The sequence below is a fragment of the Bacillus cereus group sp. MS39 genome (genome assembly GCF_040448665.1).
Taxonomy (GTDB): domain Bacteria; phylum Bacillota; class Bacilli; order Bacillales; family Bacillaceae_G; genus Bacillus_A; species Bacillus_A wiedmannii.
In genome coordinates, this window is record NZ_CP123058.1 from 288357 (window position 1) to 346027 (window position 57671).

The following is a 57671-nucleotide window of genomic DNA, read 5'->3' on the forward strand; positions in this document are numbered from 1 at the left end:
GGCGGTGGAATGTGGACTGGTTCTTTCGCAATTTTAGCACTAATCATAGCATTTACAACAAGTTATAACTTAGCAAAATCTTATGGCGTTGATGGTTTGTCAGCAGGTATTATTTCATTTGGTGCGTTAATTATTCTTACGCCAACAACACCTAAAGAAGGCGGATTGAACTTAGCTTGGACAGGGGCACAAGGGCTATTCGTAGCAATTATCGTGGCACTCCTTGTTACTGAGGTATTCCGTTTCTTTGTACAAAGAAATATTACTTTTAAAATGCCTGATGGAGTACCACCAGCAGTTTTAAGATCTTTCGCAGCTATAGTTCCAGCATTTGTTATCTTAACAGTAGTTGCAGGTATTCAATTAGCAGTGAAATTAGCTGGTACAAGTGTTCATGAATTTATCTTTAATACGATTCAATCACCACTGCAAAGTTTAGCAGGGACATTACCAAGTGCAATTGTCATTGTACTCCTTGTTCATCTTCTTTGGTTCTTCGGCTTACATGGTCCAAATATCGTTGGTGGTATTATTGAGCCACTATACTTACCGGCATTAGAGAAAAATATGAATTTATTCAAAGGTGGTACATCTGCATTTGATGTTCCAAACATTATTACAAAACCATTCTTTGATACTTTCGTATATCTTGGTGGTTCTGGTGCAACATTAGCATTCTTAGTCGTTGTATTACTTGTAGCGAAAAGTGCACAATTACGCGGTGTATCTCGTCTATCAATTGGTCCAGGTGCATTCAACATTAACGAACCAGTAATCTTTGGTACACCAATTATTTTAAATCCAATTTTATTCTTACCGTTTATCCTAACACCAATTGTATTAGTAATTACTTCTTATACAGCTATATCTATTGGTTGGGTACCAAAAACCGTTGTGATGATTCCATGGGCAACACCACCAATTATTAGTGGTTATCTTGTAACAGGTGGACATATTTCTGGTGCGATTCTACAGTTATTCAACTTTGTAATTGCGATGGTAATCTACTATCCATTCGTTGTATTATCTGACCGTTCTGTTGTTCGTACTGAAAAAGCAGCAGCACAAGGAAATAACAACTCTGTACCTATGTAACATAGTAATTGTTCTCACAGATAACGTTATCTGTGAGAACAATTACCTTTATATCATGTTCAAAAAGATGAGACCCATCTACAAGAACACCAAACTATCATTCATAAAATAATAATGTAATAGAAATGTTCAAACTGAAGGGGTATTTAAATCGGTTGAACCATAATAGAGAGGGCGGTAATTATGATGACTACAGCAGAACAAATTCCATTCCAATTAATTTTAAATAGTGGTAATGCACGAAGCTTTGCAATGGAGGCACTTCAATTTGCCAAACAGGGGAAAATGGCAGAAGCAGATGAAGCGATGGTAAAGGCGAAAGAAGCGATTAATGAAGCGCATCATTTCCAAACAGAGCTCATACAATCAGAAGCAAGAGGAGAAAAAACAGAGGTTAGTGTTCTGTTAATTCATGCACAAGATCATTTAATGAATGCGATTACAGTAAAAGAATTAGCAGCAGAATTTATTGACCTTTATAAAAAGTTAGAAGCGAAAGGGGAATAAAGCATGACTGGAATTAAAATTGCTACAATCGGCGGTGGATCTAGTTATACACCAGAGTTAATTGAAGGATTTATTAAACGTTATGATGAGCTTCCTGTTCGTGAAATTTGGTTAGTAGATATTGAGGCAGGAAAAGAAAAGTTAGAAATCGTTGGTAACTTAGCGAAACGTATGGTGAAAAAATCAGGTTTACCAATCGAGGTTCATTTAACACTCGATCGCCGCGAGGCATTAAAGGATGCTGATTTCGTAACGACGCAGCTTCGAGTTGGTTTATTAGAAGCACGTGCAAAAGATGAAGCAATCCCATTAAAATATGATGTAATCGGTCAGGAAACGAATGGTCCTGGTGGTTTATTCAAAGCATTGAGAACGATTCCTGTTATTTTAGATATTTGTAAGGATATGGAGGAGCTTTGTCCGAATGCATGGTTAATTAACTTTGCAAACCCAGCTGGTATGGTAACAGAAGCTGTCCTTCGTTATACAAATATTCAAAGAGTAGTTGGTCTATGTAATGTTCCAATCGGAATTCGCATGGGTCTTGCAAAATTACTTGAAGTAGATGCAAGTCGTGTTCACGTTGATTTTGCAGGCTTAAATCACATGGTATACGGATTAGACGTATATTTAGATGGCGTAAGTGTAATGGATCGTGTGTTAGAGCTTGTAACAGATCCAGAAAAGCAAATTACGATGGAAAATATTGCAGCGCTTAACTGGGAGCCAGACTTTATTCGCGGCCTTCGCGCAATTCCATGTCCATACCACCGTTATTACTACAAAACACGTGAAATGTTAGAAGAAGAGAAAGAAGCTTCAGTTGAAAAAGGTACACGTGCAGAAGTAGTAAAACAATTAGAAGATGATTTATTCGAGTTATACAAAGACCCGAACTTAGATATTAAACCACCACAATTAGAAAAACGTGGCGGCGCTTATTATAGTGACGCAGCATGTAGCTTAATTACGTCTATTTACAATAATAAAGGTGATATCCAGCCTGTTAATACACGAAACAACGGAACAATTGCAAGCTTACCACATGATTCTGCTGTTGAAGTGAACTGTATTATTACGAAAGAAGGTCCAAAACCAATTGCGGTCGGAGATCTTCCCGTACCAGTTCGCGGTTTAGTACAACAAATTAAATCATTTGAGCGCACAACAATTGAAGCTGCTGTTACAGGAGATTATCATAAAGCGCTGCTTGCTATGACAATTAATCCACTTGTACCATCAGATAAAGTTGCAAAACAAATTTTAGATGAAATGTTGGAAGCACATAAAGAATATCTTCCGCAGTTCTTCAAAAAGGTAGAGAAATAAAGCGGCGCTATTTAGCCCGCTTTTTTTATTCTATTAGGAGGTATTACGATGATTAAGTTAATTGTAAATGCAGATGATTTCGGTCTTACTGAGGGTACAAATTATGGCATTATTGATGGACATATAAATGGACTTGTAAATTCAACGACGATGATGATGAATATGCCAGGAACAGAGCATGCGGTACGCTTAGCGAAAGAGTATAAAACGTTAGGGGTAGGAGTACATCTCGTATTAACGGCAGGGAAACCGCTTCTTGGAGACGTACCATCACTTGTAAATAGCGATGGGTTGTTTCATAAACAAAGCATCGTATGGGAAGGGAAGCTAAGTCCCGAAGAAGTTGAGAGAGAATGGACTGCTCAAATTGAGAAATTCTTATCTTACGGATTAACACCGACCCATTTAGATAGTCATCATCACGTACATGGATTGCCAATTTTGCACGATGTTCTTGAGAGATTAGCTGCTACATATAATGTTCCAATTCGTCGTTGTGAGGAAGAGCGAGCAGTACGCCCATTTTCTGACGTGTTTTACAGTGATTTTTACGCAGATGGTGTGACGGAAGATTACTTCGTGAAGTTAAAAGGAAGAGTACAAGGTGAACAAACGGTAGAAATTATGGTTCATCCAGCTTATATTGATCCAGAGCTTGTGAAGCGTTCTTCTTACGTAATGGATCGTGTGAAAGAATTACGTATTTTAACAGAGAGCGAGTTGCCTGAAGGAATAGAGCTTGTGAAGTTTTAATAGAAAAACGACGGCTATAGAATGCCGTCGTTTTTTATTTACAAAATGGATAAAATATATCCGCCAAAGGCTCCAAGTATAACGATAACCCAAGGTGGTGTTTTCCAAAAAGCGAGCAAGCAAAATAGAAGAGATGCAAAAACAAAATCTACAGCGTTCATAATTGTGCTTGTCCAAATAGGGTCATAAAAAGCTGCTAGTAAAATACCGACAACGGCTGCATTGACTCCAAGTAGTGCACCTTGTATGTAAGAGGTTTTTCTCACACTGTCCCAAAATGGTAAAACACCAATAACGAGCAAGAAAGCAGGAAGAAAGATCGCAATTGTTGCGAGTATTGCCCCAAGCGTCCCGTTTAACATAGCTCCTATATAAGAAGCGAATGTAAATAGTGGACCTGGTACGGCTTGTGTTAATCCGTATCCAGCTAGGAACTGTTCTTTCGTCATCATTCCGTTTTGTACGAACTCACCTTCAAGAAGGGGTAGCACGACGTGTCCGCCTCCAAATACAAGTGCGCCAGAGCGATAGAAACTATCAAATAAAGCGATGTAATATGAGAACGGTCTTAATATTGGTAGCAACAGTAATAGTCCGAAGAATAAGATGAGACAAGAAACTGCTATCGTTTTTGAAATAGGTACTTTTATATTTTGAGATTGGCTAATTGGTTGGTTGCGATATAAAAACCAGCCGATAAAGCCAGATATTATAATGAGAATGACTTGTGTCCAGCTGTTTGGCCATAGTAAGGCGATTGCGGCAGTTACGATAGCAATCGTCGCACGATTTCGGTCTGGCGTTAATTTTTGTGCCATTCCCCATATGGCATGAGCGACAATGGCGACTGCTACAAGTTTTAGTCCATGAATCCAGCCAGCACTTCCAAGATCGAACTGATTAAGGAATGAGGCGAAGAAAACTAAAACAAGCACAGACGGTAAAGTGAATCCAATCCATGAAATAATAGCTCCTAATAGTCCGCCCCTTAATAATCCAACCCCCATACCGACTTGACTGCTAGCAGGACCAGGAAGGAATTGACATAGTGCTACTAAGTCTCCATAGCTTCGTTCATCCATCCATTTTCTTTTTTGCACGTATTCATGGTGGAAATAGCCGAGATGGGCGACAGGACCACCAAATGAAGTAAGTCCTAATTTAAATGAGACGAGAAAAATCTCTAATAATGTGTGGAAAGTGTATTTGTTATTTTCCAAAATGACCTCCTAGAATGTTTTTCTAAGTGCATTATACAAGAGATAGTAAAGCGAAAGGAACGATTCTAATGTAAAGATTGTGTGAATCTTTTCTTCGGAATTAAAGCTTGAAAAAGTCATAAATGATTATGTATAAACCATAAAGTAGTAGAAGTAGTGCTGGGAAATTTATATGAGGAGAATGCCCGTATGACAACACGTTTCTTTGCGAGGTTAACAGGGAAGAGGGAAATACCTCCTGTAAATACAGAAGCTTATGGTGTAACAGAGTTTATATTTAGTGATGATTTAAAGAAATTACAATATCGGATCATATTGAAAAACATCGAAAAAGTTACATCATGCCAAATTCATTTAGGAAAAGCGGATCAAATCGGTCCAGTGGTTTTAAATTTGTTTGGTCCAATAAAGCAAGGTATTAGTGTAAATGAAGGAGTCGTGACCGGTGTAGTCAATGTGGAAGATTTTGAAGGGCCTTTACAAGGGAGAGCGTTTGATAGCTTACTTCAAGAAATCATTCAGGCAAATGTATATGTAAATGTTTATACGAAGTCGAATAAGAAGGGCGAAATCAGGGGGAGAATCAGAAAAGTAAAGAAGTAGAAAAAAGGCTGTCCATTTTGGAACAGCTTTTTTTCTATAAGGTGCAAATTTTAGCGGTTATTGTCGGTAAATCGATATATTGTGAAAATCGCTAATATAATTCGCGTTACGGTCGATATATTTAAAACACTGCTTCGATTAATTTTTTACAGGCTGGTTTTTAATGAAGAAGTCCATGATATAAAACACTTCATCATCAGGGATTTGTATTTCAAATGTATTTTCAATTGGTTGTAATGCTTTTTTCACTTTCATATACATCCAGTACTCATCTTGTCTTCGTTTCTCTTTATCTGGATGAGGGAGGAGGCTTTCTCCTTTTTGAAGACGGTCAACCATACAGCTCATATGCAGAATCACACCCATTAAGCTGTCAGGAGTTAGCTGTAAGGAAATTAATTCTTGAATTGTATTTAATGCGTAACGAATTGTTTTAATAAGTAATGCTCCGTCGTTCCGCTGCATTTGTTGTTCCAGAATATCAGCCATTTTTGCATATGTTTCTTCATACGTAATTAATTCTTGAATTGGCTGAATTGCTGTGTAGTTTACAATGTCTTGGAAATGATACGTTAAGCATGGCACCTGCACATCGAAATTCGTGACGATACAAATGATATTCCGCTCTTTTTTTATGTTCTCAATCATTTTCGTTAAATCTTTTTCATGGACGATACTAATCGGAATAATTTCAATTAAGTCTTTGTCAAATCGCAAATAGTTCTCTAACATTTTTTGAATAGCTAAAGCACTGCCTTCCCCAGTTAAACAAGCTGTTAAAATAACAGACTTCATTGGTGATAGTGGCTTTTTCTTTTCTTCTTGTACGTTTAAGTAAAACGGTGTTAAGTTCTTCACTGTCTCATACAATGCATCTAACGAGTAGCCAAGTTGAGCTTTTCGAGCTGCTTCTAGTGCATGTGGAGTGCTTGTCATGGAAAGAACACGTACCGGAATTTTGAACTCAGTTTCTAATATATCACCAATATAAGCGAGTGAGCCCATATCGACGAGTAAGAGAAGTCCATTTACATTTTGGAGTGTTTTCATATACACTTTCACACGCTCTAAGAAATCTTTCGGCGATTCATGTAACGGCATATCGATACCGGTTACTTCCTCAATGCCGAGCAGTTCGTTTGCGACGTTTGCCATTTCTGTTGCGATGCCGTTGCCGTGCGCTAATATTAATACTTTTACTTCTGTTTGTGAGGCAGGAATTGGATCAACAACGAAGAACATTGTTAAAAAGCCTGCTTCATCAATAGGCATTGTTATTTGTAATTCGTCCTCCAGTAGTTGAATGCATTGCATAGCTACGGAAAAAGCGTCTTTATATTTCGTACGAATTTGATTTAATTGTGGGTGATGAATTTGTTTCCCAGCTTGCAAACGTTGTAGAGTTGTCTGTACATGTAAGCTTAAAGCGAGAAATACTTTTTCATCAAACGTCTTAGATAAATGCTTTTCAGCAAGTTCCGCAATTCTTTCACATACGGAAACGATATTACGATCCACAATTTTAAAAACATTTTCATGACTTGTTTTTTTAGAAATTTGGTTAAAATATTGTACGAAAAAGCTTTGAATATCATTTTCTATTAGTAATTCTAATTCGTCTTCTTCAATACCGCGAGCTTGAAGTTCTTCGTATTTATAATCAATATAATCGTAAATAGAAGACCGTTTTTCATTCTCAATTTTATGATTACTCCAACCTTCATCACCTGTAAATATAAATGTTTCATTTGGTATTTGGTATAGATGACGGCTCTTTCTTTCAATGAATAACCCTTCTTTTATATACCAAGGTAAATCTGTACTTGAAACATAGACAGAGTCACGTTTCTTTGTCACAAGGTCAGAATAGGCTTTCGCACAGGCAATTTGTACATCCGTTTTTAATTGCCCGATGTTATTGGGGCAATTGTAAAAGACGAAAGCGCGCATTGCATTCGGGCTAACGTGAATTTCTTTTCGCAGACGGATTGCTTCATTTGTGAAAAATAGTTGCAGTAAAGCAAATCGTTCTTTATGTGTACGCTCACGAAGTGGTGGCAGCGTAACAGTCATTGGTATACGTCTTGTAAATGTTTTTAATAAAAATGAATTTGGTTCTTCTGTTGTTGCAGTAATGATTAATACTTGTGCTTTACGCTCGTTTTCTGTTTCTCCAAGGCGGCGGTATACCCCGCGGTCAATAAAGGTGAAAAGCATTTCTTGTCCCTCTGGAGGAAGGCGATGTACTTCATCTAAGAAAAGGATCCCTTCATGTGCTTTTTCAATTAACCCTTTTTGATCACTTGCCCCTGTATAAGCTCCTTTTTTAATTCCAAATAACTGTCCCAGTAGTAGCTGTGGATTATTTGCGTAATCGGCACAGTTAAAGACGATAAATGGTGCATTTTTAGGAAGCTGTTCAACTTCAATTGCATATTCGTGCATTAAAGAAGCGAACATAGATTTTCCGACCCCTGTTTCTCCTAGCAGTAAAGTATGCATACCGTTTGGAGGATAGAGAATAGAAGCTTTCGCTTTTTCGATTGCGATTTTAAGGCTTGTATTTTCAATTGCAAATGTATCTAATGAAGTCATTTCCTTTGAATGCGTTTCCAACGAAGCGTTCGTTTCTATATAAAAACGAACAGGACGCGTATTTGTTTTTAATAAACGTTTATCTTTTACAAGTTTGTTTAAGTCGCTACTTACATTGGCACGATCTAGTTGCAACAGGGTAGCTAGTTCTGATGCGGTTACACCTTCTATATAATTGCCTTCTTGTATTGCGTTAAAAATGAGATCTATTCGTTTCATTTCTATTCACCTCGAAACTTCATCACTATTTAAAATTTTACACAAAAATGGGAAGGGTGGGAAGAGAAAAATAAAACAGCTTTAGCAAATAGGCACTAAAGCTGTTACAATCTTGTGTCTTTCCAAAAGTTCACTTCGAGGTGAGAAGATGGATTATAGGGAAGAAGTTTGTATCCTTGTGACTGTAAGTAATCAATTACTTTAGGCAGTATTTGTACGGTTACACTTGAATCATGCATTAAAATCACTTCGACTTGTTCATCGCTCTGATTACGTACTCTTTCTAGTATGGCAGAAGGATTGTCATAGCTTTTCCAGTCATATGTATCGATTGTCCAATCCCACATTTTATACTGGGCGGATACAAGTGCATCACGGTAATTCTTTTTTAAGTAAGGCATACTACCATACGGGACGCGAACGAGATGTGTATTTAATTTTGTAACTTGCTGAACAATGTTTTGTGTTTGTTCCATTTCTGTAATTAAAGCGGATGGATCACCAGTGTAAAGGCGTTTTACATCGTGTGACATACTGTGAAGTCCGATATAATGCCCCTCTTGAATTAATCGTTGCATTGTTTTTTTATAATGTGGTACTTTTCCACCAATAACAAAGAAAGTTGCTTTTCCGTTCTTTTCCTTTAAGATGTTTAAAATTTGCGTAGTATATTTGTTTGGTCCGTCATCAAATGTTAAGTACGCGATTTTTTTTGTAGGAGAGGTAGTTTCAATATTTGGATGATGTTCAGCAGGGGTCATTGTAGTTGCTCCTGCATGAGATGACGCGTACATAGTAATTGTTAAAAATAAAATAACGTATTGAAATACTCGCTTGATCATAACATTCACCCTCAGTTTGACAATCAAGATGTAAAAAAGAAAATATAATCCTTTTCTTATTATGTATATCTTTCTCCAATAGTGGAGCTCTCAAACAATCTATATTTTGGAAATATAAAATGATGAATAAAAAATAGCATCCTCTTTCTTATAAGAGGATGCTATTTGAATATTTCATAATTGTAAAGGCTATACTACAATTAGTCTTCTCTTTTTTTAACCTTTTTATAGAAGGAAATAATTGGTTTGTAACGGTCGTGTACAAGACCGATTACTTCAGCGACTATTTCAGTAAAGAAAATTAAAGCAAACAGAAGAATCATTGATATCCATAGCGTCGCTTTAGTGAAAAAAATAGCATTTACACTAAAAAAAATACCAAATGCATAAATGATGAGCACCGTCGTACGATGAGAGAATCCCATTGCTAGGAGACGGTGATGTAAATGAGATTTATCTGGTGCTGAAATTGGTTTTTTATTTACAATACGACGAATAATCGCAAAAGTTGTATCAAATATAGGTACACCTAAAATGATAATTGGAACAAGGAAACTAAATAGCGTTACACTTTTGTATAATCCCAATAAAGATAGGATGGAAATACAATAACCTAAAAATAGGGCGCCGGTATCTCCCATGAAAATCTTTGCTGGATGGAAATTATAGAATAAAAATCCAAGCGTACTTGCAAGTGCGATAAGTGCTAATGGCAAGATAATAACTGCACCAGTACCCATAGGGCTGGTGAGGGCCATGTAAGCCAATGTTGCTAGAACGATTGATGAAATTCCAGCGGATAATCCATCTAAACCATCAATTAAGTTGATGGCATTTGTAATGCCTACAATCCAAAAAACTGTAATTGGATATGCGAGCCATCCAAGTTCAGTATCCCCGATAATTGGTATATATAGTACCTGTACTAATAATCCACTTTTTACAATTAATATAGCAACTAATAGCTGGCCACCAAATTTTACTTTTGCTGATAATTCATATATATCATCTAAAATCCCAATGATGATGATGATGATAGCGCCTAAGCTTATTGATAACATTCTTTGTTCGTATAACCCACCAACAACAAAACCTACAGCTACACCGATAAAAATTGCTAATCCGCCAAGACGGGGCATGATTTTTTGGTGTACTTTACGCGCGTTTGGTTTATCTGTTGCTCCTATCTTAAATGCTAATTTAATAACGAAAGGAGTAACGCCGAGTACAGTGATAAAGGATGCCAAAATGGCATAAATCACCTGTGAGTCCATTAATACCCCACCTTTTATATTTAAACGTAATTTTTAGATGTTTTTTCTGAAAATTTCGATGATTATTTACAGGCTCATAACATATGGTATCACAAAAAGATTAGAATTCAATCTTTTTTTCTTTGTGTGGTAAATGGAAGCGGATAGAATATATGACAATTGTATACAGAATGTTGAATCATTTGAGAAGGTTAATCGTATTGGGCTTTGGAATATGACATTTTCTCTTTTTCTTCGATAGTGAATACTTTTATTTCAGTATTATAAGTGTTACACGTAGAAATGAGTAAGTTTCGTGTTAAAATGTGGGAATTTATCCGCATGAACGGGCAGTAAGGTTCGCACTTCAAAATTCAGTTGGAGAAAAGAAGTTAGGTGGGGATCTTAATTCCTGTAAAGGCCTGATTGGTTTAACTAATAATTAGTCGATGATGGATGACCCTTACTGAATAAAGTTTCATTTTATATTCTTACATGTAATTTTACAAAAACTTAAAAAAGAATGGAAAAAGTAATTCATATAATAAAGAAGTAAAAGAGTTTTCTCATTTTTAATGTGAGAGGGGGAAGCACAGGGAGAATTCTATGTATTCGTATATTTTCTATTGTATATTCCTGTGCGAAAAGGAAATGAAAATTACGATAATAGGTACCGGATACGTTGGATTAATTACAGGAGTAGGACTGGCAATGTTAGGCCATTCAGTCACATGTTTTGATATAAATGATGAGAAAATTAAACGGATAAAGCAAGGAGATCTGCCTATTTATGAAGCGGGTTTATATGAATTAATAAATGATGCATGTGAGAATGATTGTTTAACTTTTACAACAAGTAGAGTAAAAGCATTTTACGATGCAGAATTTATATTTATTGCAGTTGGAACGCCGTCTTTATTAGATGGGACAGCGGATTTAACATATATTCGAAGTGCTTGTGACGATATTGGAACATATGCGACGAATGACATTATTGTCGTTACGAAAAGTACGGTTCCTGTAGGTACAAATGATGTTATGAGGGGATGGATTGAGGAGAAATTACAAAATAGATATGAATTACATATCGTATCGAATCCGGAATTTTTACGGGAAGGTTCAGGGATTTACGATTTTTTTCAGGGAGATCGCATTGTAATTGGAGCAGATAATGAGGAAGCGGCACGAAAAGTGGAGAATTTGTATAGTGAATTACGCTTAAAAACGTATGTTACAAATATAAAAAGTGCAGAGATGATTAAATATGCATCAAATGCTTTTTTAGCTACGAAAATTAGTTTTATAAATGAAATTTCTAATATATGTGAGAAGGTAGGAGCCAATGTATTAGACGTTGCACAAGGGATGGGAATGGATAAGAGAATTGGGGCGTCTTTTTTAAATGCGGGCATTGGTTATGGGGGTTCGTGTTTTCCGAAAGATACGAAAGCCCTTGTGCAAATTGCAGGGAATGTGGCGCATGATTTTCGCTTGTTGAAAGCGGTTATTGAAGTGAATAATAAACAACAGTTGTTACTGGTTGAAAAAGCAAAGAAAATAATAGATATGAATAAAAAGCAGATTGCAGTTCTTGGCGCAGCGTTTAAACCGAATACTGACGATATAAGAGAAGCGCCGTCCCTTGTTATAATAGAAGAATTAATTAATATGGATGCAGATGTGATTCTATATGACCCGCAGGCTATTCAAAATGTAAAAGGTGTGTTTGGAGAGACTATACGCTACACCGGATGCATAGATGAAGCGATTAGAGAAGCTGATGCTGTTTTTATTTTAACAGAATGGGAATCAATACGAACTTATCCGTTAGAGAAGTATGTAAAGCTTATGAAGGAGCCCATTCTATTTGATGGGAGAAATTGTTATACTATTGAGGATGTCAAGAAGCAAGAGATAGATTATTATTCGGTTGGAAGAGAAAGTATTTGTAAGAGGGACTTTTCCGTTATTCGTTAAAAAGGCATGTATTCATGTATATTCTTATATATCATAATAGAAGTTGTAACTAGTGAAAGAAAAGAGGTAATAAAATGACTGAACGTTTAAAAGTAATGACAATTTTCGGGACACGTCCAGAAGCAATTAAAATGGCACCTCTTGTATTAGAGTTGCAAAAGCATCCAGAAAAAATCGAATCAATTGTGACTGTAACAGCACAACATCGTCAAATGTTAGATCAAGTATTAAGCATCTTTGGAATTACGCCAGATTTCGATTTGAATATTATGAAAAATCGTCAAACTTTAATTGATATTACAACGCGTGGTTTAGAAGGTTTGGATAAAGTAATGAAAGAAGCAAAGCCGGATATTGTACTTGTACATGGTGATACAACGACAACATTTATTGCAAGTTTAGCTGCTTTCTACAATCAAATTCCAGTAGGTCATGTTGAAGCAGGACTTCGTACATGGGATAAGTATTCTCCATATCCAGAAGAGATGAATCGCCAATTAACAGGCGTCATGGCAGATCTTCATTTCTCACCTACAACAAAATCAGCAACGAACTTACAGAAAGAAAATAAAGATGAGTCACGCATTTTCATAACAGGAAATACAGCGATTGACGCACTAAAAACGACTGTAAAAGAAACATATAGTCATCCTGTACTAGAGAAACTTGGAAACGATCGTCTTGTACTGATGACAGCTCACCGCCGTGAAAACTTAGGAGAGCCAATGCGTAATATGTTCCGTGCAATTAAACGTCTTGTTGATAAGCATGAAGACGTACAAGTTGTGTATCCGGTTCATATGAACCCTGTTGTTCGTGAAACAGCAAATGATATTTTAGGAGAACATAGCCGTATTCATTTAATCGAGCCGCTAGATGTAATTGATTTCCATAATGTTGCAGCTCGTTCATACTTAATGTTAACTGATTCTGGCGGTGTTCAAGAAGAAGCACCATCACTTGGCGTGCCAGTTCTTGTTCTTCGTGATACAACAGAGCGCCCAGAAGGTATTGAAGCAGGTACATTGAAATTAGCAGGAACAGACGAAGAGACAATCTTTAGTCTTGCTGATGAGTTGTTATCAGATAAAGAAGCTCATGATAAGATGTCAAAAGCATCTAATCCTTACGGTGATGGCCGTGCATCAGAGCGCATTGTTGAAGCAATTTTACAACACTTTAATAAGTAAATAAAAAAGAGCCAAATCATATGCGATTTGGCTCTTTTTGTTATTGCTGATTTCTCATAATCCACTCTGCATGAGCATTCGTAGAAGGAGGTGGTTCAGTTGGTGTTTTGTTCTGATTCTGATTCGTTTCTTTCTTTGCCTTTTCGTCAGAGTTAGAATTTGAAGAAGGGTTTGATTCGGTTTTTGTCGTTGAATTGTCTTGCGTGTTTGCTGTTTCTCCTAATTCTTTTTTTATTTCGTTACGTACTGCCTCAACACCGTTTGGATCCGGAAGGAAGTAATAAATACCACCTATTTTTTTGTCTTCTCCTTCAAGCTTGAACGTTTGTATTGTAGAAGGATCAAACCCAGATAGTTTATTGTAAAGTGCAAGTCCGTCAGAAATAGGAATGTCAGTTTTTATATATTTTCCAACGACTGTTGTTAAATCTTTAATTTTAAATACGGTAGAGGCTGAATTTAGTTTTTGAGCAACAGCGGCTAGTAATTGTCTTTGTCTAGCGGCCCGACCATAATCGCCGTTTGGATCCTGCTTTCGCATACGTACGTATGCGAGTGCTTCTTCCCCATTTAAGTCTTGTTGTCCTTGCTTAAATTCGATTTTTTTGTAGTAATCCACGTCTGAACGCTCCCAAAAATCGAATGGGACATCAACAGTAACACCGCCAACAGCATCAACAATTCCTTTAAAGCCTTGGAAATCAATTTTAATATAATGGTCTACAGGAACTTTTAGAAAACCTTCGATAGTTTTGATTGCCATTTCTTCTCCGCCGTAAGCGTGCGCAGCGTTAATTTTGTCCTCTTTGTTCTTACCAACAATTGGAACGCGACTATCACGAGGGATACTCATAAGCGAAATCTTTTTAGTTTTAGGATTGATGGTCGCAAACATTAATGAATCTGTACGACCGTTTTGACCGTCCGTTGCATAATCTTCTATACCCATAATGAGGAGTGTAAAAGGCTCCTTTGTAATTTCTACATCTTCGGTTCTCAAGTCCGATTTTTGACGAGTAAAACCACTATACATCCCCATGAGAGAAGAGTAGGAATTTAATATATAAAGTCCTACACCACCAAATAAAAATACGAAAATAAGGAAGTAGAAAAACTTTCTTCTTCGTTTCTTTTTTATTCTGCTATTTTGGAGATGATAATAACGTTCTTCCATATATAATCTCCTTAGTTCATTTGTAGGAAAGTAATTTACTACATTAATCTTTAAAGGTGAGGATGTAGTTATTCTTAGATAACATCTTGTTCTAAGTACAACATATCTCCTTCTGTAATTGTACATTTCCCATTTGTTAACTCAATCATCCAATCTGTGAATGCTTGTTTTCCGTCTTCTTTTACATACGTATCAAATGTGACATTTTCGAGATAATGTATATCTTTAATGGCATATTTCGAATTACGTAATTCATTTTCAATTTTGCCAAGTAATGTGTAATCAATTTCGGTCTGCATAACACGCATTAGTTTTCGCTGAACAATACCGACATGATTAATGCCTTCGCTTGTACATTTTCCATATGCGCGAATTAATCCACCTGCGCCAAGTTTGATGCCACCAAAATAGCGTGTAACGACAACGACGGTATCTTTTAAACCGCGTTTTTTTAGTACCTCTAACATAGGTACGCCAGCTGTGCCGCTAGGTTCTCCATCATCATTTGCTTTTTGGATTTGATCTTGTTCGCCAATCAAATACGCAGAACAATTATGTGTGGCATTCCAATTTTGTTTTTTTATTTTTTGTATAAATTCTTGAGCTTCTGCTTCGGTTGTAGCTCTGCTAACGTAACAAATAAATCTTGATTTTTGAATGACAATTTCGTGCTCACCGTAGTCTTTGATTGTTAAATATTGTAATAACACTCGTATACGCCCCTATCTACCAAAATGACTAGTACTTTACATTTTAAAAGCGAGCGTTTTTATATTCAAACATTTTTTATAAATAAGTTGAAATTTTTGGTGAGTATTTCACCTTTTTGTTGTAATTTGTCGAGATGGTAAGTGTTATTTTAAATTGGCATTTTCATGTATGGATGCACCATTTTTAGTTTTCGTGTAAAATTAGGGAATAAAAACTTTTTTATAAGGCAGGTACGCAAATGAAAACAGCTATTGTTACTGATAGTACAGCATATATACCGAAGCATATTCGTGATGAACTCAATATATATATGATTCCATTAAACGTTGTGTTTGGAACGGAATCTTATCAAGAAGAAGCTGAAATTTCAGTAGATGATTTCTATGTAAAAGTACGTGAGCAAGAAGAACTTCCGAAAACTTCTCAGCCAGCAATCGGAAAGTTTGTTGAGTTATTTGAAGAACTATCTAAGGATTATGATGCGGTTATTAGCATTCATCTTTCAAGTGGGATTAGTGGTACATATCAAACGGCAACGACAGCCGGGCAAATGGTAGAGGGTATTGATGTATATACGTACGACTCTGAAATTAGTTGTGAAGTACAAGGATTCTATGTACGTGAAGGAGCAAAATTAGCAAGCGAAGGAAAAGATCCGAAAGAGATCGTTGCCCGTTTTGATGAAATGAAGCAAACGATGGACGCTTATTTTGTAGTGGATGATTTACATCATTTACAACGTGGAGGACGATTAAATAGTGCACAAGCTTTCATTGGTAGTTTGTTACAAGTGAAGCCCGTTTTATATTTTAGAGATAAAATCATTATTCCATTTGAAAAGATTCGTACACGTAAAAAAGCGTTAAAACGAATTGTTGAAATTTTTGATGAGCAAGCAAGTCAAGGTGTACCTATGGAAGCAGTTATCATTCATGCACAACGTGAAGAGGAAGCGAATGAATGGAAGGCAGAATTAGAAGCAAAATATCCTCATGTTACAATCCGCACAGGTTATTTCGGTGCTGTAATTGGTACGCATTTAGGTGAAGGTGCACTAGGTCTTGGATGGTATACGAAGTAATAAGATATAAAAAGCTCTCTTTTTGAAGAGGGTTTTTTTACGGATATTTTACGTGTAGTTGACAAGTTAATATTTGGAAATGGTAAAATGTACGTAAAATAAAATAATGAGGAAAGTTTTATAACTTACTTTTTACAAGAAACTATATTATAATAGAAGAGAGGTGAAACATATGGAGCATAATTCTTGTTTATGTCCAAAGTTTGAGTCAGCTTTTACTTTGCTTAGTAAAAAATGGACTGGCTTAATTATTAAATCTTTGCTTGAAGAGTCAAAACGTTTTAGAGAAATCGCAGATATTATACCGAATATGAGCGATCGTATGTTATCAGAGCGTTTAAAGGAATTGGAAAGTGAAGGCATTGTAGTTCGTAATGTTTATCCGGAAGTACCAGTGCGAATCGAGTACGGCTTAACTGAAAAAGGGAAAGCATTAGAAAGTGTTATGGATGAAGTCCAAAATTGGGCTGAGAAATGGATGAAATAACATTTTGATTTCATTTGTATTAGTGTATGTAACAAAACGTAAGGGAAACCTTGCGTTTTTTTTTGCTTATAAAAAGCTTTTAAAATTCTACACATATATACAAAAATATGCATATTTTGCGATAGAGTTACATATAATATTACATTTGTTTTACAATAGCGTAACATTAGCAAAAAAAATCCCGAATTATGGTATAAATTTTATAGGTTATATACGGAAAAAAGACAAAAGAAAGCGGTGTAAAAAATAAAATGAAAAAGCTAAAAATGGCATCTTGCGCATTAGTTGCAGGGTTAATGTTTTCAGGACTAACACCAAATGTATTTGCAGAAGATAAAATTTCTGACGTGAAATCACAAATTAATACACAAAATGACACTTTACATAAACAACAACAAGAACGTGATGTATTACAAAAGCAAATGAATGACTTAAACAAAACAATTCAAGGTTTGGATAAATCTGTTCAAGAGAATGCTTCAAAACTTGATGAAACAACGAAAAAAGTTGCGGATACTGAGCAATTAATCGAAAATAAAAATAAAGATATTGCAGAACTACAAACGAAAATTGCAAAACGTGAAGAGTTATTAAGAAAACGTTTAGTTGCACTTCAAGAGCAACCAAACACGAACGTTGTAACAGAAGTTCTTGTAAACTCTAAAAACGTTGCAGATTTAGTTGATCGTTTAACTTCTGTTTCTAAAATTCTTGAGTCTGACGAAGATATCATGAAAACACAACAAGAAGACCAAGCGAACGTGAAAAAAGATGTTGAAACGGTAAAAACAAAGCAAAAAGAACTAAAAGAAGCACAAGCTCAAATTGAAACGGCTAAGAAAGAACTTGACGCTGAAAAAGCGAAAAAAGCAACAGCAGTAAACGATTTAAGCGGTAAAATGGACACAGTTGTAACTTCAATGACAAGTACGGAAAGTCAATTGAAAGATCTTGAAAAACAAGCATTACAATTACAACGTATTGCTGAACAAGAAGCACAAGAGAAAGCGGCACAAGAAGCTGCTGCTCAAAAACAAGCAGAACAAGCTGCTAAAGATGCGCAAGCGCCCACAGCACAAGCACCTGCTCAGCAAGCTGCACCAGCAAACAACGGTGGACAAGCTCAAAAAGAAGAGCCTAAAAAGGAAGAACCTAAAAAAGAAGAGCCTAAAAAAGAAGCACCTAAGCAAGAAACGAAAAAACCAGAGCAAAACCCGGCACCAGCTCCAACTCCGGATACTGGCGTAATTGCTAAAGCACGAAACTACTTAGGCTTACCATATGTTTGGGGAAGTGCATCTCCATCAAACGGTGGTTTTGACTGTAGTGGATTCATTTCTTACATCTATGGTGTAGGACGTCAAGACGTTGCAGGTTACTGGAATTCAGTTTCTAGAGTAAGTAGCCCACAACCTGGAGATTTAGTATTCTTCCAAGGTACTTATAAACCAGGTCCATCTCACATCGGTATTTACGTTGGGAATGGCCAAATGATTCATGCTGGTGATAAAGGGATTGCTTACGCTAGCTTAAGCAGTAGTTACAACCAAAAACATTTCTTAGGTTACGGAAGATTATAGGATTATAATTTAATAAAAAAACGTGTATAAAGTCGATAGCTTACTATTTTATAAGTAGGTTATCGGCTTTTTTGAGTTTTTACGAGATTATGAGAAAGGTTTATAGTAGTGCTGGAGGTGGTTGCTGATGTTAGCAGGGAAACAGTTACTATTAGAGGAACTCTCTTCAGATTTACGGGATACATTACAAGATTTGAAAAAGAAGAGGGAGGTCGTATGTGTACAAGGTGTAAAAAAGAAAGCTTCTAAATATATGTGTCAGCGCTGCGGAAATATCGAGCAGCGACTATTTGCGTCATTTTTATGTAAAAGGTGCAGTAAAGTATGTACGTATTGCCGGAAGTGTATAACGATGGGGAGGGTAAGTGAATGTGCTGTACTCGTTCGTGGGATCGCTGAAAGAAAAGGAGAAAAAGGTTTAAATCCGTTACAGTGGAACGGGACCTTGTCTACTGGTCAGGAGTTGGCGGCGCAAGGTGTTATAGAAGCTATTAAGAAGAAAGACTCTTTTTTTATTTGGGCTGTCTGCGGGGCTGGAAAGACAGAAATGTTATTTTACGGTATGGAAGAGGCATTGCGAAAAGGAGAAAGGGTTTGTATCGCAACACCAAGAACAGATGTTGTACTAGAATTAGCACCGAGATTACAAGAAGTGTTTCCACATATAAATGTAGCTGCTTTATACGGAGGGAGTGTAGACCGGGAAAAAGATGCAGCGTTAGTCGTTGCAACTACGCATCAATTGTTACGTTACTATCGAGCGTTTCATGTCATGGTTGTAGATGAGATAGATGCCTTCCCGTATTATGCGGATCAAATGTTACAGTATGCAGTGCAACAAGCGATGAAAGAGAAAGCGGCGCGTATTTATTTAACGGCAACTCCCGATGAAAAGTGGAAACATAATTTCAGAAGTGGTAAACAAAAAGGTATCATTGTCTCTGGACGATACCATCGTCATCCGTTACCAGTTCCTTTATTTTGCTGGTGCGGAAATTGGAAGAAAAGTCTCCACCATAAAAGAATTCCTCGAGTGTTACTACAATGGTTAAAAATGTACGTAAGCAAAAAATATCCCATTTTTTTATTTGTTCCTCATGTGCGATATATAAAAGAATTGAGCCTGATATTGAAAACGTTGGATCCTAGAATCGATGGTGTACATGCAGAAGATCCGATGAGAAAAGAAAAAGTAGCAGCTTTCAGAAAGGGAGAAATTCCGTTATTAGTTACAACGACAATTTTAGAGAGAGGAGTAACTGTGAAGAATTTACAAGTTGCGGTGTTAGGGGCGGAAGAAGAAATCTTTTCAGAAAGTGCGCTCGTACAAATTGCCGGCCGAGCAGGTCGTAGTTTTGAAGAACCTTATGGCGAGGTCGTTTATTTTCATTGTGGTAAGACAGAGGCGATGGTACGCGCGAAAAGGCATATTCAAAGTATGAACAAAAAGGCGAAAGAACAAGGATTAATCGATTAATGCATTGTCTACTTTGCGATGAGTATATGTTGGAAACAGTTAGTTGGTACACCTTCTTTGTAAAGTCTCACAAAAAATATATATGTGATAGGTGTGAGCGGAAACTTTCCTATATTATAGGAGAGATTTGCATGGAGTGTGGGCGACCTTTAGAGGACTTGACTTCCGAATATAAAGAAAATGATATTTGTGTGGATTGCATAAGGTGGATAAAAGAGGAGAAGTATCGTCCTTTTAAAAATCGTTCTTTGCACGTGTACGATGATGAGATGAAAGAAATATTAGCACAGTTTAAGTTTCGGGGAGATGCGGAGTTAGTTCATATTTTTTATCGATCCTTTCGAGAGCTATTTCAAAAGCATTTTACGAGCATTTCAAGTGTTATTGCTGTTCCGCTTAGTAGGGAACGGGAATATGAACGTGGTTTTAATCAGGCAGAGTTATTAGCAGCATGTTTACCTGTCAAAATTTCTTATCCCTCATTAAGAAGAAGGGAAACAGAAAAGCAAAGTAAGAAGACACGTAAAGAAAGGCTTTCGGGAAGTAATCCTTTTTATTTTCAGGGAGAAGATATGTTTCATGATCAACATATTTTACTCGTTGATGATGTATATACGACAGGAATTACAGTTAGACAAATTGGAAGTCTTTTATACGATAGAGGAGCAAGGGAAGTTTCTAGTTTGACGCTTTGTAGAAGTTGATCTGTAACTGTCGAAAGGGATAATAAAAAGACGATAAGTCTTCTTTGACTTCGTAAGTTGTCATTCGTTATAGTCAAAGTATGGGGCGAATGCCCTGATTTTTAGAGTGAAGGGAATGGAATGAACATGCAAGGAAGAGTGAAATGGTTCAATGCAGAAAAGGGATTTGGGTTTATTGAGCGTGAAGATGGTGATGATGTGTTTGTTCATTTTTCTGCTATTCAACAAGATGGATATAAGTCATTAGAAGAAGGGCAACAAGTTGAGTTTGACATTGTAGATGGAGCACGTGGGCCACAAGCAGCTAATGTTGTAAAACTGTAGGAATATTGTTTTTGGGTAGAGAAAGCTGCGTTTGTGGCAACGTTATATATAGTAGAACCTCTTGTTTTTTGCAAGAGGTTTTTGTTATGAATCAAGTTGTCAAAAAGTTGTTTCTTTTCTGTAACGAATTGTCCACAGTTATATTCGTTATTCACGATGTTAATAGGATAAAATAAAGATAGAAACGATGCATCTTTTCATTTCAACAAAAAACGATAAAAAAATCGCAATTCCACTAATTTTTTTAAAAAAGTTAGAAGGAGTTTTTAAGCCAATGTCGAAATTATAGTACATAGGCTTGAAAGGAGGAATTCATCTATGAAATTCAACATTCGTGGTGAAAATATTGAAGTAACTCCAGCATTAAAGGAATATGTAGAGAAAAAACTAAGTAAGTTAGAGCGTTATTTTGATACATTCCCAGAGATTAAAGTTAATTTAAAAGTATACTCTGACAAGCAACGTGTCGAGGTAACAATTCCATTTACTGATTTATTACTTCGTGCAGAAGAAACTAATAGCGATATGTACGCTGCTATCGATTTAGTAGTTGATAAACTTGAGCGACAAATTCGTAAACATAAAACAAAGGTAAATCGTAAGTTACGTGAGAAAGGTTCTGTGAAAACGAACTTTATCCTTCCAGAAGCAGTAGCTGTTCTGGATGCGGTAGAAGAGGATGAATTAGAACTTGTACGTACAAAACGATTTGATTTAAAACCGATGGACGTTGAAGAAGCGATCCTACAAATGGATATGCTAGGGCATAATTTCTTCGTCTTCACAAATGCTGATACAAATGAAACTAATGTTGTATATGGCCGTAAAGATGGGAAATATGGTTTAATCGAAACTAAATAATAATTCAAAAGCGCAGCCGAAATGGCTGCGCTTTTTTTGCTGAAAATAGATTTTTTTAAAAAGTTTTCTTAATTTAGAACGAGACATTCGGCCGATTGTTGTCATAGTTATAAGACAAGTGTTACAATTATCATTAGGTATATACATTTTAGTTTTTTTAATTAGGAGAAAAATTGGCATAACATACATTTGATTTTTATAACGACTGATTGTAATAGAAAAAGAAAAAACAATCGGAAGTTTTATTTTAATAAAAAAGAGGAGCGTATTTCCTATGATCGGTATTTTAAAAAAGGTATTTGATGTAAATCAACGCCAAATTAAACGTATGCAGAAGACAGTTGAGCAAATTGATGCATTAGAATCATCTATTAAGCCACTAACAGATGAGCAATTAAAAGGAAAGACGCTTGAATTTAAAGAACGTCTAACAAAAGGTGAGACAGTAGATGATCTACTTCCAGAAGCTTTTGCAGTTGTTCGCGAAGCTGCGACTCGTGTTCTTGGAATGCGTCCGTACGGCGTGCAGTTAATGGGTGGTATTGCCTTACATGAAGGAAATATCTCTGAGATGAAAACGGGTGAAGGTAAAACGTTAACATCTACATTACCTGTATATTTAAATGCTTTAACAGGAAAAGGTGTTCACGTTGTTACGGTCAATGAATACTTAGCACAACGTGATGCGAGCGAAATGGGACAACTTCATGAGTTCCTTGGCTTAACAGTAGGAATTAACTTAAACAGTATGTCACGCGAAGAGAAACAAGAGGCTTATGCTGCTGATATTACGTATAGCACAAATAATGAGCTTGGATTCGATTACTTACGTGACAACATGGTTTTATATAGGGAACAGTGCGTTCAGCGTCCACTTCATTTTGCTATTATCGATGAAGTCGATTCTATTTTAGTCGATGAAGCACGTACGCCGCTTATTATTTCGGGACAAGCTCAAAAATCAACAGAGCTATACATGTTTGCAAATGCATTCGTTCGTACATTAGAAAATGAAAAAGAGTATTCATTTGATGTGAAAACGAAAAATGTAATGTTAACTGAAGATGGTATTACGAAAGCAGAGAAAGCTTTCCATATTGAAAACTTATTCGATTTAAAACATGTCGCACTTCTTCACCATATTAATCAGGCGCTCCGTGCACACGTTGTCATGCACCTTGATACAGATTATGTTGTACAAGAAGGCGAAATCGTAATTGTAGACCAATTCACTGGTCGTCTTATGAAAGGTCGTCGTTATAGCGAAGGTTTGCACCAAGCTATTGAAGCAAAAGAAGGCGTAGAAATTCAAAATGAAAGTATGACACTCGCAACAATTACGTTCCAGAACTATTTCCGTATGTATGAAAAGTTATCTGGTATGACTGGTACAGCGAAAACGGAAGAAGAAGAATTCCGTAGTATTTACAATATGAATGTTATCGTAATTCCAACGAACAAAGATATTATTCGTGATGACCGTGCTGATTTAATCTTCAAATCAATGGAAGGCAAATTCAATGCAGTTGTTGAGGATATTGTAAATCGTCATAAACAAGGGCAACCTATTCTTGTCGGAACAGTTGCAATTGAAACGTCAGAACTTATTTCAAAAATGTTAACACGTAAAGGTGTACGCCATAACATTTTAAATGCGAAAAACCATGCGCGAGAAGCAGATATCATTGCAGAAGCTGGTATGAAAGGTGCTGTAACGATTGCGACGAATATGGCTGGTCGTGGTACGGATATTAAGCTTGGAGACGATATTAAAAACGTTGGTCTAGCAGTTATCGGTACAGAGCGTCACGAAAGCCGTCGTATTGATAATCAGTTACGTGGTCGTGCTGGTCGTCAAGGGGACCCTGGTGTAACGCAGTTCTACTTGTCTATGGAAGATGAACTAATGCGCCGCTTCGGTTCTGACAATATGAAAGCGATGATGGATCGTCTTGGTATGGATGATTCACAGCCGATTGAAAGTAAAATGGTTTCTCGTGCGGTAGAATCTGCACAAAAACGCGTAGAAGGAAATAACTATGATGCACGTAAGCAGTTACTGCAGTACGATGATGTACTTCGTCAGCAACGTGAAGTTATTTACAAACAGCGTCAAGAAGTAATGGATTCTGAGAACTTACGCAGTATTATTGAAGGTATGATGAAATCTACAGTAGAACGTGCTGTTGCGCTTCATACACAAGAGGAAATTGAAGAAGATTGGAACATTAAAGGTCTTGTTGACTACTTAAATACAAACCTTCTGCAAGAAGGTGATATAAAAGAAGAAGAGTTACGTCGTCTTGCTCCAGAGGAAATGAGCGAGCCAATTATCACGAAATTAATAGAGCGTTACAACGACAAAGAAAAGCTTCTGCCAGAAGAGCAAATGCGTGAGTTTGAAAAAGTTGTTGTATTCCGTGTAGTAGATACGAAATGGACAGAGCATATTGATGCGATGGATCACCTTCGTGAAGGTATTCATTTACGTGCTTACGGTCAAATTGATCCACTTCGTGAGTATCAAATGGAAGGATTCGCAATGTTCGAGTCAATGATTGCTTCTATTGAAGAGGAAATCTCTCGTTACATTATGAAAGCTGAAATTGAACAAAACTTAGAGCGTCAAGAAGTTGTTCAAGGTGAAGCTGTTCATCCATCTAGTGATGGCGAAGAGGCGAAGAAAAAACCAGTTGTAAAAGGTGACCAAGTAGGCCGCAACGATTTATGTAAATGTGGTAGCGGTAAAAAATATAAAAACTGCTGTGGTATCGGGAAGTAATACAGGGCGATAGCCCAGGTTGCTTTGCAAAATTTTACATCAAAAATGTATAATTAAGAAAGTTTAAACTCTCTCCGTCATAAGTGGAGAGAGTTTCCCTTGTTCTCATAAGAAAGTAACAGCAATTACATAGAGGTGAAGGAAATGGAATTAGTAGAAATTAGACAAGAATTAGAGAAAATGGCTAAGAGATTAGCGGCTTTTAGGGGGTCTCTTTGACCTTCCTACTAAGGAGAAACAAATTGCAGAGTTAGAAGAGACAATGATGGGTGCAGGATTTTGGGATGACCAACAAGGTGCACAAGCTGTAATTAACGAAGCTAATGCACTGAAAGAGATGGTTGGAAAGTTCCGTCAGTTAGATGAGACCTTCGAAAATTTAGAAATCACGCATGAGCTTTTAAAAGAAGAGTATGATGAAGATTTACATGAGGAACTTGAATCTGAAGTGAAAGGCTTAATTCAAGAAATGAATGAGTATGAGCTTCAGTTATTACTAAGCGATCCTTATGATAAAAATAACGCTATTTTAGAATTACACCCAGGTGCTGGTGGAACAGAGTCACAAGACTGGGGTTCTATGTTATTACGTATGTACACACGTTGGGCTGAAAAACGTGGGTTTAAAGTAGAAACGGTTGACTACTTACCAGGTGATGAAGCTGGTATTAAGAGTGTTACTTTATTAATTAAAGGTCATAACGCTTACGGTTATTTAAAGGCAGAGAAAGGTGTACATCGTCTTGTACGTATTTCGCCATTCGATTCTTCAGGCCGTCGTCATACATCGTTCGTATCTTGTGAAGTTGTACCTGAGTTCAATGATGAAGTTGAAATCGAAATACGTTCAGAAGACTTAAAAGTTGATACGTACCGTGCAAGTGGTGCAGGTGGACAGCATATTAATACGACAGACTCAGCAGTTCGTATTACACATACACCAACAAACACAGTTGTAACATGTCAGTCAGAGCGTTCGCAAATTAAAAACCGTGAGCACGCGATGAAAATGTTAAAAGCGAAATTATATCAAAAGAAATTAGAAGAGCAACAAGCGGAGTTAGATGAAATTCGCGGTGAACAAAAAGAAATCGGATGGGGTAGCCAAATTCGTTCTTACGTATTCCACCCGTATTCTCTTGTGAAAGACCACCGTACAAATACAGAGGTTGGTAACGTACAAGCAGTTATGGATGGAGAAATTGATCCATTTATTGATGCTTACTTACGTTCTCGCATCTAATAAGCGAAAAAAAGCCAACAAAGTTGTCGGCGTATGCTGAGGATAATCGAGGATATAAAGAATTTGATTTTATTTCTATAGATGAAGTAAAGAGGAAGAGAAGTTGGAAACGACAACTTCTCTTTTTGATGAGATTATATGTAGCATACAATGTTGTATATTGTATTGTAAAAAGTAGAGAATAGTAAAACAGAGCGGTAATAGAGTAAGACTTGAACAGAACTTTTGTGATTTTCTGTTCAACAAGAATTCTTTATAGAAGTTTTTATGTTGTTCACAGAATTGAAACAACTTATGAAAGCTTTATATTATCAGGGTTTTTACTGTATTTTTGAAAAATATGAAATATACCTTAGTTTTTCTATATAAAGATAGTGCTTATAATGAAAATGAGTGTGTTAGGAATGAAAAGAATATCAACAATGGGGAGCGATAGAAGTGAAAAAGAAATTGTTGGCTATTGCGTTAGGAACATCAGTCGTTTTTGCTTTAGGAGCATGTGGAAATAAAGAAGAGAGTAAGCCTTCGAAACAATCTGCAAGCACAGATAGCGCAGAGCAAATTTACCAAAAAAGTTGTATAGGCTGTCACGCGAAAGATTTATCGGGAGCAACTGGACCGGATTTACGAAAAGTGGGACAGAAATATGATGCAGCAGAGATTGAAAAGATTATTGAAAAAGGTCGCGGTTCCATGTCACCAGGAATCATTCAAGGTGAGGATGCGAAAAAAGTAGCTGAGTGGTTAGCTGAACATAAATAAAAAAGGTAAACTGGACGGGTTGGTTATATAATCTTATCCCAAAATGATTTTGGGTAAGAACTATGACGACTCGTTTCCTTTTTTCGGGGTGTAACATAACTGTAACAAAAATGTATCCGAACTGGAAACCGTTTGATGTTACAATGAGGTTTGTAGAATTTTGCTGAAATATATTACATAGTAGTATTGCTTATAAAAAGATTGTAAGTAGACTACCTTCAACAAGAGTGGTTAAGCGAGAATAAAAGGTTATCTTTTATTTTCAGATGTACAGAAAAGTATTTCGAAAAAAATCATTAAGTATTGGGTGATAAATAATGATAAAAATGACGAATGTTTATAAGGAGTACCCGAATGGTATGAAAGCCATTGCTGGTCTCACAGTTAACATTAAACAAGGTGAGTTTGTATACGTAGTTGGACCGAGTGGAGCCGGGAAATCTACATTTATTAAAATGATGTATCGTGAAGAGAAGCCATCTACAGGATCAATTAATGTAAATGGACTTGTTATTGAAACATTAGCAGAAAGAGATGTTCCATATTTCCGTCGTCAATTAGGCGTAATTTTCCAAGATTTTAAATTACTACCTAAGTTAACGGTATATGAGAATGTTGCGTTTGCCTTAGAAGTAATTGAAGAAGAAAAAGAAGCCATTCGTGAGCGTGTAACAGAAGTTTTAGGTCTTGTAGGTCTTGAGGATCGTGCAGACGCACTACCAAGTGAACTTTCGGGCGGAGAGCAGCAACGTGTTGCGATTGCGAGAGCAATTGTTAATAGACCAAAGGTTGTAATTGCCGATGAGCCAACAGGTAACTTAGATATTGAAACAGCTCTTGATATTATGAAGATTTTTACGCGTATTAACGAGCGTGGTACAACGATTGTTATGGCGACACATAACTCAGATATCGTAAATACAATTCGTCATCGTGTAATCGCGATTGAAGGCGGAAAAATTGTTCGAGATGAGATTGAGGGAGGATACGGATATGAAGGCTAAGACCCTTAGTCGACATTTGCGAGAAGGTGTAAAGAATCTATCACGTAATGGATGGATGACGTTTGCTTCTGTTAGTGCAGTAACAGTTACATTATTACTTGTAGGTGTCTTTTTAACAGCGATTATGAATATGAACCATTTTGCGACGAAAGTAGAGCAAGATGTAGAAATTCGTGTACACATTGATCCAGCAGCAAAAGAAGCTGATCAAAAGAAATTAGAAGATGATATGAGTAAGATTGCGAAAGTAGAATCTATTAAATATTCTTCTAAAGAAGAAGAGCTAAAACGCTTAATTAAAAGCTTAGGTGATAGCGGAAAAACGTTTGAGTTATTTGAACAAGATAACCCACTTAAAAACGTATTTATTGTAAAAGCAAAAGAACCAACAGATACAGCAACAATCGCGAAAAAGATTGAGAAAATGCAGTTTGTAAGTAATGTTCAATACGGTAAAGGCCAAGTTGAAAAATTATTTGATACTGTAAAAACAGGACGTAATATCGGGATTGCGTTAATTGCAGGTCTTTTATTCACAGCGATGTTCTTAATCTCTAATACAATTAAAATTACAATTTATGCTCGTAGTACAGAAATCGAAATTATGAAACTGGTAGGTGCAACAAACTGGTTTATTCGTTGGCCGTTCTTATTAGAGGGATTATTCCTAGGAGTATTAGGATCAATTATTCCAATTGGCTTAATTCTAGTTACGTATAATTCACTACAAAGTGTGTTTAACGAAAAACTTGGCGGAACAATTTTCGAACTTCTACCATACAGTCCTTTCGTATTCCAATTAGCTGGTTTACTAGTGTTAATCGGGGCTTTAATCGGTATGTGGGGAAGTGTAATGTCAATTCGTCGCTTCTTAAAAGTATAAAAAGTTGCAAACATAATTCGTACAAGCTTATCATATAGTAGAAATAGGTAAAGGCATCACACACTGTGTGATGCCTTTTGCTACACCACCTGTGTGTTTTGGAAAGGGGAATTCCGCATTGAAACGTAGAGTTGCAATTATTGGAATGGTTGTTGCATTTTTAATTGGTGCTGGCGGAATGTTTGCAGGTATGTCTTTATTTGGGGTTAACCCAGCAGAAGTAACGCAAACAATTTCGAGTGGAAACGCTAGCACCTCACAAGGGAATTTGGCAAAAATTAATGAGGCGTATGCACTAATTGATTCACGTTATGTGGAAGACGTGAAGGATGACAAGTTAGTCGAAGGTGCAATACAAGGCATGTTGTCTACGCTGAAGGACCCTTATTCCACGTATATGGATAAAGAAACGGCTAAACAGTTTAGTGAATCGCTTGATCCTGAGCTAGAGGGGATCGGGGCTGAGGTGAACAAAACGGACGGTAAGCTTATTATCGTATCTCCAATTAAAGGCTCACCGGCAGAAAAGATTGGAATTAAACCGAATGACCAAATTTTATCTGTAGATGGAAATAGTGTGAAAGATTTATCACGTGAAGAAGCAGTATTAAAGATTCGTGGTAAAAAAGGAACGACTGTCGCGATTGAAATTAAGCGTGCAGGAGTAGCTGATCCGATTGTATTTAAAATTAAGCGTGAAAAAATTCCAATCTTCACAGTGTTTAGTTCTGTGAAACAAGAGAGTGGAAAAGATATCGGTTATATGCAAATCACTTCTTTTGCTGAAAATACGGCGAAAGAATTTAAGGATCAGTTAAAAGAGTTAGAGAAGAAAAATATAAAAGGCTTAGTTATTGATGTGCGTGGTAATCCTGGTGGCTACTTAAATAGTGTAGAAGAGATACTAGGGGAAATTATGACGGATAAAAAGCCGATGCTACAAGTAGAGCAACGAAATGGTGAGAAAAAGAAATTCTCTACGGAACTGAAAGAGAAAAAGCCATATCCAATTTCAGTATTAATTGATAACGGAAGTGCTTCTGCTTCAGAGATTTTAGCGGGTGCGCTAAAAGAGGGAGAAGGATACGATTTAATTGGTGAAAAAACGTTTGGTAAAGGTACTGTTCAGCAAGCCGTTCCATTTAAAGATGGCAGCAACATTAAATTAACGATGTTTAAATGGTTAACACCGGATGGAAACTGGATTCATAAAAAAGGAATCGCGCCAACAGTAGAAGTGAAGCAACCAGATTATTATCATGCGACACCAATTCAAATTGAAAAGACACTTTCATACAATTCAAATGATGTGCAAGTAAAACACGCGCAAGAAATGCTTAAGAGTTTAGGATATGTACCAGGACGTGAAGATGGATACTTTAGTAAAGAGACAGAATCAGCGCTGAAAGCATTCCAAAATGCGAATGAGATGGAAGCGACAGGACAGCTGGATAAAAAGACAGCTGAGGCGATTCAAACTAAAATTATTGAAAAAATCCGTTCTGGAGAAAACGATCTACAATTACAGTCAGCATTAAAGTTAATAGTGAAATAAAAAGAAATACAGGCAGTTTGCTGCCTGTATTTTTTTGTGTTAAACAAACGTTTGTCCAGTTATGATAATATAAAAAGAAAGAATGATATAAATGGTGGTGATTGGGTTCGTGGAGGCATGGATTTTTGAAATAATGCGGGCAGTTGGACGTTTTTTCTTACACCCTGCTGTCTATGTATTTTTAATAAGTAGTATCTTCGTTGGATACTTACGTATGTTACGAGAACGAAAGGATTTTTCCTTTAAAGTTTATGATATTTGGTTTGAACTGCGAACATCTCTATTTGCGGGAGTTGGATACGGATTAATCGTATCTATTATTACAATTGGACTTGGCCTTGTTGTTTCCAAAACGAGCTTATGGGTCATCTTACTTTGGACGTTATTATTTGGATTAACTGCTATGTATCGATATTTATCAGCAGCTTATACATTTAGTATCGCAATTGTATGCGTTCTATTATCTTCTAAGCTACCAGTTTCCTTCTTACAGCTTGGAGAAGGGGAAGAGAGTACGATTGTATCTCTTGCTATTTTACTAGGTGTCATGCTCGTTGTAGAGGGCTTGTTGATTTCTAAAAATGCAGTAGGATATTCTACGCCGAAGATTCGTAAGGGTAAGCGTGGGCTAAAGATTGGTTTACACGAATCAAAGCGTTTATGGATCGTTCCTATTTTTATTCTTGTACCAGGTGATGCAGTAACACAGTTTATTTCATGGTGGCCTGTCGTTTCAATCGGTTCACATACCTATTCTCTATTCCTCGTTCCATTTTTAATTGGATTTATGAGAAAGATTAGAAGTTATGAGCCAACAGAAGCTTTATTATTCACAGGAAGACGTGTCTACGGATTAGCAGGAATTGTACTTGTTTTAGGAATCGCAAGTTATTGGTGGCACGTACTTGCCATTATCGCAATGGGAGTCGCAATGCTTGGGCGTTTCACAATTTCCATGCAAGAAAAAATTGCGGATGAGACAAGACCGGCGTACTTCGCTGCACGTAATGATGGGCTTGTTGTATTAGATACAATCCCGAATACAATTGGGGCAGAGCTGAATTTACTGCCTGGAGAAGTAATTACGAAAGTAAATGGAGTCATTCCAGGAAGCGCTGAGGAATTTTATGATGCGCTTCAAACGAAGACGACGGGAGCATTTTGTAAGTTAGAAGTATTAGATACAAATGGAGAGCTTCGCCTTGCTCAAACGGCATTATACGCTGGGGGACATCATGAATTAGGTATTGTATTTGTTCAGCAGGAGCATGAGTGGGATTCGGAAGCGATGTAATAATAAAATGAAAGAAGAGGTTATATAACATTGTAGTTATATAGCCTCTTCTTTTTTGATTTACGGTTTTACTTGAGCGTAATGTTGCACAACAAACTCACGAAACGTTTGTGCAGCAAGTGATAAGTAGTGTTTTTCATTCCATACTAAATGAGGCGTCCATTGGCAAACGGGCTCTTCAATATGGAGAAGCGTTAGCGGGGGTAATTCCTTTTTTGCTGCGATTGGTAAAAAAGCAACGCCAAGTCCAGTGCGTACTAAGCCGCTTATTGCTGCAGGTTCATCTCCTTCACATACAATGTTAGGCGTAAACCCAGCTTGTCTGCAGAAATTGTCTGTAATCTCACGGAAGCTATACCCTGGTTTTAGGGAGATAAAAGGATCATTTGCTACTTCACTTAGCTTGATACGATCGCGATCTTTGAGTCGATGTGTACTTGGTACAGCTAGTACGATCTCTTCGGTCATTAATGGAAGACTATAGACTCCTAGTCGATCAATAGGTGAAGGTGTGAGACAAAAGTCGATTTCGCCTTTTTCAAGAAGCTGAATTTTTAATTCTTCTGTAGATGCTTGTGTTATGCGGAAGTTAATGTGTGGATATAGGGCTAGGAAAGGTGCTAGCAATTCAGAGACCCGATTTAAAGTTGTAGTAGCTACTACAACACTTCCTTGTTCTAATCCAGCCATATCTGTAACTTGTCGTTTGCCTACTTCGAGTGCCTCAAGGGCTGTATCCACTTGCTTGAGAAAAGCCTTTCCGAAAGTGTTTAGACGGATTTTTCGTCCGATTCGATCAAATAAGGGAACCCCTAACTCTTCTTCTAATCGAGAGATAGTAACGCTTAAAGCTGGTTGGGAGATATGAAGTTCTTGTGCCGCTTTTGTTATATGTTCCGTCCGAGCGACTGTCTTAAAATACTTGAGCTGCAGCAATTCCATAAATTATGTTCACCTTCTCTTATATACTCGAAGTTATTAATATGATAGTTATTTTATATTTTTGTTTATCAATAATCAATTTTATAATAGGAGTGTGAAAAGAAATACTGTAAGAATTTATATATAGATAAAAAATGAGGTGGATGATTTTTGGATATTCAAAAATATTTAGAGCATATTCAATCTGAAAAAAGAGAGGTAAGTTTCTCTTACTTATCTCATCTTCAAAAGCAACATGTACTCAACGTTCACTTTGAGAATCTTGATATTCTTGCAAGAAAACCTCTATCTTTGCGTGAAGAAGATTTATATCAAAAAATTGTTCATGCGAAGAAGGGTGGCGTGTGCTACGAGTTAAACGGAATATTTTATTTTCTGCTAAAAGAATTAGGATTTGATCCCTATCTTATGGCAGGAACTGTATATGTAAGAGAAGGAATTTGGGCTCTTGAAAATGCTCATTTATTCATAATCGCACCAATTGATCATAAAGAGTATTTGGTGGATGTAGGCATGGGCGGTAATTCACCGAGAATTCCTGTTCCGTTGAATGGAGAGGAAGTTGTGGATAGTGATGGTCTTTACCGAGTAAATAAAGACGAGACAACATCATTTTATTATTTGCAAAAAAAGACGGATGATGATTGGGAGATGCTATATCGATTTGAACAGCCGTCTCATAAATGGAACTTGGAAAACATTCATCCAATTTGTGTCTTAACTGAAACAGCTCCAGAATCAATGTTCAATAAGGTGTATTTCCTTTCACGAGTTACAGAAAATGGGCGCATCACCTTGTTAGGAGACACACTGATTATTGTTGATGGAAAAGAAAAAACAAAAGAAAAGCTAGAAAAACATGAGATTAAAGAAACTGTTCGTCGTTATTTTCAAATCCAAGTGTAGTGAGGGGATTTTAGGGTGGGTTAATATGTAACTTTAGATCTACAAGTTAAACCGTTTATTGCACAGTTGGAAGTTACCGGATAAGAACAGAGAAGCGAAAGATTTATCAGGAGTATGATAAGTTTTGAACTATTTAAAGGATGTATTTGTGAAAAAATAAAAGGAACGAAACTTATCAGTAGAGCACTTTGGGTTGAATGCGATCCGTAACATATAGAAATGAAGCCTAATTTCTCATGGATATAAATGAGGAGTTAGGCTTTTTAAATTTATCCACTTTTTTAGTTTCATAGACGGATAACTTGAATAATTATTTGATAATGGTTATCATTTAGGGAGTCTTTTTAATTTTGGAAAATGGAGGTAAGATATGCTACGTAAATTTTTTTCTTACTATAAACCGTATAAAGGTTTATTTATACTCGACTTTTCTTGCGCAGTTGTCGCAGGGTTACTAGAACTTGGCTTCCCGCTTATCGTAAATCAATTTATTGATAAGTTATTGCCCGGACAAAACTGGACGCTTATTTTATGGGCTTGTTTCGGTTTACTTGCAGTGTATATATTAAATGCAGGCTTACAATATGTCGTTACATATTGGGGACATATGCTTGGTGTTAACATTGAAACAGATATGAGGCAGAAATTATTTGATCACATTCAAAAGCTATCATTCAGATTTTTTGACAATAATAAAACAGGTCATTTAATTTCACGTCTTACAAACGACTTAATGGAAATTGGGGAAATTGCTCACCATGGGCCAGAAGATTTATTTATCGCTGTTATGACTTTAGTTGGGGCATTCTCATTTATGATGATGATCAACTGGAAGTTAGCGCTATTAACGTTCTTCGTCATTCCATTCCTATTATGGTTGGCACTTTACTTCAATAAAAAAATGACAGGTACGTTTAGACGTCTATTCTCAGACGTTGCTGATTTCAATGCATGTATTGAGAACAACGTTGGCGGTATCCGTGTTGTACAAGCATTCGGAAATGAAAAGTTTGAGAAAGAGCAATTTGCTGTTAACAACGCTCGTTTCCGTACAACGAAATTAATGGCGTATAAAATTATGGCATTAAATTCATCGATTAGTTATATGCTCATGCGTCTCGTAACACTCTTCGTCTTAATATGCGGTACATGGTTTGTTCTGCAAGGTGAATTAACGTACGGTGGATTTATCGGATTCGTTCTATTAACGAATATTTTCTTCCGCCCAATTGAAAAAATTAATGCGGTAATCGAAAGCTATCCGAAAGGAATCGCTGGTTTTAAGAGGTATGTAGAGCTTCTTGAAACAGAGCCAGATATTGTAGACTCTAAAGATGCGATGGAAGTTAAACATGTACATGGTGATATTCAATATAGCAACGTTACATTCGGGTATGAAAACAAAGAACCGATTTTAAATGATATTAGTTTGAAAATACATGCAGGTGAAACAGTTGCGTTCGTAGGACCATCAGGAGCTGGAAAAACGACGTTATGTAGTCTATTACCACGTTTTTATGAACAATCGTCTGGATCGATTCAAATTGATGGTATTGATACGAAAGATATGACGTTATCTTCACTTCGTAAGCAAATTGGAATTGTGCAGCAAGATGTGTTCTTATTCTCAGGAACAATTCGTGAAAATATCGCTTACGGAAACTTAAAGGCGTCAGAAGCTGAAATTTGGCAGGCAGTAAAACGTGCGCAGTTAGAAGACTTAATTTACTCACAACCAGACGGTTTAGATACCGTTATCGGTGAGCGTGGTGTGAAACTTTCTGGTGGACAGAAGCAACGTCTAGCGATTGCTCGTATGTTCTTGAAAAACCCGCCAATTTTAATATTAGATGAAGCGACTTCCGCATTAGATACAGAGACGGAACTTGCGATTCAAAAATCACTTGCTGAACTATCTGTCGGCCGTACAACATTAGTTATCGCTCACAGACTTGCAACGATTAAAAATGCAGATCGTATCGTCGTTGTAAATAAAGATGGTATTGCAGAACAAGGTTCACATGATGAATTAATTGAGCAAGGCGGAGGATACAGCAGGTTATACGAAGCACAGTTCAGTTCATAAATATAATTTCTACTGAATTAGCACATCATATAAGTAGATGGAAATCTCATATGGGAGGCTATGAAGCATGATTGTAACAACAACGTCTACAATTCAAGGAAAAGAAATTATTGAGTATATCGATATCGTCAATGGAGAGGCGATTATGGGCGCGAATATCGTTCGTGACCTTTTCGCCTCTGTCCGTGACGTTGTCGGCGGTCGTGCAGGTGCTTATGAAAGTAAATTAAAAGAAGCACGCGACATCGCAATGGAAGAGATGAAAACTTTCGCAAGACAAAAAAATGCGAATGCAATTGTTGGTATCGACGTGGATTACGAAGTAGTTCGCGAAGGAATGCTAATGGTTGCAGTGAGCGGAACTGCTGTCCGTATTTAAAGTGAAAAGCCGTGCTGATGCACGGCTTTTCACTTTTATTAATGCTATTCTATGTCGAAGTTCCAATATTTCTTGGGAAATGCGGAAGGCCTTGTCGATATATAGGGAAGACATTAGAGCGCTTCTTTACATTTCTGGATTTGAACTAATAATGTTTCGTATTCTTGTTCGAGAGATGGGATATCATCGTGATGATTTGGCATGGAAATTCGGCCGATAATTTCTGTTAATTTTGTTTGTAATCGTAATAATTCTTGTTCAGTTACGTTTACAGAATCCCCGGTGGTTCTTTTTGTGTATTGCTCGTAATTACCGTGGAATATTCTTGGTTTACTCTCATCTACTTGTAGAATATGGTCTGCAACAGAGCGAATAAAGGCACGGTCATGGCTAATGAAAAGTATTGTGCCAGGATATTCTTGTAACATGATTTCTAATTCTTCTTGCGTCGCTAAGTCTAAATAGTTTGTCGGTTCATCGAGCAGAAGCATATTATAGTTTCCTAAAAATACTTTTGCGAGTGCGACCTTCATTCGTTCGCCGCCACTTAAGACATGTACAGGTTTATGAACATCTTCACGGCGGAATAAAAGCCGTGCAAGTATTGTTCTAACGAATGCTTCTGTATAGTTGGTTTCTTCTAGAACGTTCTCTAAAATGGTTTTATCTGTTTTTAAAATTGATAGTGTTTGTTCAAAGTATCCAATTTTACAACTTTTCGAAAGCTGAATGCCACGCTCGTTTGCGAGAAGCATGTTGAACAAAGTTGTTTTGCCGCTTCCGTTTGCACCTAAAATAGCAAGTTTTGCACCAGGGGCAATAGTTCCATTCATATTTTTAAATAGTGTGCGGTCGCCTATTTTCTTTGTTGCTTTATTGAACTGTACTGCCACTTTACTATGAATGGGTGTATGGTATTGCACGTCAAACTGAGTCTGAGAAAGATCCTTTGGCTTTTCTTTCTTTTTTAGTTTTTCGAGACGTGTTTCTAGTGCGTTCGCTGCTTTGCTAACCTGTTCTTGGCCATGAGCCCCGCTTAACTTATAAAGTTTAGATTCAGATGAACTGAAGCGAGTTGGGATTTTTGTCATATTAGAAGCACGTTGCTTTTTTTGTGAAATTGATTGCTCTAAACGATTTTTTTCTTGTATATATTGATCATATTCTGCTTGTTTTTGTGTTCGTTCACGTTCTTTTTGCTTTCGATAGTTGGAATAGTTTCCTTTATACTCTTGAATCGTCCCGTCTTCAATTTCAATAATTTTTGTACATATATTATCTAGAAATTCACGATCATGCGATATTAAAACAAGTGACCCTTTATAAGATAAAAGTGCCTTTTCTAATTGCTCTGTACCAACCATATCTAAGTGGCTTGTTGGTTCATCAGCAAATAAAATTCCTGCATCTTGTTCGAGAGCATGAGCAATCTTTAGCCGCATTCGTTCACCACCGCTCATTGCATCTGTAACGTTTGAAATACTCCATTTTCCTTTTGCGAGAGCAGAAGTGGTTTCCGGTAGTTCCTCGCTAAGTTGAGGAATGATGCTGATAGAACTATGATGAGTTATTATGCCTTTGTCAGCTTCTATTTCTTTACTTAATATTTGTAATAACGTAGATTTACCAGCTCCGTTGACTCCGACAATTCCTATGCGATCCTGTGCTTGAATTTCCAGTGACGGTAACGTAAATAGTGTGCGATCACCAAAGCTCTTTTCAATATTGCGTGCGAATAAAATAGTCATAAAAAAACCTCCCTAGTTTCACTAGAGAGGATAAACGTCGCCCTTGCATGTAAAAAATCGTACATAAATAAAAGATTTTTTTACATGATCGTTTCGAAAGAAAGTATCGACAAATGGACAGACTAATCCCCTGCTAGTTTTCATCATTTTTTGTTCACTATTTGTGATGGATGAAATAAATAAGAGAATTAGAACTTCATTGGTCAAAGTACCTTCCTTTCATAATGTTACTTTTATTGTATGCGCATACAAAATGGTTTGTCAAACTTATTTCTATTTACTGTTTTTGAACTTATTATTATACAATTGTACTTTTGCTAGAGCCTCAGCATCATTTTTGATTTCATCCAATCCATTCGCATCCCCAATAACATACCCTTCAAATGATGAACCAACAAAATCAAAGATATATTGAAACTGAGCAATAAGCGGTAATGCTTTCAGCTTTGGATTGTCTCCGCCAACGATGACAACGTACATTTTTTTACCTTTCATTTTTTCTTTGAAATGAAGGGATGTATCGCGTAAGCTTTGTGACCAGCGATCGACGAAGTTTTTCATATGACCGCTCATTCCATACCAGTATAGCGGTGTAGCAAAGATAATTGTGTCGTGCTCTAACATACGCTCGATTAACTGCTCGTAGTCATCATTTACAGGTTGGAATCCTTCTGCATCATGACGTTGGTCTGTAATAGGATGGACTGTATGGTCTTGCAAGTAAATTTGTTCTGTTTCAATTCCATCGATCATCGTATGTGTTAAAGCTTCTGTATTGCCATTTTGTCTTGAACTGCCATGTATAACAAACATGTAATCATTCCTTTTCTTTTGCTTGTTTTAGGAGTGAAACGTGTTTTTGCAAATTCGTTTGAATGCTGGAAAGTAATGAGATTTGCTTCGTTACTTCATTGAGTTTATCTTCATAAAGCGTAAGGATACTGCTGCAAGGATTTTCGTACAGGTGTGGTTCAATTTCAAGGCAACGCAGCATCCTTGCCGTCTCTTCTAAATTTAAGCCAATTTGTAAGTACATTTGAATAAGTTCTACTTTTTTGATGGCATTTTCATCAAAATCACGGTAGCCATTTGTGAGGCGTTTAGAAGGGAGTAATCCCTTTTCCTCATAATGTCTTAGTGATCTTTCGCTAACGCCAGTTTCTTTTGATAACTCTCCAATTCGCAACGTGTTTCACTCCTTTTAAACGTATTGTAAACCTTCACACTAATGTGAAGGTCAACTCTGTTTTTTCGCAAAAGAATCTACATGATTTAAAAACACTTGAATAGCTTTAGACTGAATAAAGTATTTGCCACGCACGATGGAGAAGGGACGGATGAGTTGTTCATTTGGAACTTCGACGTGGAATAGCTCTTTTGCCAGTAGCTCTTTCCGTACAGTCCAATCAGAAAGGATAGCGATGCCAAGCCCAGCACTAACTGCTTCCTTCACGCTTTGAATACTACTGAATGTAAAGAATCGTTTCATTTTTAAATGGTGTTGATGAATAAAGCGATCACTATAAGCACGTGTTCCAGAACCACTTTCTCTTAATACCCATACTTGATCTTGGAGTGTGTTTTCATTTATTTCATTTGTGTGGAGCAGTGGATGATTTGGCGGAACGACGAGCTTCATTTCATCTTGCATAAATGTTTCAACGTCAACATCGGCATATACGACTTGCCCTTCCACTAAGCCGATATCAATTTGATTAGAGCGAAGGCTTTGCAAAACGTCTTCTGTATTTGAGATAAAGGTATGAACTTCAACGTGTGGATTTTCATTCGCATAGTTAGCCAGTATTTTTGGAAGTAAGTATTCGCCAATTGTAAAACTAGCACCGATGCGAAGAGTTCCTGTTACAACGTTATGTAATTCGTTAATTTCTTGTTTAGCATCTTCGTAAAGAGAGAGCATTTGCTTTGCGTGTATATATAAAATGTTTCCAGCCTCTGTCACTTGAACGTGCTTAGGAGAGCGCTGAATAAGTGTAGTGCCAAATTCGTTTTCTAAGTTGCGTATGTGCATACTTACGCCAGGCTGTGAAAGGTTTAATAATTCTGCTGCACGGGAGAAGTGTTTCTGTTCAACGACAGTAACAAATATTTTTAAAATGTCTACGTTCATGTAATGGGCTCCTTTCTTTTTCTATCATCTTATCATAAGTATTTCTGATGATAGAGATTCAATATTGATATTAAACTTATTATAGAAACTCTCTTATAATGTAAGTAGAAAGAACATGCATGTTCCAATACGATTATTGGAGTGGTACAAAGTGGAACAAACACTTGTTATACAAAAGAAGAAGGGCTTTGGATTTTCACAAGGAATTGGGATTACATTATTAATCGCAATTGCTGCGAAATATTTAGCAGAGCTTCCATTTTTAAATATTATGGGACAATTAGTGATTGCTATTCTAATTGGGATGGTTTGGCGTGCGGCAATTGGAGTTCCTCATGATGCGATTGCCGGAACGAACTTTGCGAGTAAGAAGTTGCTGCGCTTTGGGATTATCTTACTTGGAATGCGGTTAAATCTTGTTGATATTGCGAAGGCAGGGCCGAAAGTATTGGTCATCGCTGCCGTTGTTATTACATTTACGATTTTCGTTGTATATGGGCTAACGAAAGTATTTAAGGTAGAAAAGAAACTCGGAATTTTAACAGCGTGCGGAACAGCAATTTGCGGCGCGGCTGCGGTCGTGGCAATTGCACCGCAAGTGAAAGCGAAGGATGAAGAAACGGCAGTTGGGGCAGCAATTATTGCAATTTTAGGTACAATATTTACACTTATTTATACGCTATTATACCCAGTGCTTGGCTTCTCACCGTACGGTTACGGTGTATTCTCAGGTGCGACGCTGCACGAAATCGCTCATGTCATCGCAGCGGCGGCGCCAGGAGGAAGTACGGCTGTAGACATCGCAGTTATCGTGAAATTAACGCGCGTTGCAATGCTTGTGCCAGTAGCGATTTTAATTGGATTATGGTTTGGTAAGAGTGAAGGCAGCGAGGAAAAAAAATCGTGGCGTGACCTTCCAATTCCGTGGTTCATCTTCGGATTTTTAGCGATGAGTGCAGTGCATTCGCTCGGGGTTATACCAGAAGTTGTTGCCGGATACATTGTTGTCATTGCTTACATGCTTATTGCAATGGCGATGGCGGGTCTTGGTTTAAATGTAGAGTTTAAAACGTTCCGTAAGTTAGGAAGTAAGGCATTCGTGGCGGGGCTGATCGGCTCGGTTTTTCTTTCTATTCTTGGATACGTTCTTGTATATGTATTAGGATTTATGTAGTAGGACGAAGAAGCTGTTCCAAAAGATATTTTGGGACAGCTTTTTTTATATTTATAGTGCTACGGGTGTCGATATATTAAAAAAATAGCTGATATAAATTGAATTACGCTTGTACTTTGTTAGAGAAGGTGATCAGTGAAACGTTTTTCTGAAATTTGTAGAGATATCTTTACTTATAACTGGAAAATATTTATAATTAAAGTAAAGATATCTTTACTTTCGAAGGTGGAGCCTATGGGTGTGAAAAATAAAATAAAAGAGTTAAGAAAGCAACATCATATAACGCAAGTTGAAATGGCAAAGGCGATGCAGGTGACGCGGCAGACGATTGTGGCGATTGAAAACCATCATTATAACCCGAGTCTAGAGTTATCCCTAAAAATCGCCAAATATTTTGGGGTGAAGGTGGAGGAAATATTTACGCTAGAGTAAGGGGAGAAAAAATGGAAGATACTAAAAAGTTATTTATCGGTGCGACTTTTGGATTGTTTGTGGGAGACATTGTAGTTCATATTATGAATCCGGCTATACCAATTTTACCGCTCGTAGTGAGTAACGTTTTAGCAATTGTATTTTTGATAGTGTATTCGTATTACAAAAAGCGTAAGTACAAAAAAGAAGAACTTCCAGATATAGATGAGCGAGTTGTGAACAAGATGAAGTCATATTTTACGATTAGTATTACAAGCTTCGTGTTCTTGTTCATTATGTATCTTTGTGTAAATAAGTATGTAGATAGGCAAGCAGTACATGTAAATGAGTTATTATATATTGCTATTTTTGGTTTATTAATAAGTATGGCATCGACGAGTGTGTTAGCAACAAGGAATAGATAGAAAAAGGGGAACTGGGATGGGATTACCGGTGTTATGTGTCGCTACGGCTATTTTTGCTTTGTTTTGGGGAATGCAGAACTTCTCTCGTTATCCAGTGCCAAGTATTTGTATTATGCTCGGTACTGTAGGTTTATCATATTATTTATTAGTTTCAGCTCATTATCATAAAACAGCAACGAGTGTTGTTGTTGTTGTTGGAGCACTTATTTTATTTTGTGGGCGCGCTATACAAAAGGGATTATTTCCGTAAAAGCTGTTTATACAAAGAGTATAAATAGCTTTTTGTATTTTTTTTACAAAAGTCTTGAAAGTTACGTAACGTCATCTTTTATAATGAAGGGGAAGAGGTGATAGTAGTGATTTCAATACAACAATTGACGAAAGAGACAGGGATAACAGTACGTACATTACGTTATTATGATCAAATAGATTTATTAAAGCCGAGCGGGAAAACGGAGGGTGGACATCGGTTATATAGTGAAATTGATGTCATTCGACTACAACAAATTTTGTTTTTAAAGGAAATGGGATTTTCATTAAAAGAGGCTGCGAATATGTTAGTAAAAGGTGAGGTTAACTTAAAGGATTCTCTTGAAAAACAACTTCGATTTGTACAGGAAGAACAAAAGAAATTTAATCGAATGGAGCGTGTTTTACAAGCTGTTGTTTATTCGGTAGATGTGGAGGGAGAACTTGATTGGAAAGTTATGTTTGAACTTATTCAGCTTTCGAAACAGTCGTCTCGTATACGTGAAATATTTCAAAATGAAGTATTTTCAAAGGAAGAACAAAAATTGCTTCATAACTTGCCGAATATGAGTGAAGAAGATCCGAATGTTTTAGAATGGGTAGATTTATTAAAGCAATTACGTACTTTTATGAAAGACGGTAAAGAAGCCGCGAGTGATGAGGTACAAGGGGCAACGAAGAGCTTAATGCAGAAGTGTTTAGAAATGGCCAATGGTGACGAAGCGTTTTTAGATAAGTTATGGGAAGTTAGAAAATCGAAGGAAGATTCACAGAAAATGAGCATGTATCCAATTGAAGAAGAACTTTTATTATATATGGATGAAGCTTTTCGTATATATGATGAAAAGGAGAGGGATAAATGAGTATACTTGCAGAATATCGTTGGTACTTTTTAATTGGGGCAGAGATTGTATTTTGGTTATCGGCTATCGGTTTCTTTTTACTTCGTTACGGATTCCGTTTGAAAAAGGCAAGTTTTATTATGGGGATTGTACTCCTCGTAAATGAAGTGTTTATTTTAACTTTAGGGGTAGTGGACTATTATCAAACAGGGAAGTTCTCTAATTTTCAAATCATTACTGTAATTATCTTATTGTATGCAGTTTTCTACGGAAAAAAGGATTTGAAGAAGCTTGATATATTTGCGCAAAAGCTAGTTGCGAAATGGCGGAATGAACCGGCGCCTATTATTGAAGAACAGGTAGAATTAACAGGTATGGCCTATGCGAAGCAGGAAATAAAAAATTGGATATTGCATCTTGTTTTATTCGTTGTTGTGCATATTTTCTTTTTCTTTCTGTACGGTTTTGTCCCGTTTGAACAATGGGGTAATTGGTTAGAAACGGGGATTGTTTTAAATAAAGCAGCGAGTCGTGTTAGCCAAGTTTGGGCGATTATATTTTTAGTGGATACAGTTATTTCATTTTCATATGTTCTTTTCCCGAAGAAGGAGAAAGGAAAAGAGAAGCTACTTTCGTAGAGGAAAGTAGCTTTTTCTAGTATACCAATAGTTTGTATAGGAGAGGATGACAATAGGAAAAACAGGTTTTATATGCTTATTTCTCTTTAGTTTAGTAGCATGCTCACAATCTAACATTACAATTGATAAGAAGAATGATGTTGTTGTAAAGGGAACAGAAATTTCTAATCTAGATAAATTTGAAAAGTTCGTTTTGAATGTGGAACAAGGGGAAGTTGATAAAATAAGAATTGTACATTATACACATGAAGGTGATCCGGTTTTTCAAACGTTAGAGTATAGTGGGACAGATATAATTCATATATTAGATAATAGGCAAGATCGATTTGCTGGTAATCATACAGATATAGATGAAGATAGCTGTAAAAGGATTGTTAAAGAGCAGCGTGAATTACAAACGGCTTATAGGTTAATAGACTGTGTGAATGAAAATGGGCGCAATGGATATGATTTATTATATGTACCTAAAAAATAGAGTTAGTAGAGGAAGGAAGTTTTGGCTCCTTCCTTTTTCTATGTATATATTGTCGAAAGTTTTACCGAATATCTGTTCGTTTTCTTGGTTTTTTTATGAGCATTCGTGGTAAAATGGGAATACAGATTTTTTACGAGGAGGTCGGTTTTGTTTGGAACATCAATTTGAAATTATTTCAGCGTATTCCCCGCAAGGTGATCAGCCGGTAGCTATAGAGAAGCTTGTAGAGGGAATTAATAGTGGAAAGAAAAAGCAAGTGTTGCTTGGAGCGACAGGAACGGGTAAGACATTTACGATTTCAAATGTCATTAAAGAGGTGCAGAAGCCAACACTTGTCATGGCTCATAATAAAACGTTAGCAGGACAGTTATATAGTGAGCTGAAAGATTTTTTTCCGAATAATGCAGTTGAATATTTTGTTAGTTATTACGATTATTATCAGCCAGAAGCGTATGTGCCGCAAACAGATACGTTTATTGAAAAAGATGCGCAGATTAATGATGAAATCGATAAATTGCGTCACTCAGCAACATCTGCACTATTTGAACGGGATGATGTGATTATTGTTGCGAGTGTTTCGTGTATATACGGTTTAGGTTCTCCAGAAGAATACCGCGAGTTAGTTGTTTCACTTAGAGTTGGTATGGAAAAGGACCGCAATCAATTGCTTCGTGAACTTGTTGATGTACAGTATGGACGTAATGACATTGATTTCAAGCGTGGTACATTCCGTGTGCGCGGAGATGTAGTTGAAATCTTCCCAGCATCACTTGATGAGCATTGTATTCGAATTGAATTTTTCGGCGATGAAATCGATCGTATTCGCGAAGTAAATGCGTTAACAGGTGAAGTATTAGCAGAACGTGATCATGTAGCAATCTTCCCAGCATCTCACTTCGTTACACGTGAGGAAAAAATGAAGGTCGCTATTGAAAATATCGAAAAAGAATTAGAAGAGCGTTTAAAGGAATTAAATGATAATGGCAAGTTGTTAGAAGCGCAGCGTATAGAGCAACGTACACGTTATGATTTAGAAATGATGCGTGAGATGGGCTTTTGTTCAGGGATTGAAAATTATTCCCGTCATTTGACACTTCGTCCAGCGGGGGCAACGCCATATACGTTATTAGACTATTTCCCGGAAGATTTCTTAATCGTTATGGATGAGTCGCACGTATCAGTACCGCAAGTAAGAGCGATGTATAACGGGGACCAAGCACGTAAACAAGTGCTTGTAGATCATGGATTCCGTCTGCCATCAGCTTTAGATAATAGACCGCTTACGTTTGATGAGTTTGAAGGGAAAACGAATCAAGTTATTTACGTTTCAGCAACGCCAGGACCGTACGAGTTAGAGCAGGCACCGGAAGTAATAGAACAAATTATTCGTCCAACAGGGCTTTTAGATCCACCAATTGATATACGACCAATTGAAGGGCAAATTGATGATTTATTAGGAGAAATTCAAGATCGCATTGCAAAAAATGAACGTGTATTAATTACAACTTTAACGAAGAAGATGTCAGAGGATTTAACAGACTACTTAAAAGATGTAGGAATTAAAGTGAACTATCTTCACTCTGAAATTAAAACGTTAGAACGTATTGAAATTATCCGTGATCTTCGCCTTGGTAAGTTTGACGTACTTGTCGGTATTAACTTATTACGAGAAGGATTAGATATTCCAGAAGTATCACTTGTAGCTATTTTAGATGCTGATAAGGAAGGGTTCTTGCGTTCAGAGCGTTCATTAATTCAAACAATCGGTCGTGCAGCACGTAATGAAAACGGCCGCGTTATTATGTATGCAGATCGTATAACAAGATCAATGGGAATTGCAATTGAAGAAACGCAGCGTCGTCGTACTATACAAGAAGCTTACAATAAAGAGCATGGTATTACGCCGAAAACGATTCAAAAAGGTGTGCGTGATGTTATCCGTGCAACGACAGCTGCTGAAGAGCCGGAAATGTATGAAGCGGCACCAGCTAAGAAGATGACGAAAAAAGAGCGTGAAAAGACAATTGCGAAGATGGAAGCAGAGATGAAAGAAGCAGCAAAAGCGTTAGATTTCGAGCGTGCAGCTGAATTAAGAGATTTACTATTAGAATTAAAAGCGGAAGGGTGAACAGAGTGAGCATAAGCAAGGATTTTATTGTCGTAAAAGGTGCTAGAGCACATAACTTAAAAAATATTGATGTAACCATTCCGAGAAATCAGCTTGTTGTTGTGACGGGATTGTCTGGTTCAGGGAAATCATCATTAGCGTTTGATACGATTTATGCAGAAGGGCAGCGCAGATACGTAGAATCGTTATCTGCGTATGCGCGTCAGTTTTTAGGACAAATGGATAAGCCGGATGTAGATACGATTGAAGGATTGTCACCAGCGATTTCAATCGATCAAAAAACAACGAGTCGTAATCCACGTTCAACAGTTGGAACGGTCACGGAGATTTATGATTATTTACGTTTATTATTTGCGCGAATTGGTACGCCAATTTGTCCGAATCATGGTATTGAAATTACGTCACAAACAGTAGAACAGATGGTAGACCGTGTACTTGAATATCCTGAACGTACGAAATTACAAGTGTTAGCTCCTATCGTTTCTGGGCGTAAAGGTGCACATGTGAAAGTGCTTGAAGATATTAAGAAGCAAGGGTATGTTCGTGTACGTGTTGATGGTGAAATGTTAGATGTATCTGAAGATATTGCGCTAGATAAAAATAAGAAGCATTCCATTGAAGTTGTAATTGACCGTATTGTTGTAAAAGAAGGGATTGCAAGCCGTCTTGCGGATTCTCTTGAAAGTGCATTAAAGCTTGGCGGGGGCCGAGTGTTAATTGATGTAATGGGAGAAGAGGAACTTCTATTTAGTGAACATCATGCTTGTCCGCATTGTGGTTTTTCAATCGGAGAATTAGAGCCGCGCATGTTCTCATTCAATAGTCCATTCGGGGCGTGTCCTTCTTGTGATGGACTTGGTTCAAAGTTAGAGGTGGATTTAGAACTTGTCATTCCGAATTGGGATTTATCATTAAATGAACATGCGATTGCGCCTTGGGAGCCGACAAGCTCACAATATTACCCACAGCTTTTACAATCTGTATGTAATCATTACGGCGTTGATATGGATATGCCTGTGAAAGATATACCGAAAGATTTATTTGATAAAGTGTTGTACGGAAGCGGTGAAGAGAAAGTTTATTTCCGCTATGTAAATGAATTTGGTCAAGTAAAGGAAAATGAGATTTTATTTGAAGGTGTTATTCCAAATATCGAACGTCGTTATCGTGAAACGAGTTCTGATTATGTCCGTGAGCAAATGGAAAAGTATATGGCAGAGCAAGCGTGTCCGAAGTGTAAAGGTGGACGCTTAAAGCCTGAGAGTTTAGCTGTTTTCGTTGGTGATAAAACGATTGCTGATGTAACGAAGTATTCTGTTCAAGAAGTACAGGAATTCTTCTCGAATGTGGAGCTAACGGAGAAACAACGAACAATTGCTCATTTAATTTTAAGAGAAATCCAGGAGCGCGTTGGATTCTTAGTGAACGTCGGTTTAGATTATTTAACGTTAAGTCGTGCTGCAGGAACTTTATCAGGTGGTGAGGCGCAGCGTATTCGTTTAGCGACACAAATCGGTTCTCGTCTTACTGGCGTACTTTACATTCTTGATGAGCCTTCAATCGGTTTGCATCAGCGCGATAACGATCGTCTTATTCGCACATTGCAAGAAATGCGCGATTTAGGAAATACGTTAATTGTCGTTGAGCATGATGAAGACACGATGATGGCTGCTGATTATTTACTTGATATCGGACCTGGTGCAGGTATTCACGGTGGCCAAGTTGTATCAGCGGGTACACCAGCTGAAGTGATGCAAGATGAGAATTCGCTAACAGGGAAGTATTTAAGCGGTAAAGAGTTTATTCCGGTTCCACTTGAAAGACGTAAGGGTGACGGACGTAAAGTGGAAATTGTCGGTGCAAAAGAGAATAACTTAAAGAATGCAAAGATGTCATTCCCGCTTGGTACGTTTGTAGCGATAACGGGTGTATCTGGTTCCGGTAAAAGTACGATGATTAATGAAGTACTATATAAATCATTAGCGCAAAAGTTATATAAAGCGAAAGCGAAGCCAGGTACTCATAAAGAAATTAAAGGTCTTGAGCATTTAGATAAAGTAATCGATATTGATCAATCGCCAATCGGGCGTACACCACGTTCTAATCCAGCGACGTATACAGGTGTATTCGATGATATTCGTGATGTATTTGCACAAACGAATGAAGCGAAAGTGCGTGGATATCAAAAAGGACGTTTCAGCTTTAATGTAAAAGGTGGACGTTGTGAAGCGTGCCGTGGTGATGGAATTATTAAAATCGAAATGCACTTCTTACCAGACGTATACGTTCCGTGTGAAGTTTGTCATGGTAAACGTTATAACCGCGAAACGTTAGAAGTGAAGTATAAAGATAAGAACATTTCTGAAGTGTTAGGGATGACAATTGAAGATGGAGTAGAGTTCTTCGCTAATATCCCAAAAATTAAGCGTAAACTTCAAACGCTTGTAGATGTAGGGCTTGGTTATATGAAATTAGGACAGCCAGCTACTACGTTATCTGGAGGAGAAGCACAGCGCGTGAAATTAGCTTCTGAATTACACCGTCGTTCTACTGGGCGTACGTTATATATTTTAGATGAGCCAACGACTGGTTTGCATGCACATGATATCGCGCGTCTTCTAGAAGTGCTGCAACGCCTTGTTGAAAGTGGCGAGACAGTTCTTGTTATTGAACATAATTTAGATGTAATTAAAACAGCTGACTATATCGTTGACCTTGGACCAGAGGGCGGAGATAAAGGTGGGCAAATCGTTGCTTCAGGAACGCCAGAGCAAGTAGTAAAAGAAGAGCGTTCGTATACAGGTAAGTATTTAAAAGAGATTTTAAATCGCGATAAAGCAAGAATGAAAGAGAAAATAAAAGAAGTAGAATTATCACAATAAGTGTATTCATAAAAACCGAGTGGGAATGACACTCGGTTTTTATTTTATCCCGCTATTTGTGGGCAACCCGATTGGTTTAACTAATAATCAGTGGGGATGAACAAAATCCCCACTGATTAAAAATTCGCTTTATAGGGGGGAGAAGATGGAGTTTATAGATGTTTTAAGAAAGAAAAACATGAAGGTAAGAGAGTTTCAAAGTTGGGGTGTATATTTTCGCAAGCGCTGGGAGGATCATTTTGCAAATCATTTAAGTGATGAGGAAAAAGAAGATATTTTCCTGTATGGAGATAAGTATGCATGTGGGTATCTTTGGCACATATTTAGTTATGAGAAAAAGAAGTGTTTAGAGGGTGAAGAAGTGGAGAACGCGTTTCATAATGAAGTGAAAAAGAATTGTTACATATTCTATCAACATTGTGAGGAAGTCATACTAATAACGGATGCGAGTTTATTACATATGGATGATATATTACGGGAGACGGATGATGCATATAAAGGTGATATCTATATTGTAGACAAAGATTTCACTTGGACCTTTGTGAAAACTCATGAACATAGATGGTGTGGCCCTTATTTTGCGGGGGAAATGTTAGTAGGTATACAAGCATGAAGAGTAGAATAAATTGATATAAGTGTTCGTATGATACTTGCGTTTATTATCTATTAGCGTATGATGAAATATATATGTCAAAAGGATGTGTAAGAAAATGAGATGGATTGTATCACTTCTTGTAAATAGCATTGTGTTAATCGCTGTATCGGGACTTTTAAAAGGGATTGCACCAGACGCGTTTTACGTAGCAAATATACAGACTGCAATTATTGCGAGTATTATTTTGGCTGTTTTAAATGTGTTCGTAAAACCGTTTTTAATTTTAATTACGCTACCGATTACTCTTGTAACTTTCGGGTTCTTCTTAATTGTTATTAATGCGATTACGTTAAAAATAGCAGATTCATTATTAGGAGATGCATTTAATATATCAGGGTTTGGTGTAGCAATCGTTGCGGCAATTTGTATTTCAATTTTTAATATGATTATTGAAAAGGCAATTGTGGAGCCGCTATATGAAAAAAAGAGAAAATGACAAAAAGAAAAACATTTCATGATGTATATGAAATGTTTTTTTCTATTTATTAGAAACCGTATTTCTTGTTTCCAGAAAAAAATGGTACAATATCCGGTAGAATGGAATTTTACATCAAATGAGACTGAACCCGCAGCGGAGTGGAGGTTTATACATATGCCGAAAGTAAGGACGAAAGATTTAATTGAACAATTTCAATTGGAGTTAATAAGTGGTGAAGAAGGAATTCATCGTCCGATTGATACAAGTGATTTATCACGACCTGGAATTGAAATGGCAGGATTTTTCACATATTATCCAGCTGATCGCGTGCAGCTTCTTGGAAAGACGGAGCTTACGTTCTTTGACACATTAACGTCAGAGCAAAAGCAAGAGAGAATGAAAGCGCTTTGTACTGAGGAGACGCCATGTATCATTATAACTCGTAATCAAGATGTACCAGATGAGTTATTACAAGCATCACGTGAATCAGGCATGCCTTTATTACGTTCTGCTCAAACGACAACAAGATTATCAAGTCGTTTAACAAATTATTTAGAAGGTAAGTTAGCACCAACAACAGCTGTACATGGTGTGTTAGTAGATATTTACGGTGTTGGTGTTTTAATTACAGGTCAAAGTGGTGTCGGTAAAAGTGAGACAGCTCTTGAGCTTGTAAAACGTGGTCACCGTCTTGTTGCGGATGATAGTGTAGAAATTCGCCAAGAAGATGAAGACACATTAGTAGGAAGCTCACCAGATTTAATTGAGCATTTATTAGAAATTCGTGGTCTAGGTATCATTAACGTTATGACGTTATTCGGTGCAGGGGCAGTGCGAAATTATAAGCGTATTACACTTGTTATTAATCTTGAAATTTGGGATCAAAAGAAAAATTACGATCGCTTAGGTCTTGATGAAGAGAAGATGAAGATTATTGATACAGAGCTTACGAAGATTACACTTCCAGTTCGTCCTGGTCGAAACTTGGCTGTTATTATTGAAGTAGCAGCGATGAACTTCCGTTTAAAACGTATGGGAGTCAATGCAGCACAACAGTTCTCTGAACGATTAATGAGTGCGATTGAGTTAGGAAATCAGGAGTAAACTTTGGAGAGGGGGGTCATACATATGCTGTTAGGTTCTGTACCACAGCTTGACCGTGTAGCGATTCAACTTGGGCCGTTTCCTGTATATTGGTACGGGATTATTATCGGTACAGGCGTGCTATTAGGTCTTTGGCTAGCAACTCGCGAGGGAGAAAGACTAGGTATTCCAAAAGATACATTTGTTGACCTTGTATTAATTGCAGTACCGATCGCTATTCTATTTGCGAGAATGTACTATGTTATTTTTGAATGGGAATATTACGCGCAAAACCCGAGTCAAATTATTAATATTCGTCAAGGTGGCTTGGCGATTCATGGTGGTTTAATCGGGGCTGTTATTACAGGGATTCTTTTTGCGAAACGACGCGGGGTTTCATTCTGGAAGTTGGCTGATATTGCTGCGCCAAGTATTTTACTAGGACAAGCAATTGGTCGATGGGGAAACTTTATGAACCAAGAGGCGCATGGTGATGAAGTAACGAGACAGTTTTTAGAAGGACTTCATTTACCGGATTTCATTATTAATCAAATGTATATTGAGGGTGTTTACTATCACCCGACGTTTTTATATGAATCATTATGGAATTTTGCAGGTGTCATTTTATTACTTGCATTACGAAAAGTGAATTTACGACGCGGGGAATTATTCTTCACATATTTAATTTGGTATTCAATAGGGCGCTTCTTCGTAGAAGGCTTACGTACAGATAGTTTAATGTTAGGACCACTTCGTATCGCACAAGTAATGTCAATTGGACTTGTTGTTATTTCTATTATTTTCATTATCGTGAGACGAAAAATGGGGCAAGCTGATAAAAGATATTCGGAAAATTAGAGAAAAGTAGCATCTTATTATAAGGTGCTGCTTCTTTCATATTCAGGAAAGAGAAGGGACTAAGACAATGAGAATAAATACAGTGTTATTTGATTTAGATGGAACTTTAATTAATACAAACGAACTTATTATTTCTTCTTTTTTACATACGTTACATACATATTATCCAAATCAATATAAGCGTGAAGATGTATTGCCATTTATCGGCCCTTCTTTACATGATACTTTCAGCAAGATTAATGAAAACAAGGTTGAAGAGATGATTACATGTTATCGTCAATTTAACCATGATCATCACGATGAATTAGTAGAAGAATATGAAACTGTATATGAAACAGTTCAAGAGTTGAAGAAGCAAGGCTATAAAGTTGGTATTGTTACAACGAAAGCGAGACAAACAGTTGAGATGGGATTAAGGTTATCAAAGCTTGATGAATTTTTTGATGTTGTCGTGACAATTGATGATGTAGAGCATGTGAAACCACATCCAGAACCACTTCAAAAAGCGCTTGAGTTATTAGATGCGAAACCGGAAGAAGCATTGATGGTTGGGGATAACCATCATGATATTGTTGGTGGACAAAATGCGGGTACGAAAACAGCTGCTGTCTCATGGACGTTGAAAGGTAGAGCGTATTTAGAGGCTTACAAGCCGGACTTTATGCTAGATAAAATGAGTGATTTGCTACCGATTTTGTCTAATATGAACCGTTTATAAAGGTCCAAGTAAGTTAGTAGGGGTGTATTTCCCTACTAACTTACAGTTTCACTTTTTAGTAGAGGAGCGAGTTAAGTGCGACGGACAACGCGCTATCCTGTTTCGGGAGAAAATTCATTATGGAATGTGTATAAAACAGTGTCTTTTTGGAAGGTAATGAAAAACTTTATTATTATCCAAATTGCGCGTTATACACCATTTTTATCCGTCAAGAATTGGTTGTACCGTACATTTTTACGGATGAAAGTCGGAAAGAAAACATCAATTGCGCTTATGGTAGTGCCGGATATTATGTTCCCAGAAAAGATAACTGTGGGAGAGAATTCAATTATCGGCTATAATACAACGCTTTTAGCACATGAATATTTAATTCGCGAATATCGACTTGGAGAGATCTTCATAGGAAATGAAGTGATGATTGGAGCAAATACAACTATATTACCAGGTGTGGAAATTGGGGATGGTGCGATTATTTCAGCTGGCACACTTGTTCATAGAGATGTACCAAGCGGCGCTTTCGTGGGTGGAAATCCAATGCGTGTTATTTATACGAAAGAAGAAATGGATGCTAGAGAAGGTTGATGCTAAAAATGTAACATTTCTCTTCTTTTTTAATGAATAAAAAGGAAATAATTGAGTATAATATACTGTTTTGTTTTTTACGGAATCGTTTATACTTATAAATAGAAGAATGTGTGAACGAAGAAAACAAAAAACTGGAGGATATATGGGGAAAAATCAAGGAATATATAAGGAGAACGGACAAGTTATCTCTTTTAATCAATTAGCGGACTTCTTTTATAAAAAAGGGATGAGAGCTTACAAAGGGCAAAAATTGCAAGATGCAATTAAATATTTTCGAAGAGCGGCACAAAGTGAGAAGGAGCCGTTTATTTTATGCCAATTAGCAACAGTATTATCTGAGGCTGGTGAATATCAAGAGTCGAATCAAATCTTCTTTAAGCTTGTTAGATCTAATCCAGAACTTGAACAATGCTATTATTTTATTGCAAATAATTATGCATATATGGGGCTATTTCAGCAGGCGAAAAAGTATGCGGATCGCTATTTAGAAGTTGCAGAAGAGAAGGAATTTGTAGAAGATACATTAGAATTACTTGAAATTATGGAAGAAGAAGCGATGGGTGAGGAAGAGATTGAGGATGAAGATGATCTAATTGTTATGCAAGAAGAAGCGAATCGTTATATTCGTAACGGACAATTGGAAGAAGCAATTGCTACATTGGAAATTGTTACAAAAGATTATCCGGAATTTTGGTCGGGTCATAATAATTTAGCCATTGCACATTTTCAATCTGGTAATGTAGATAAAGCTCTGAAGTTAACGGAAATGATTTTAGAGAAAAATCCTGGTAATATACATGCGCTTTGTAATACGCTTATTTTCCTATATTCAATTGGAGAGCATAAACAAGTAGAAGCGTTAGCGGAGCAGTTAGTTTCAGTATATCCGATTTCGTTCGAGCATCGTTTGAAACTTGGAACGACACTTGCAACAATTGGTCATTTTGAGCCTGCATATAAATGGTTCAAAGTATTAAAGCGTCAAGGATATGAGGGAGACGTTAGTTTTTATTATTGGTTTGCATATTCTGCTTATATGGTGAAAGATCAGCAAGTAGCTGAAAAAATGTGGCAGCATGTTGTAGAATTGCACCCTGATAAAAAGGGAAAAGAACCGTGGAATGCGCTGAATTTAGCAGATGAAGGACAAAACGTATTATTTGAAGAATTACGAAAATCATTTCAACAAAGTGCGACGCTAGAGGAACAAATGCTAGCTTTATATTTAATGAATGAATTGTCAACGCCAGAGAAGGTGGGATTCTTCTTTGATGTAACGCAGGCGAAGAACGGTGTTCCAATCGTATCGCAACTTGCAAAGTATTTCTTTTTACTTAATAGCCATAAGAGCATTCCAGCTGATTTACAGCAATTTGAACAGTGCGCGCAAATTGCGGATGCTTTATATAATTATACGAAAAAAGATGATGAATTAATCGAAGAGTGTTTACAATTTTGGTTTTGTACGTTCATACGTTTATATACATCTGGGGCAGTTTTTACAAATGTATACGGCTGGTCAGCTGCGGTTGAATATATTGTACGCAGCGAACAAGGAAATAAGATGACACAGTCGGAGCTTGGGGATGTATATAATGTATCTGTAGCGACTGTTCGAAAGTATGTGCAGGCTGTTAAACGTACGCACACATAGGGTAAGCAAATCATTGGGAAAAAAATGATGCTAACAGTATAATGAGGGTAACTTAATTGTGTAGGAATGAATAGGAGTGAATAGTGTGTCAGAAGAAAAAATTTATGATGTCATTATTATTGGTGCAGGACCAGCTGGTATGACAGCTGCAGTATATACATCTCGTGCGAATTTAAGCACATTAATGCTTGAGCGTGGTATCCCAGGTGGCCAAATGGCAAATACAGAAGATGTAGAGAACTATCCAGGTTATGAGTCTATTTTAGGACCAGACTTATCAAATAAAATGTTCGAGCATGCGAAGAAATTTGGTGCTGAATATGCATACGGTGATGTGAAAGCAGTCATTGATGGTAAAGAATACAAAACAATTATTGCTGGTAAAAAAGAATATAAAGCACGTGCAATTATCGTTGCAAGCGGTGCAGAGTATAAAAAAATTGGTGTGCCAGGCGAAGCAGAACTTGGCGGCCGTGGTGTATCATATTGTGCAGTATGTGATGGGGCTTTCTTTAAAGGGAAAGAACTTGTAGTTATTGGTGGTGGAGATTCTGCTGTTGAAGAGGGTGTATTCTTAACACGCTTCGCATCAAAGGTAACAATCGTTCACCGTCGTGACACTCTTCGTGCGCAGAAAATTTTACAAGATCGTGCTTTCCAAAACGAGAAAGTTGATTTCATTTGGAATCACACTATAAAAGAAATTAACGATGCAAATGGTAAAGTGGGAAGCGTAACACTTGTAGACGTAAACAGTGGAGAAGAGAAAGAAGTCAAAACTGATGGAGTGTTCATATATATCGGTATGTTACCACTATCAAAACCATTTGTTGAACTAGGTATTACAAATGAAAATGGTTACCTTGAAACAAATGAGCGTATGGAAACGAAAGTTCCTGGTATTTTCGCAGCTGGAGATGTTCGTGAAAAAATGCTACGTCAAATTGTAACGGCAACAGGTGATGGTAGTATCGCAGCACAAAGTGCACAACATTACGTAGAAGAATTATTAGAAGAACTAAAAACTGTATCAGAAAAATAAGGGATAATATGCCTTTTGAGAAGAAAGCTACCGATAGGAGCTTTCTTCTTTTTTTATGAAAATGTCAAAGTTTTGTCAAAAAATATTAGGATTATAAGCTTTCTTATTGATATACTGGACTTTACGGAAAAAATCACTATAAGAAATGAGGAATTTATTCAGTATGGAATGGCGTAATATATACCGTGGATTTTGTATGGGTGTTAGTGATTTAATTCCTGGTGTGAGCGGCGGTACAATCGCTGTTGTGTTAGGGATTTATGAACAATTACTTGCAGCAATTAGTGGATTCTTTAGTCGTGAATGGAAAAAACATTTAGGATTTTTAATTCCCCTTGCAGCTGGTGTGGCAGCAGCGTTTTTAACGTTAAGTCACGTTATTAAATATTTACTTGCGAATCATTATGAACCGACTCAATTTTTCTTCCTCGGTTTAATTATTAGTATATTACCGATGTTAATGAGAGAAGCTGATGCAAAGTCGTCGTTTAAAGGTAAGCACATTGTTTTATTAATAGTTGCAGCAATTCTTGTTGCAATCACAGCTTTCTTTAAACCAGATAAGGCAGCAGATCCAATTACGACGTTAACAATTTTAAATGCAATTGGTTTATTTTTCGCGGGCTGGATGGCTAGTATGGCTATGTTGCTTCCTGGAATTAGCGGATCATTTATTTTATTAATTATTGGTGTGTATCCGACAGCAATTAATGCTTTAACTACACTGAACTTACCTTTAATCGTAGTTATCGGTGCTGGTGTTATGGCGGGGTTTGTTGTAAGTAGTAAAGGAATTAGTTTCTTGTTAGATCGTTATAAAAGTATGACATTTGCGGCAATTATTGGACTTGTTATCGGCTCGATTGTAATTGTGTTCCCTGGTATTCCAACTGGAGGATTTTCAATTATAAGTTCAATTATTACCTTTATTTTAGGATTTGCGATTGTTACTTATTTCGGTAAGAAATAAGGACTTTAATCCCCTTGGCGATAAAAATCGTTAAGGGGATTTTTCATGCTATTCATTGAAAGTGTAGGCATTTACATTGCTTGTTCTAAAAAGCTTTTTTAAAATTGTTGAGTAGCATGTGCTTAGCGAAAGAGGACTGGCTCCTTCGTTGTAGCAAACTGTTTTTGATAGTATAATGAAATGAGTATGCAGTGAGAAATTTACTGCAAGTAGCTGAGGTGAAGAAACATGCAAAGAGTGACAAACTGTGTGTTAATTAGAGATAATGAAGTACTCTTACTCCAAAAACCTCGCCGAAATTGGTGGGTTGCACCAGGCGGGAAAATGGAGCGTGGTGAGACAGTAAGAGATTCCGTTGTTCGCGAGTATCGTGAAGAAACAGGTATTTATTTAAAGAACCCAGCGTTAAAAGGGGTCTTCACCTTTGTCATCCAAGAAGGTGATAAAGTTGTTTCTGAATGGATGATGTTCTCCTTTTTAGCGACAGATTTTGCAGGAGAAAACAAACTAGAGAGCGAAGAAGGCATCATTGGTTGGCATACATTTGACAAAATTGATGATTTAGCAATGGCACCAGGAGATTATCACATTATTGATTATTTAATTAAAGGAAATGGCATAATCTACGGTACATTTGTATATACCCCAGATTTTGAGTTGCTTTCATATCGATTAGATCCGAGTTAAACCGTCAAGGAGAGGATACGATGACAGAGAATAATGATATAAAAATGGTAATTATTACAGGAATGTCTGGAGCTGGAAAG

Annotated in this window: 55 protein-coding genes (2 of these 55 cut by a window edge); 44 read left to right on the forward strand and 11 right to left on the reverse strand. The window is 37.0% G+C overall.

All coding sequences use genetic code 11. From position 1 onward, the window contains the following. The 4 genes from celB to chbG all read left to right on the forward strand — a co-directional run. Positions 1-1095, forward strand: partial view of a PTS cellobiose transporter subunit IIC gene (celB, locus tag QEP67_RS01365; protein ID WP_074651391.1) — the 3' portion only. 213 nt of this gene lie to the left of the window's left edge; the window shows 1095 of its 1308 coding nt (coding positions 214-1308); its start codon lies off the left edge, out of view; it ends in the stop codon at positions 1093-1095. Between the two features lie 183 nt (positions 1096-1278). Beyond that, positions 1279-1602, forward strand: coding sequence for a PTS lactose/cellobiose transporter subunit IIA (locus QEP67_RS01370; protein WP_000989055.1), 324 nt, complete (start codon positions 1279-1281; stop codon positions 1600-1602). Between the two features lie 3 nt (positions 1603-1605). Next, a complete protein-coding gene (gene celF, locus QEP67_RS01375; protein ID WP_000145749.1) occupies positions 1606-2931 on the forward strand; it encodes a 6-phospho-beta-glucosidase in 1326 nt (441 codons plus the stop codon). Between the two features lie 48 nt (positions 2932-2979). Next, positions 2980-3684, forward strand: coding sequence for a chitin disaccharide deacetylase (chbG, locus tag QEP67_RS01380; RefSeq protein ID WP_000593474.1), 705 nt, complete (start codon positions 2980-2982; stop codon positions 3682-3684). A gap of 38 nt (positions 3685-3722) precedes the next feature. Here the strand turns inward: chbG and QEP67_RS01385 are convergent, their stop codons facing one another. Next, positions 3723-4904 carry a chromate transporter gene (locus tag QEP67_RS01385; protein WP_000429775.1) on the reverse strand — a complete coding sequence of 394 codons (1182 nt, stop codon included), beginning with the start codon at positions 4902-4904 and terminating at the stop codon, positions 3723-3725. Between the two features lie 189 nt (positions 4905-5093). Here QEP67_RS01385 and exsM point away from each other — a divergent pair, with 189 nt between their 5' ends. Next, positions 5094-5507, forward strand: a complete 414-nt coding sequence (exsM, locus tag QEP67_RS01390; protein ID WP_000213117.1) for an exosporium regulatory protein ExsM — start codon at positions 5094-5096, stop codon at positions 5505-5507. Positions 5508-5645: 138 nt separating this feature from the next. Here the strand turns inward: exsM and QEP67_RS01395 are convergent, their stop codons facing one another. The 3 genes from QEP67_RS01395 to QEP67_RS01405 all read right to left on the reverse strand — a co-directional run bounded on the left by QEP67_RS01395 (position 5646) and on the right by QEP67_RS01405 (position 10437). After that, entirely contained in the window at positions 5646-8321 is a 2676-nt protein-coding gene (locus tag QEP67_RS01395; protein WP_000820939.1) for a sigma-54-dependent transcriptional regulator, read from the reverse strand. 104 nt (positions 8322-8425) lie between these two features. Beyond that, entirely contained in the window at positions 8426-9163 is a 738-nt protein-coding gene (locus tag QEP67_RS01400) for a polysaccharide deacetylase family protein (protein ID WP_000597170.1), read from the reverse strand. A gap of 200 nt (positions 9164-9363) precedes the next feature. Continuing rightward, positions 9364-10437, reverse strand: coding sequence for an MraY family glycosyltransferase (locus tag QEP67_RS01405; protein ID WP_000378301.1), 1074 nt, complete (start codon positions 10435-10437; stop codon positions 9364-9366). Positions 10438-11022: 585 nt separating this feature from the next. Here QEP67_RS01405 and QEP67_RS01410 point away from each other — a divergent pair. Together QEP67_RS01410 and wecB are read left to right on the forward strand one after the other, a co-directional pair. Continuing rightward, positions 11023-12393, forward strand: a complete 1371-nt coding sequence (locus QEP67_RS01410; RefSeq protein ID WP_000287631.1) for a UDP-glucose/GDP-mannose dehydrogenase family protein — start codon at positions 11023-11025, stop codon at positions 12391-12393. Between the two features lie 74 nt (positions 12394-12467). Next, complete coding sequence (gene wecB / locus QEP67_RS01415) at positions 12468-13583, forward strand: UDP-N-acetylglucosamine 2-epimerase (non-hydrolyzing) (RefSeq protein ID WP_000140148.1); 1116 nt, start codon at positions 12468-12470, stop codon at positions 13581-13583. A 40-nt stretch (positions 13584-13623) separates the two neighbouring features. Here the strand turns inward: wecB and QEP67_RS01420 are convergent, their stop codons facing one another. Together QEP67_RS01420 and QEP67_RS01425 are read right to left on the reverse strand one after the other, a co-directional pair. Continuing rightward, the gene (locus QEP67_RS01420; protein WP_000392778.1) at positions 13624-14757 is read right to left on the reverse strand and encodes an LCP family protein; all 1134 of its coding nucleotides are present in this window, start codon (positions 14755-14757) and stop codon (positions 13624-13626) included. Between the two features lie 74 nt (positions 14758-14831). Continuing rightward, a complete protein-coding gene (locus tag QEP67_RS01425; RefSeq protein ID WP_000926677.1) occupies positions 14832-15467 on the reverse strand; it encodes a YigZ family protein in 636 nt (211 codons plus the stop codon). Between the two features lie 239 nt (positions 15468-15706). On the opposite strand from QEP67_RS01425, the gene QEP67_RS01430 reads away from it, so the two are divergent. The 14 genes from QEP67_RS01430 (at position 15707) to QEP67_RS01495 (ending at position 31505) form a co-directional block, all read left to right on the forward strand. Further along, positions 15707-16549, forward strand: a complete 843-nt coding sequence (locus QEP67_RS01430) for a DegV family protein (RefSeq protein WP_000844776.1) — start codon at positions 15707-15709, stop codon at positions 16547-16549. A gap of 172 nt (positions 16550-16721) precedes the next feature. Next, positions 16722-17036 carry a helix-turn-helix domain-containing protein gene (locus tag QEP67_RS01435; RefSeq protein WP_000400858.1) on the forward strand — a complete coding sequence of 105 codons (315 nt, stop codon included), beginning with the start codon at positions 16722-16724 and terminating at the stop codon, positions 17034-17036. 251 nt (positions 17037-17287) lie between these two features. Then, positions 17288-18616, forward strand: coding sequence for a C40 family peptidase (locus QEP67_RS01440; RefSeq protein ID WP_000734335.1), 1329 nt, complete (start codon positions 17288-17290; stop codon positions 18614-18616). A 127-nt stretch (positions 18617-18743) separates the two neighbouring features. Further along, positions 18744-20093 carry an ATP-dependent helicase ComFA gene (comFA, locus tag QEP67_RS01445; RefSeq protein ID WP_353706504.1) on the forward strand — a complete coding sequence of 450 codons (1350 nt, stop codon included), beginning with the start codon at positions 18744-18746 and terminating at the stop codon, positions 20091-20093. After that, on the forward strand, positions 20093-20797 hold the full coding sequence (locus QEP67_RS01450) for a ComF family protein (protein WP_048566666.1): 705 nt from the start codon (positions 20093-20095) through the stop codon (positions 20795-20797). The genes comFA and QEP67_RS01450 overlap by 1 nt, the downstream gene beginning before the upstream one ends. Positions 20798-20923: 126 nt before the next feature. Then, positions 20924-21121 (forward strand): cold shock protein CspC, encoded by a 198-nt coding sequence (gene cspC, locus QEP67_RS01455; RefSeq protein ID WP_001990088.1) that lies wholly within the window; start codon positions 20924-20926, stop codon positions 21119-21121. Between the two features lie 318 nt (positions 21122-21439). Beyond that, entirely contained in the window at positions 21440-21982 is a 543-nt protein-coding gene (gene raiA, locus QEP67_RS01460) for a ribosome-associated translation inhibitor RaiA (protein ID WP_000671193.1), read from the forward strand. 274 nt (positions 21983-22256) lie between these two features. Beyond that, a complete protein-coding gene (secA, locus tag QEP67_RS01465; protein WP_000579394.1) occupies positions 22257-24764 on the forward strand; it encodes a preprotein translocase subunit SecA in 2508 nt (835 codons plus the stop codon). A 144-nt stretch (positions 24765-24908) separates the two neighbouring features. Next, positions 24909-26007 (forward strand): peptide chain release factor 2 gene (gene prfB / locus QEP67_RS01470; protein ID WP_096001656.1). Its coding sequence is split into 2 segments (ribosomal slippage): positions 24909-24980 and positions 24982-26007, totalling 1098 coding nucleotides; the frame shifts between segments, so codons are not numbered across the junction. Positions 26008-26445: 438 nt separating this feature from the next. Next, the gene (cccB, locus tag QEP67_RS01475; protein WP_000727965.1) at positions 26446-26769 is read left to right on the forward strand and encodes a cytochrome c551; all 324 of its coding nucleotides are present in this window, start codon (positions 26446-26448) and stop codon (positions 26767-26769) included. Between the two features lie 359 nt (positions 26770-27128). Then, positions 27129-27773 carry a cell division ATP-binding protein FtsE gene (gene ftsE, locus QEP67_RS01480; RefSeq protein ID WP_002096203.1) on the forward strand — a complete coding sequence of 215 codons (645 nt, stop codon included), beginning with the start codon at positions 27129-27131 and terminating at the stop codon, positions 27771-27773. Continuing rightward, positions 27763-28656: a permease-like cell division protein FtsX gene (gene ftsX, locus QEP67_RS01485; protein ID WP_000645020.1), complete on the forward strand. Its 894-nt coding sequence runs from the start codon at positions 27763-27765 to the stop codon at positions 28654-28656. The genes ftsE and ftsX overlap by 11 nt, the downstream gene beginning before the upstream one ends. A 70-nt stretch (positions 28657-28726) precedes the next feature. After that, positions 28727-30211, forward strand: a complete 1485-nt coding sequence (locus QEP67_RS01490) for a S41 family peptidase (RefSeq protein WP_033658939.1) — start codon at positions 28727-28729, stop codon at positions 30209-30211. Between the two features lie 91 nt (positions 30212-30302). Continuing rightward, positions 30303-31505, forward strand: a complete 1203-nt coding sequence (locus tag QEP67_RS01495; protein ID WP_048566663.1) for a PDZ domain-containing protein — start codon at positions 30303-30305, stop codon at positions 31503-31505. 60 nt (positions 31506-31565) lie between these two features. On the opposite strand, the gene QEP67_RS01500 is transcribed toward QEP67_RS01495, so the two are convergent. Further along, positions 31566-32447, reverse strand: a complete 882-nt coding sequence (locus QEP67_RS01500) for a LysR family transcriptional regulator (protein WP_000421891.1) — start codon at positions 32445-32447, stop codon at positions 31566-31568. A 150-nt stretch (positions 32448-32597) separates the two neighbouring features. Here QEP67_RS01500 and QEP67_RS01505 point away from each other — a divergent pair, with 150 nt between their 5' ends. From QEP67_RS01505 to QEP67_RS01515, 3 genes are all read left to right on the forward strand, one after another. Continuing rightward, a complete protein-coding gene (locus QEP67_RS01505) occupies positions 32598-33353 on the forward strand; it encodes an arylamine N-acetyltransferase (RefSeq protein WP_000354455.1) in 756 nt (251 codons plus the stop codon). Positions 33354-33723: 370 nt separating this feature from the next. Next, positions 33724-35439 (forward strand): ABC transporter ATP-binding protein, encoded by a 1716-nt coding sequence (locus tag QEP67_RS01510; protein ID WP_000944611.1) that lies wholly within the window; start codon positions 33724-33726, stop codon positions 35437-35439. Positions 35440-35506: 67 nt separating this feature from the next. Then, on the forward strand, positions 35507-35818 hold the full coding sequence (locus QEP67_RS01515) for a heavy metal-binding domain-containing protein (RefSeq protein WP_000637523.1): 312 nt from the start codon (positions 35507-35509) through the stop codon (positions 35816-35818). A 113-nt stretch (positions 35819-35931) separates the two neighbouring features. Here QEP67_RS01515 and abc-f read toward each other — a convergent pair whose 3' ends face one another. The 4 genes from abc-f to QEP67_RS01535 all read right to left on the reverse strand — a co-directional run bounded on the left by abc-f (position 35932) and on the right by QEP67_RS01535 (position 39697). Further along, positions 35932-37566, reverse strand: a complete 1635-nt coding sequence (gene abc-f, locus QEP67_RS01520) for a ribosomal protection-like ABC-F family protein (RefSeq protein ID WP_353706505.1) — start codon at positions 37564-37566, stop codon at positions 35932-35934. A 273-nt stretch (positions 37567-37839) separates the two neighbouring features. Beyond that, complete coding sequence (locus QEP67_RS01525) at positions 37840-38379, reverse strand: flavodoxin family protein (RefSeq protein WP_000497637.1); 540 nt, start codon at positions 38377-38379, stop codon at positions 37840-37842. A 4-nt stretch (positions 38380-38383) separates the two neighbouring features. Beyond that, on the reverse strand, positions 38384-38752 hold the full coding sequence (locus QEP67_RS01530; protein ID WP_001219220.1) for a MerR family transcriptional regulator: 369 nt from the start codon (positions 38750-38752) through the stop codon (positions 38384-38386). Positions 38753-38803: 51 nt separating this feature from the next. Next, entirely contained in the window at positions 38804-39697 is an 894-nt protein-coding gene (locus tag QEP67_RS01535; RefSeq protein ID WP_048566661.1) for a LysR family transcriptional regulator, read from the reverse strand. A gap of 151 nt (positions 39698-39848) precedes the next feature. On the opposite strand from QEP67_RS01535, the gene QEP67_RS01540 reads away from it, so the two are divergent. The 20 genes from QEP67_RS01540 to rapZ form a co-directional block, all read left to right on the forward strand. Beyond that, positions 39849-40871, forward strand: a complete 1023-nt coding sequence (locus QEP67_RS01540; protein ID WP_000438417.1) for a YeiH family protein — start codon at positions 39849-39851, stop codon at positions 40869-40871. Between the two features lie 234 nt (positions 40872-41105). Continuing rightward, positions 41106-41303 (forward strand): helix-turn-helix transcriptional regulator, encoded by a 198-nt coding sequence (locus QEP67_RS01545; protein ID WP_000538359.1) that lies wholly within the window; start codon positions 41106-41108, stop codon positions 41301-41303. An 11-nt stretch (positions 41304-41314) separates the two neighbouring features. Beyond that, a complete protein-coding gene (locus QEP67_RS01550) occupies positions 41315-41707 on the forward strand; it encodes a hypothetical protein (RefSeq protein ID WP_064057315.1) in 393 nt (130 codons plus the stop codon). 16 nt (positions 41708-41723) lie between these two features. Then, complete coding sequence (locus QEP67_RS01555) at positions 41724-41957, forward strand: hypothetical protein (RefSeq protein WP_064057316.1); 234 nt, start codon at positions 41724-41726, stop codon at positions 41955-41957. A gap of 100 nt (positions 41958-42057) precedes the next feature. Continuing rightward, positions 42058-42819, forward strand: a complete 762-nt coding sequence (locus QEP67_RS01560) for a MerR family transcriptional regulator (RefSeq protein WP_033658957.1) — start codon at positions 42058-42060, stop codon at positions 42817-42819. Continuing rightward, entirely contained in the window at positions 42816-43436 is a 621-nt protein-coding gene (locus QEP67_RS01565) for a hypothetical protein (protein WP_000025204.1), read from the forward strand. The genes QEP67_RS01560 and QEP67_RS01565 overlap by 4 nt, the downstream gene beginning before the upstream one ends. A 46-nt stretch (positions 43437-43482) precedes the next feature. Beyond that, on the forward strand, positions 43483-43911 hold the full coding sequence (locus tag QEP67_RS01570) for a DUF4362 domain-containing protein (protein WP_000152011.1): 429 nt from the start codon (positions 43483-43485) through the stop codon (positions 43909-43911). A 151-nt stretch (positions 43912-44062) separates the two neighbouring features. Beyond that, the gene (uvrB, locus tag QEP67_RS01575) at positions 44063-46039 is read left to right on the forward strand and encodes an excinuclease ABC subunit B (protein ID WP_000400992.1); all 1977 of its coding nucleotides are present in this window, start codon (positions 44063-44065) and stop codon (positions 46037-46039) included. Between the two features lie 11 nt (positions 46040-46050). Further along, a complete protein-coding gene (uvrA, locus tag QEP67_RS01580) occupies positions 46051-48921 on the forward strand; it encodes an excinuclease ABC subunit UvrA (protein ID WP_033658958.1) in 2871 nt (956 codons plus the stop codon). 145 nt (positions 48922-49066) lie between these two features. After that, on the forward strand, positions 49067-49534 hold the full coding sequence (locus tag QEP67_RS01585; RefSeq protein ID WP_353706506.1) for a DUF4275 family protein: 468 nt from the start codon (positions 49067-49069) through the stop codon (positions 49532-49534). Between the two features lie 97 nt (positions 49535-49631). Next, positions 49632-50012: a phage holin family protein gene (locus QEP67_RS01590; RefSeq protein WP_001267305.1), complete on the forward strand. Its 381-nt coding sequence runs from the start codon at positions 49632-49634 to the stop codon at positions 50010-50012. A 156-nt stretch (positions 50013-50168) separates the two neighbouring features. Then, a complete protein-coding gene (gene hprK, locus QEP67_RS01595) occupies positions 50169-51098 on the forward strand; it encodes an HPr(Ser) kinase/phosphatase (protein ID WP_001127247.1) in 930 nt (309 codons plus the stop codon). A 24-nt stretch (positions 51099-51122) separates the two neighbouring features. After that, entirely contained in the window at positions 51123-51935 is an 813-nt protein-coding gene (lgt, locus tag QEP67_RS01600; protein WP_000924234.1) for a prolipoprotein diacylglyceryl transferase, read from the forward strand. A 67-nt stretch (positions 51936-52002) separates the two neighbouring features. Continuing rightward, a complete protein-coding gene (gene ppaX, locus QEP67_RS01605) occupies positions 52003-52653 on the forward strand; it encodes a pyrophosphatase PpaX (protein WP_001222401.1) in 651 nt (216 codons plus the stop codon). A 75-nt stretch (positions 52654-52728) separates the two neighbouring features. After that, positions 52729-53235, forward strand: a complete 507-nt coding sequence (locus QEP67_RS01610) for an acyltransferase (protein ID WP_001255074.1) — start codon at positions 52729-52731, stop codon at positions 53233-53235. Between the two features lie 145 nt (positions 53236-53380). Beyond that, the gene (locus tag QEP67_RS01615) at positions 53381-54892 is read left to right on the forward strand and encodes a tetratricopeptide repeat protein (protein ID WP_000517701.1); all 1512 of its coding nucleotides are present in this window, start codon (positions 53381-53383) and stop codon (positions 54890-54892) included. Positions 54893-54977: 85 nt separating this feature from the next. Beyond that, complete coding sequence (trxB, locus tag QEP67_RS01620; protein ID WP_001288064.1) at positions 54978-55934, forward strand: thioredoxin-disulfide reductase; 957 nt, start codon at positions 54978-54980, stop codon at positions 55932-55934. Between the two features lie 163 nt (positions 55935-56097). After that, entirely contained in the window at positions 56098-56904 is an 807-nt protein-coding gene (locus QEP67_RS01625; protein ID WP_000455195.1) for a DUF368 domain-containing protein, read from the forward strand. A 228-nt stretch (positions 56905-57132) separates the two neighbouring features. Next, positions 57133-57591 (forward strand): 8-oxo-dGTP diphosphatase, encoded by a 459-nt coding sequence (locus QEP67_RS01630; RefSeq protein WP_001190080.1) that lies wholly within the window; start codon positions 57133-57135, stop codon positions 57589-57591. A gap of 20 nt (positions 57592-57611) precedes the next feature. After that, positions 57612-57671 carry the 5' end (the start) of an RNase adapter RapZ gene (gene rapZ, locus QEP67_RS01635; RefSeq protein ID WP_000138461.1) on the forward strand. It continues 822 nt past the right edge of the window, so only the first 60 of its 882 coding nucleotides appear in the window; it begins with the start codon at positions 57612-57614; its stop codon lies beyond the right edge, outside the window.

Bases quoted from the DNA above. Each gene is read 5' to 3' on its own strand.
- QEP67_RS01450 (WP_048566666.1), top strand. From the start codon at position 20,093: ATGCATTGTCTACTTTGCGATGAGTATATGTTGGAAACAGTTAGTTGG.
- QEP67_RS01625 (WP_000455195.1), top strand. From the start codon at position 56,098: ATGGAATGGCGTAATATATACCGTGGATTTTGTATGGGTGTTAGTGAT.
- QEP67_RS01510 (WP_000944611.1), top strand. From the start codon at position 33,724: ATGCTACGTAAATTTTTTTCTTACTATAAACCGTATAAAGGTTTATTT.
- QEP67_RS01615 (WP_000517701.1), top strand. From the start codon at position 53,381: ATGGGGAAAAATCAAGGAATATATAAGGAGAACGGACAAGTTATCTCT.
- QEP67_RS01400 (WP_000597170.1), bottom strand. From the start codon at position 9,163: ATGATCAAGCGAGTATTTCAATACGTTATTTTATTTTTAACAATTACT.
- QEP67_RS01495 (WP_048566663.1), top strand. From the start codon at position 30,303: ATGGTGGTGATTGGGTTCGTGGAGGCATGGATTTTTGAAATAATGCGG.
- hprK (WP_001127247.1), top strand. From the start codon at position 50,169: ATGCCGAAAGTAAGGACGAAAGATTTAATTGAACAATTTCAATTGGAG.
- lgt (WP_000924234.1), top strand. From the start codon at position 51,123: ATGCTGTTAGGTTCTGTACCACAGCTTGACCGTGTAGCGATTCAACTT.
- QEP67_RS01440 (WP_000734335.1), top strand. From the start codon at position 17,288: ATGAAAAAGCTAAAAATGGCATCTTGCGCATTAGTTGCAGGGTTAATG.
- cspC (WP_001990088.1), top strand. From the start codon at position 20,924: ATGCAAGGAAGAGTGAAATGGTTCAATGCAGAAAAGGGATTTGGGTTT.
- QEP67_RS01550 (WP_064057315.1), top strand. From the start codon at position 41,315: ATGGAAGATACTAAAAAGTTATTTATCGGTGCGACTTTTGGATTGTTT.
- secA (WP_000579394.1), top strand. From the start codon at position 22,257: ATGATCGGTATTTTAAAAAAGGTATTTGATGTAAATCAACGCCAAATT.
- raiA (WP_000671193.1), top strand. From the start codon at position 21,440: ATGAAATTCAACATTCGTGGTGAAAATATTGAAGTAACTCCAGCATTA.
- QEP67_RS01545 (WP_000538359.1), top strand. From the start codon at position 41,106: ATGGGTGTGAAAAATAAAATAAAAGAGTTAAGAAAGCAACATCATATA.
- QEP67_RS01420 (WP_000392778.1), bottom strand. From the start codon at position 14,757: ATGGAAGAACGTTATTATCATCTCCAAAATAGCAGAATAAAAAAGAAA.
- chbG (WP_000593474.1), top strand. From the start codon at position 2,980: ATGATTAAGTTAATTGTAAATGCAGATGATTTCGGTCTTACTGAGGGT.
- QEP67_RS01585 (WP_353706506.1), top strand. From the start codon at position 49,067: ATGGAGTTTATAGATGTTTTAAGAAAGAAAAACATGAAGGTAAGAGAG.
- QEP67_RS01515 (WP_000637523.1), top strand. From the start codon at position 35,507: ATGATTGTAACAACAACGTCTACAATTCAAGGAAAAGAAATTATTGAG.
- QEP67_RS01490 (WP_033658939.1), top strand. From the start codon at position 28,727: ATGCCTTTTGCTACACCACCTGTGTGTTTTGGAAAGGGGAATTCCGCA.
- QEP67_RS01395 (WP_000820939.1), bottom strand. From the start codon at position 8,321: ATGAAACGAATAGATCTCATTTTTAACGCAATACAAGAAGGCAATTAT.
- QEP67_RS01410 (WP_000287631.1), top strand. From the start codon at position 11,023: ATGTATTCGTATATTTTCTATTGTATATTCCTGTGCGAAAAGGAAATG.
- wecB (WP_000140148.1), top strand. From the start codon at position 12,468: ATGACTGAACGTTTAAAAGTAATGACAATTTTCGGGACACGTCCAGAA.
- QEP67_RS01555 (WP_064057316.1), top strand. From the start codon at position 41,724: ATGGGATTACCGGTGTTATGTGTCGCTACGGCTATTTTTGCTTTGTTT.
- abc-f (WP_353706505.1), bottom strand. From the start codon at position 37,566: ATGACTATTTTATTCGCACGCAATATTGAAAAGAGCTTTGGTGATCGC.
- comFA (WP_353706504.1), top strand. From the start codon at position 18,744: ATGTTAGCAGGGAAACAGTTACTATTAGAGGAACTCTCTTCAGATTTA.
- QEP67_RS01405 (WP_000378301.1), bottom strand. From the start codon at position 10,437: ATGGACTCACAGGTGATTTATGCCATTTTGGCATCCTTTATCACTGTA.
- QEP67_RS01570 (WP_000152011.1), top strand. From the start codon at position 43,483: ATGACAATAGGAAAAACAGGTTTTATATGCTTATTTCTCTTTAGTTTA.
- QEP67_RS01525 (WP_000497637.1), bottom strand. From the start codon at position 38,379: ATGTTTGTTATACATGGCAGTTCAAGACAAAATGGCAATACAGAAGCT.
- QEP67_RS01630 (WP_001190080.1), top strand. From the start codon at position 57,133: ATGCAAAGAGTGACAAACTGTGTGTTAATTAGAGATAATGAAGTACTC.
- ftsX (WP_000645020.1), top strand. From the start codon at position 27,763: ATGAAGGCTAAGACCCTTAGTCGACATTTGCGAGAAGGTGTAAAGAAT.
- QEP67_RS01370 (WP_000989055.1), top strand. From the start codon at position 1,279: ATGATGACTACAGCAGAACAAATTCCATTCCAATTAATTTTAAATAGT.
- QEP67_RS01565 (WP_000025204.1), top strand. From the start codon at position 42,816: ATGAGTATACTTGCAGAATATCGTTGGTACTTTTTAATTGGGGCAGAG.
- exsM (WP_000213117.1), top strand. From the start codon at position 5,094: ATGACAACACGTTTCTTTGCGAGGTTAACAGGGAAGAGGGAAATACCT.
- ftsE (WP_002096203.1), top strand. From the start codon at position 27,129: ATGAAAGCCATTGCTGGTCTCACAGTTAACATTAAACAAGGTGAGTTT.
- QEP67_RS01535 (WP_048566661.1), bottom strand. From the start codon at position 39,697: ATGAACGTAGACATTTTAAAAATATTTGTTACTGTCGTTGAACAGAAA.
- QEP67_RS01430 (WP_000844776.1), top strand. From the start codon at position 15,707: ATGAAAACAGCTATTGTTACTGATAGTACAGCATATATACCGAAGCAT.
- QEP67_RS01435 (WP_000400858.1), top strand. From the start codon at position 16,722: ATGGAGCATAATTCTTGTTTATGTCCAAAGTTTGAGTCAGCTTTTACT.
- ppaX (WP_001222401.1), top strand. From the start codon at position 52,003: ATGAGAATAAATACAGTGTTATTTGATTTAGATGGAACTTTAATTAAT.
- celF (WP_000145749.1), top strand. From the start codon at position 1,606: ATGACTGGAATTAAAATTGCTACAATCGGCGGTGGATCTAGTTATACA.
- QEP67_RS01500 (WP_000421891.1), bottom strand. From the start codon at position 32,447: ATGGAATTGCTGCAGCTCAAGTATTTTAAGACAGTCGCTCGGACGGAA.
- QEP67_RS01590 (WP_001267305.1), top strand. From the start codon at position 49,632: ATGAGATGGATTGTATCACTTCTTGTAAATAGCATTGTGTTAATCGCT.